General features: G+C 68.5%; 61 protein-coding genes and 2 tRNA genes (1 of these 63 only partly in view). 38 read left to right on the top strand and 25 right to left on the bottom strand.

Going from position 1 to position 54111, the window contains the following annotated elements; genetic code table 11:
• Positions 1–449 carry the 3' portion of a phosphopyruvate hydratase gene (eno, locus tag DVW87_RS07430; RefSeq protein WP_114687180.1) on the top strand. The gene continues 829 nt to the left of window position 1, outside the view, so the window shows 449 of its 1278 coding nt (coding positions 830–1278); its start codon lies beyond the left edge, outside the window; it ends in the stop codon at positions 447–449.
• Positions 450–490: 41 nt separating this feature from the next.
• A complete protein-coding gene (locus tag DVW87_RS07425) occupies positions 491–805 on the top strand; it encodes an FtsB family cell division protein (protein WP_114687179.1) in 315 nt (104 codons plus the stop codon).
• A 41-nt stretch (positions 806–846) separates the two neighbouring features.
• On the opposite strand, the gene DVW87_RS07420 is transcribed toward DVW87_RS07425, so the two are convergent.
• Both DVW87_RS07420 and DVW87_RS07415 read right to left on the bottom strand, forming a co-directional pair.
• The gene (locus DVW87_RS07420; RefSeq protein ID WP_114687178.1) at positions 847–1719 is read right to left on the bottom strand and encodes an alpha/beta fold hydrolase; all 873 of its coding nucleotides are present in this window, start codon (positions 1717–1719) and stop codon (positions 847–849) included.
• A 60-nt stretch (positions 1720–1779) separates the two neighbouring features.
• Entirely contained in the window at positions 1780–3177 is a 1398-nt protein-coding gene (locus tag DVW87_RS07415; protein ID WP_114687177.1) for an MFS transporter, read from the bottom strand.
• Positions 3178–3354: 177 nt separating this feature from the next.
• On the opposite strand from DVW87_RS07415, the gene DVW87_RS07410 reads away from it, so the two are divergent.
• The gene (locus DVW87_RS07410; protein ID WP_239017815.1) at positions 3355–3711 is read left to right on the top strand and encodes a hypothetical protein; all 357 of its coding nucleotides are present in this window, start codon (positions 3355–3357) and stop codon (positions 3709–3711) included.
• 58 nt (positions 3712–3769) lie between these two features.
• Positions 3770–4177: a DoxX family protein gene (locus DVW87_RS07405; RefSeq protein ID WP_114687176.1), complete on the top strand. Its 408-nt coding sequence runs from the start codon at positions 3770–3772 to the stop codon at positions 4175–4177.
• Here the strand turns inward: DVW87_RS07405 and DVW87_RS07400 are convergent.
• Both DVW87_RS07400 and DVW87_RS07395 read right to left on the bottom strand, forming a co-directional pair.
• Positions 4169–4660 carry a hypothetical protein gene (locus DVW87_RS07400; protein ID WP_114687175.1) on the bottom strand — a complete coding sequence of 164 codons (492 nt, stop codon included), beginning with the start codon at positions 4658–4660 and terminating at the stop codon, positions 4169–4171. The genes DVW87_RS07405 and DVW87_RS07400 overlap by 9 nt on opposite strands.
• A gap of 57 nt (positions 4661–4717) precedes the next feature.
• The gene (locus DVW87_RS07395) at positions 4718–7042 is read right to left on the bottom strand and encodes an ATP-dependent helicase (RefSeq protein ID WP_114687174.1); all 2325 of its coding nucleotides are present in this window, start codon (positions 7040–7042) and stop codon (positions 4718–4720) included.
• Positions 7043–7137: 95 nt separating this feature from the next.
• On the opposite strand from DVW87_RS07395, the gene DVW87_RS07390 reads away from it, so the two are divergent.
• Entirely contained in the window at positions 7138–7533 is a 396-nt protein-coding gene (locus DVW87_RS07390) for a GFA family protein (RefSeq protein WP_114687173.1), read from the top strand.
• A 301-nt stretch (positions 7534–7834) separates the two neighbouring features.
• A complete protein-coding gene (locus DVW87_RS07385; RefSeq protein WP_114687172.1) occupies positions 7835–9118 on the top strand; it encodes an MFS transporter in 1284 nt (427 codons plus the stop codon).
• Positions 9119–9127: 9 nt separating this feature from the next.
• Here the strand turns inward: DVW87_RS07385 and DVW87_RS07380 are convergent, their stop codons facing one another.
• The 3 genes from DVW87_RS07380 to DVW87_RS07370 form a co-directional block, all read right to left on the bottom strand.
• Positions 9128–9535: a hypothetical protein gene (locus tag DVW87_RS07380; RefSeq protein ID WP_114687171.1), complete on the bottom strand. Its 408-nt coding sequence runs from the start codon at positions 9533–9535 to the stop codon at positions 9128–9130.
• A gap of 70 nt (positions 9536–9605) precedes the next feature.
• Complete coding sequence (gene rsmD, locus DVW87_RS07375) at positions 9606–10145, bottom strand: 16S rRNA (guanine(966)-N(2))-methyltransferase RsmD (RefSeq protein WP_114687170.1); 540 nt, start codon at positions 10143–10145, stop codon at positions 9606–9608.
• Complete coding sequence (locus tag DVW87_RS07370) at positions 10142–11326, bottom strand: pseudouridine synthase (protein WP_239017814.1); 1185 nt, start codon at positions 11324–11326, stop codon at positions 10142–10144. The genes rsmD and DVW87_RS07370 overlap by 4 nt, the downstream gene beginning before the upstream one ends.
• 151 nt (positions 11327–11477) lie before the next feature.
• On the opposite strand from DVW87_RS07370, the gene DVW87_RS07365 reads away from it, so the two are divergent.
• Both DVW87_RS07365 and DVW87_RS07360 read left to right on the top strand, forming a co-directional pair.
• A complete protein-coding gene (locus DVW87_RS07365) occupies positions 11478–11918 on the top strand; it encodes a response regulator (RefSeq protein WP_114688129.1) in 441 nt (146 codons plus the stop codon).
• 97 nt (positions 11919–12015) lie between these two features.
• Positions 12016–13335 carry an AmpG family muropeptide MFS transporter gene (locus tag DVW87_RS07360; protein WP_114687168.1) on the top strand — a complete coding sequence of 440 codons (1320 nt, stop codon included), beginning with the start codon at positions 12016–12018 and terminating at the stop codon, positions 13333–13335.
• Positions 13336–13338: 3 nt separating this feature from the next.
• On the opposite strand, the gene DVW87_RS07355 is transcribed toward DVW87_RS07360, so the two are convergent.
• The 15 genes from DVW87_RS07355 to DVW87_RS07285 all read right to left on the bottom strand — a co-directional run bounded on the left by DVW87_RS07355 (position 13339) and on the right by DVW87_RS07285 (position 25787).
• Complete coding sequence (locus tag DVW87_RS07355) at positions 13339–13767, bottom strand: DUF6628 family protein (protein ID WP_114687167.1); 429 nt, start codon at positions 13765–13767, stop codon at positions 13339–13341.
• Positions 13768–13836: 69 nt separating this feature from the next.
• Positions 13837–15153, bottom strand: a complete 1317-nt coding sequence (locus DVW87_RS07350) for a bifunctional folylpolyglutamate synthase/dihydrofolate synthase (RefSeq protein WP_114687166.1) — start codon at positions 15151–15153, stop codon at positions 13837–13839.
• 40 nt (positions 15154–15193) lie between these two features.
• On the bottom strand, positions 15194–16048 hold the full coding sequence (accD, locus tag DVW87_RS07345; RefSeq protein ID WP_114687165.1) for an acetyl-CoA carboxylase, carboxyltransferase subunit beta: 855 nt from the start codon (positions 16046–16048) through the stop codon (positions 15194–15196).
• Positions 16045–16848, bottom strand: a complete 804-nt coding sequence (gene trpA, locus DVW87_RS07340) for a tryptophan synthase subunit alpha (protein WP_114687164.1) — start codon at positions 16846–16848, stop codon at positions 16045–16047. Before trpA ends, accD begins: the two co-directional genes overlap by 4 nt.
• 127 nt (positions 16849–16975) lie before the next feature.
• Positions 16976–18208 carry a tryptophan synthase subunit beta gene (gene trpB / locus DVW87_RS07335; protein WP_114687163.1) on the bottom strand — a complete coding sequence of 411 codons (1233 nt, stop codon included), beginning with the start codon at positions 18206–18208 and terminating at the stop codon, positions 16976–16978.
• A gap of 45 nt (positions 18209–18253) precedes the next feature.
• Entirely contained in the window at positions 18254–18889 is a 636-nt protein-coding gene (locus DVW87_RS07330; protein ID WP_114687162.1) for a phosphoribosylanthranilate isomerase, read from the bottom strand.
• Positions 18890–18920: 31 nt separating this feature from the next.
• On the bottom strand, positions 18921–19268 hold the full coding sequence (locus DVW87_RS07325; RefSeq protein ID WP_114687161.1) for a VOC family protein: 348 nt from the start codon (positions 19266–19268) through the stop codon (positions 18921–18923).
• 3 nt (positions 19269–19271) lie between these two features.
• Positions 19272–19946 carry an orotidine-5'-phosphate decarboxylase gene (gene pyrF / locus DVW87_RS07320; protein ID WP_114687160.1) on the bottom strand — a complete coding sequence of 225 codons (675 nt, stop codon included), beginning with the start codon at positions 19944–19946 and terminating at the stop codon, positions 19272–19274.
• Complete coding sequence (locus DVW87_RS07315; protein WP_114687159.1) at positions 19943–20287, bottom strand: lipopolysaccharide assembly protein LapA domain-containing protein; 345 nt, start codon at positions 20285–20287, stop codon at positions 19943–19945. Before DVW87_RS07315 ends, pyrF begins: the two co-directional genes overlap by 4 nt.
• 47 nt (positions 20288–20334) lie before the next feature.
• Positions 20335–22596 (bottom strand): patatin-like protein, encoded by a 2262-nt coding sequence (locus DVW87_RS07310; RefSeq protein ID WP_114687158.1) that lies wholly within the window; start codon positions 22594–22596, stop codon positions 20335–20337.
• Positions 22597–22599: 3 nt separating this feature from the next.
• Positions 22600–23307 carry an endonuclease/exonuclease/phosphatase family protein gene (locus DVW87_RS07305; RefSeq protein WP_114687157.1) on the bottom strand — a complete coding sequence of 236 codons (708 nt, stop codon included), beginning with the start codon at positions 23305–23307 and terminating at the stop codon, positions 22600–22602.
• Positions 23308–23336: 29 nt separating this feature from the next.
• A tRNA-Thr gene (locus DVW87_RS07300) sits at positions 23337–23411 on the bottom strand.
• A 17-nt stretch (positions 23412–23428) separates the two neighbouring features.
• A complete protein-coding gene (locus DVW87_RS07295) occupies positions 23429–24283 on the bottom strand; it encodes a hypothetical protein (protein ID WP_114687156.1) in 855 nt (284 codons plus the stop codon).
• Positions 24280–24477 (bottom strand): hypothetical protein, encoded by a 198-nt coding sequence (locus tag DVW87_RS07290; RefSeq protein WP_114687155.1) that lies wholly within the window; start codon positions 24475–24477, stop codon positions 24280–24282. Before DVW87_RS07290 ends, DVW87_RS07295 begins: the two co-directional genes overlap by 4 nt.
• Complete coding sequence (locus DVW87_RS07285; protein WP_114687154.1) at positions 24474–25787, bottom strand: replication-associated recombination protein A; 1314 nt, start codon at positions 25785–25787, stop codon at positions 24474–24476. Before DVW87_RS07285 ends, DVW87_RS07290 begins: the two co-directional genes overlap by 4 nt.
• 195 nt (positions 25788–25982) lie before the next feature.
• Here DVW87_RS07285 and DVW87_RS07280 point away from each other — a divergent pair, with 195 nt between their 5' ends.
• Together DVW87_RS07280 and DVW87_RS07275 are read left to right on the top strand one after the other, a co-directional pair.
• Complete coding sequence (locus DVW87_RS07280; RefSeq protein WP_239017883.1) at positions 25983–26528, top strand: PadR family transcriptional regulator; 546 nt, start codon at positions 25983–25985, stop codon at positions 26526–26528.
• Between the two features lie 93 nt (positions 26529–26621).
• On the top strand, positions 26622–26942 hold the full coding sequence (locus tag DVW87_RS07275) for a DUF2218 domain-containing protein (RefSeq protein WP_114687153.1): 321 nt from the start codon (positions 26622–26624) through the stop codon (positions 26940–26942).
• On the opposite strand, the gene DVW87_RS07270 is transcribed toward DVW87_RS07275, so the two are convergent.
• On the bottom strand, positions 26939–28081 hold the full coding sequence (locus DVW87_RS07270; RefSeq protein ID WP_114688127.1) for a glycosyltransferase family 4 protein: 1143 nt from the start codon (positions 28079–28081) through the stop codon (positions 26939–26941). The two genes, DVW87_RS07275 and DVW87_RS07270, sit on opposite strands and share 4 nt — an antisense overlap.
• 98 nt (positions 28082–28179) lie before the next feature.
• On the opposite strand from DVW87_RS07270, the gene DVW87_RS07265 reads away from it, so the two are divergent.
• The 19 genes from DVW87_RS07265 (at position 28180) to DVW87_RS07175 (ending at position 44454) form a co-directional block, all read left to right on the top strand.
• A complete protein-coding gene (locus DVW87_RS07265; protein WP_114688126.1) occupies positions 28180–28887 on the top strand; it encodes a glutathione S-transferase family protein in 708 nt (235 codons plus the stop codon).
• A gap of 64 nt (positions 28888–28951) precedes the next feature.
• Positions 28952–29605 (top strand): hemerythrin domain-containing protein, encoded by a 654-nt coding sequence (locus tag DVW87_RS07260; protein WP_114687152.1) that lies wholly within the window; start codon positions 28952–28954, stop codon positions 29603–29605.
• Between the two features lie 103 nt (positions 29606–29708).
• Positions 29709–31082, top strand: a complete 1374-nt coding sequence (gene radA / locus DVW87_RS07255) for a DNA repair protein RadA (protein WP_114687151.1) — start codon at positions 29709–29711, stop codon at positions 31080–31082.
• 67 nt (positions 31083–31149) lie between these two features.
• Positions 31150–31728 (top strand): CvpA family protein, encoded by a 579-nt coding sequence (locus DVW87_RS07250; RefSeq protein ID WP_114687150.1) that lies wholly within the window; start codon positions 31150–31152, stop codon positions 31726–31728.
• Positions 31725–32150, top strand: a complete 426-nt coding sequence (locus DVW87_RS07245; RefSeq protein ID WP_114687149.1) for an iron-sulfur cluster assembly scaffold protein — start codon at positions 31725–31727, stop codon at positions 32148–32150. The genes DVW87_RS07250 and DVW87_RS07245 overlap by 4 nt, the downstream gene beginning before the upstream one ends.
• Complete coding sequence (locus DVW87_RS07240; RefSeq protein WP_114687148.1) at positions 32147–33907, top strand: cation:proton antiporter domain-containing protein; 1761 nt, start codon at positions 32147–32149, stop codon at positions 33905–33907. The genes DVW87_RS07245 and DVW87_RS07240 overlap by 4 nt, the downstream gene beginning before the upstream one ends.
• Before the next feature lie 72 nt (positions 33908–33979).
• Entirely contained in the window at positions 33980–34312 is a 333-nt protein-coding gene (locus DVW87_RS07235; protein WP_114687147.1) for a DUF423 domain-containing protein, read from the top strand.
• A gap of 84 nt (positions 34313–34396) precedes the next feature.
• Entirely contained in the window at positions 34397–35119 is a 723-nt protein-coding gene (gene pyrH / locus DVW87_RS07230) for a UMP kinase (protein WP_114687146.1), read from the top strand.
• 3 nt (positions 35120–35122) lie between these two features.
• A complete protein-coding gene (gene frr, locus DVW87_RS07225; protein WP_114687145.1) occupies positions 35123–35680 on the top strand; it encodes a ribosome recycling factor in 558 nt (185 codons plus the stop codon).
• A 110-nt stretch (positions 35681–35790) separates the two neighbouring features.
• Positions 35791–36459: a polyprenyl diphosphate synthase gene (uppS, locus tag DVW87_RS07220; RefSeq protein WP_114688125.1), complete on the top strand. Its 669-nt coding sequence runs from the start codon at positions 35791–35793 to the stop codon at positions 36457–36459.
• Positions 36456–37262, top strand: coding sequence for a phosphatidate cytidylyltransferase (locus DVW87_RS07215; RefSeq protein WP_114687144.1), 807 nt, complete (start codon positions 36456–36458; stop codon positions 37260–37262). The genes uppS and DVW87_RS07215 overlap by 4 nt, the downstream gene beginning before the upstream one ends.
• Before the next feature lie 4 nt (positions 37263–37266).
• Entirely contained in the window at positions 37267–38424 is a 1158-nt protein-coding gene (gene dxr, locus DVW87_RS07210) for a 1-deoxy-D-xylulose-5-phosphate reductoisomerase (RefSeq protein WP_114687143.1), read from the top strand.
• Positions 38421–39554 (top strand): M50 family metallopeptidase, encoded by a 1134-nt coding sequence (locus DVW87_RS07205; RefSeq protein WP_114687142.1) that lies wholly within the window; start codon positions 38421–38423, stop codon positions 39552–39554. The genes dxr and DVW87_RS07205 overlap by 4 nt, the downstream gene beginning before the upstream one ends.
• A 59-nt stretch (positions 39555–39613) precedes the next feature.
• The gene (gene bamA, locus DVW87_RS07200) at positions 39614–42340 is read left to right on the top strand and encodes an outer membrane protein assembly factor BamA (protein WP_420822327.1); all 2727 of its coding nucleotides are present in this window, start codon (positions 39614–39616) and stop codon (positions 42338–42340) included.
• Positions 42340–43074: an OmpH family outer membrane protein gene (locus DVW87_RS07195; RefSeq protein ID WP_114687141.1), complete on the top strand. Its 735-nt coding sequence runs from the start codon at positions 42340–42342 to the stop codon at positions 43072–43074. The genes bamA and DVW87_RS07195 overlap by 1 nt, the downstream gene beginning before the upstream one ends.
• Positions 43075–43100: 26 nt before the next feature.
• Positions 43101–43550: a 3-hydroxyacyl-ACP dehydratase FabZ gene (fabZ, locus tag DVW87_RS07190; RefSeq protein WP_114688123.1), complete on the top strand. Its 450-nt coding sequence runs from the start codon at positions 43101–43103 to the stop codon at positions 43548–43550.
• Between the two features lie 10 nt (positions 43551–43560).
• Positions 43561–43785 (top strand): hypothetical protein, encoded by a 225-nt coding sequence (locus tag DVW87_RS07185; protein WP_114687140.1) that lies wholly within the window; start codon positions 43561–43563, stop codon positions 43783–43785.
• A gap of 72 nt (positions 43786–43857) precedes the next feature.
• Entirely contained in the window at positions 43858–44088 is a 231-nt protein-coding gene (rpmE, locus tag DVW87_RS07180; RefSeq protein WP_114687139.1) for a 50S ribosomal protein L31, read from the top strand.
• A 48-nt stretch (positions 44089–44136) separates the two neighbouring features.
• Positions 44137–44454 (top strand): PilZ domain-containing protein, encoded by a 318-nt coding sequence (locus DVW87_RS07175; RefSeq protein WP_114687138.1) that lies wholly within the window; start codon positions 44137–44139, stop codon positions 44452–44454.
• Between the two features lie 25 nt (positions 44455–44479).
• Here DVW87_RS07175 and DVW87_RS07170 read toward each other — a convergent pair whose 3' ends face one another.
• Together DVW87_RS07170 and DVW87_RS07165 are read right to left on the bottom strand one after the other, a co-directional pair.
• The gene (locus DVW87_RS07170; protein WP_114687137.1) at positions 44480–45352 is read right to left on the bottom strand and encodes a DMT family transporter; all 873 of its coding nucleotides are present in this window, start codon (positions 45350–45352) and stop codon (positions 44480–44482) included.
• 36 nt (positions 45353–45388) lie between these two features.
• Positions 45389–45478 (bottom strand) — tRNA-Ser (locus DVW87_RS07165).
• Positions 45479–45568: 90 nt separating this feature from the next.
• Here DVW87_RS07165 and DVW87_RS07160 point away from each other — a divergent pair.
• From DVW87_RS07160 to DVW87_RS07120, 9 genes are read left to right on the top strand one after another with little or no spacing between them, the layout of a single operon-like run.
• A complete protein-coding gene (locus DVW87_RS07160) occupies positions 45569–46600 on the top strand; it encodes a lytic murein transglycosylase (RefSeq protein WP_114688122.1) in 1032 nt (343 codons plus the stop codon).
• The gene (locus tag DVW87_RS07155; RefSeq protein WP_114687136.1) at positions 46584–47417 is read left to right on the top strand and encodes an SPOR domain-containing protein; all 834 of its coding nucleotides are present in this window, start codon (positions 46584–46586) and stop codon (positions 47415–47417) included. The genes DVW87_RS07160 and DVW87_RS07155 overlap by 17 nt, the downstream gene beginning before the upstream one ends.
• Before the next feature lie 36 nt (positions 47418–47453).
• Positions 47454–48632 carry a D-alanyl-D-alanine carboxypeptidase family protein gene (locus DVW87_RS07150; protein ID WP_114687135.1) on the top strand — a complete coding sequence of 393 codons (1179 nt, stop codon included), beginning with the start codon at positions 47454–47456 and terminating at the stop codon, positions 48630–48632.
• Positions 48629–49258, top strand: coding sequence for a dTMP kinase (tmk, locus tag DVW87_RS07145; protein WP_114687134.1), 630 nt, complete (start codon positions 48629–48631; stop codon positions 49256–49258). The genes DVW87_RS07150 and tmk overlap by 4 nt, the downstream gene beginning before the upstream one ends.
• Positions 49255–50247, top strand: coding sequence for a DNA polymerase III subunit delta' (locus DVW87_RS07140; RefSeq protein ID WP_114687133.1), 993 nt, complete (start codon positions 49255–49257; stop codon positions 50245–50247). The genes tmk and DVW87_RS07140 overlap by 4 nt, the downstream gene beginning before the upstream one ends.
• A 17-nt stretch (positions 50248–50264) precedes the next feature.
• Complete coding sequence (gene metG, locus DVW87_RS07135; protein WP_114687132.1) at positions 50265–51809, top strand: methionine--tRNA ligase; 1545 nt, start codon at positions 50265–50267, stop codon at positions 51807–51809.
• Positions 51806–52585: a TatD family hydrolase gene (locus tag DVW87_RS07130; RefSeq protein ID WP_114687131.1), complete on the top strand. Its 780-nt coding sequence runs from the start codon at positions 51806–51808 to the stop codon at positions 52583–52585. Before metG ends, DVW87_RS07130 begins: the two co-directional genes overlap by 4 nt.
• Positions 52582–53346, top strand: a complete 765-nt coding sequence (locus tag DVW87_RS07125; protein WP_114687130.1) for an MBL fold metallo-hydrolase — start codon at positions 52582–52584, stop codon at positions 53344–53346. The genes DVW87_RS07130 and DVW87_RS07125 overlap by 4 nt, the downstream gene beginning before the upstream one ends.
• Positions 53343–53951 carry a retropepsin-like aspartic protease family protein gene (locus DVW87_RS07120; RefSeq protein ID WP_114687129.1) on the top strand — a complete coding sequence of 203 codons (609 nt, stop codon included), beginning with the start codon at positions 53343–53345 and terminating at the stop codon, positions 53949–53951. The genes DVW87_RS07125 and DVW87_RS07120 overlap by 4 nt, the downstream gene beginning before the upstream one ends.
• The last annotated feature ends 160 nt before the right edge of the window (positions 53952–54111 follow it).

The raw sequence follows: 54111 nt of genomic DNA, 5'->3' as shown, positions 1-54111 counted from the left end.
GCCGCTATCCGATCCTGTCGATCGAGGACGGGATGAGCGAGGACGATTTCGAGGGCTGGAAGATCCTGACCGACCTGGTCGGCGACAAGGTGCAGCTGGTCGGCGACGACCTGTTCGTCACCAATCCGAAGCGCCTGCGCCAGGGCATCGCCGACGGCCTGGCCAACTCGCTGCTGGTGAAGGTCAACCAGATCGGCACCCTGTCGGAGACGCTGGAGGCGGTGTCGATGGCGCAGCGGGCGGGGTATACCGCCGTCATGTCGCACCGGTCGGGCGAAACCGAGGACGCGACGATCGCGGACCTGGCGGTTGCCACAAATTGCGGGCAGATCAAGACGGGCAGCCTGGCGCGTTCGGACCGGCTGGCCAAGTACAACCAGCTCATCCGCATCGAGGAAGAGCTGGCGGACGCGGCCGTCTATGCCGGGCGCAGCATTCTCAAGCGCTGATCAGGCTTGCTAGCTTTGGCCGGGGCGGGCAAAATGGCCACATGGCCAAACGCCCCGGCAAAGTCTCCGTCCTCCTTCGCCGCGCGGGTCCGCCGGCGCTGATGTTGATCGTTGTCGCCGTGTTCGGCGGCTATGCCGTGTTCGGACCGAACGGCGCGCTCGCTTATGGCGACATCCAGCGCCAGCTCGCCCGGCGTGAGGCAGAGCTTGCGGCCCTGAAGAAGCGCCAGGCCATTCTGGAGAACCGGGTGGCGCTGCTCGATCCCAAGCATGCCGATCCCGACATGGTGGACGAGCTGACCCGCAAGGACCTCAACGTGGTCCACCCGGACGAGATCATCGTGCCCCGCAACTAGGAAGGGTCGTCCCGGAACGTCGCTCCGGGGCGATGCGACCATCAGGGCTGGAGCAGCGCAGCCTCCTGTTCGCTCGACACGCCGCCGGGGGCCGCGCCAAGGAAGGTCAGCAGGTCTCGCGTGAACCGGTCGCTTTCGGTCACCGTCAGGCCGTGCGGCGCGCCGTCATATTCCACAAGCTGCGACTGCGCGATGCCCTTTGCCGCCGCGCGGCCGGTCGGGTCGATCGGCACGGTGTTGTCCGACGTGCCATGGACCACCAGCGTCGGGACGCGGAAGGCGGCCAGATCGCCGCGGAAGTCTGTATGGCCGAAGCTCTGCGCGCAGGCCAGGATCGGCTTCAGCCCGGCCATGTTGGCCACCTGTACCGCCCAGTCGATGGTATCGGACGTGACCGGAGCGGAGAGCATGCCGACGCCGAAGAAGTCCTTGAAGAAGCTGGGGAAGAAGCCGTGGCGATCCTTCTGGATGCCGGCGGCGATCTCCTGCAGCTTGGCTTCGGGCACGCCATCGGGATTGTCGTCGGTCTTCAGCATGTAGGGTACGACCGACGAGATGAGGCCGGCACCGATCACGCCCTGGCCGTTGTGCCGGCTCATGTAGCGGGCAACCTCGCCGCCGCCCATGGAGAAGCCGACGAGCGTCGCATCGGAGGTCGCGCCGGTTTCGCGCAACACGTCCGCCAGATCGTCGGCGAGCGTGTCATAGTCGTAGCCGGACCAGGGCTGACCGGACCGCCCGAAGCCGCGCCGGTCATAGGCAATCGCGCGGAAGCCGGCATTCGCCAGCGCCATGGCCTGCTTGTCCCAGCTGTCGGAGGACAGCGGCCAGCCGTGGATCAGGACCACGGGACGGCCCTCGCCCCAATCCTTCACGTACAGGTCCGTACCGTCGCGCGTCTTGATGTAGGGCATGGCGTTTCTCCGCTTTGATGCAGATCATTCAACGGGTGCACCCGCGCCCCGTTCCGCCGCCTATCGCGACTGTTTGAGGGTCGGCACCTCATCCTGCACTTCTGCAGGCGCGGGGTTGCGGATGGACGGGCGCAGCCGTGCAAGGCTGCACAATCCGGCGATCAGCGCCATCCCGGCGGCGACCAGCGGCGGCGTAGCGCCCGCGCCGAGGCCCAGCGCCAGGAGGACGGCGACGAGGGTCGCGCCGGTGGTCTGGCCCACCAGGCGCACCGTCGCGACGAGACCGCCCGCCGCCGCCGCGCGCTCTCGTGGAGCAGAGCCGATGATGAGCCGCGCATTGGGGGGCAGGAATGTCCCGAAGCCCGATCCGCAGAGCGCCATCCGCCACGCCACGTCCCAGTAGCCCGCGTCCGGCGGAAGGGTGGCGAGCAGGGTCAGCGCGGTGATGGAGATGGCCATGCCGATGCCGCCGAGCAACCCGGCGGGAATCCGGTCGGAAAGGAAGCCGGAGAGCGGCGCCACCAGCATGTTCGTCAGCGGCCAGGGCGCGATGGCGGCGCCCACCGCCGTGGCTGTCCAGCCGAACTCGTGCGTGAGCCGGAAGGGGGTGGACACGAGCAGCGTCTGCGAGGCGATAAAGGCGGTAAAGGCGCCGATGACGGACAGCGCCAGCACGGGCCGGCCAAGCAGGTCCACCGGCAGGATCGGCGCGGGGTCGACCAGCTCCCGGCGCACAAAGGCGACGCCCAGCGCGATGCCGGCGAGGACGATCGCGGCGGAGACAACGGGGCTGCTGCCATGAACGCCCGTTTCCGCGCCGCCGATGATGAGCCCGAACATCGCCGCGCACATCGCCGCGCCCAGCACGTCGAAGGGCTGCTCTCGCGGTTGCGGCGCCGGAAGAGCGCGGCCGAGGAGAAGGCTTATCACCGCAAAGGGCACGGCGCTGGCGAACACCCAGGGCCAGGGCGCGACCGCCAGCACCAGCCCGCCCAAGGTCGGCGCCGCCGCCGCGGAGCTTGCCACCACAACGGAGTTGATACCCAGCCCGCGGCCGAGCTGCTTTGCCGGATAGATCTGGCGCAGCAGCGCCGAGGACACGCTGAGCGCCGCGGCCGCGCCCACTGCCTGGCAGGCGCGCACGATCAGCAGGAAGGCGAGCGAATGGGCGAAGAAGCACAGCAGCGTGGAAACGGTGAAGACCAGCTGGCCGAGCTGATACATCCGCTTCAGGCCGATGCGCTCTCCCAGTCCTGAAAAGGGCAGGAGGAGCATGACCAGGAAAAGCTGGTAGACGGTGACGATCGCCACCACTTCCGAACTGGTTGCGTGAAGATCCCGCGCGATGGTGGGCAGGGCGACGTTGGCGATGCCGCCGTCGATGATGACCAGGGCGGAACCCGCCGAGATCGCGGCGATCGCGGGGTAACGGCGAGGCAGCGGCAATCCATCGCTCATGCGCAGGAACCCTCGCCGCCGGGCCGGGCGCCGAACGACGCTCGCCCAAGTCGAGGCTGGCGGACCGGTTCGGACGGGAGAGAATGCGGCATGGCGATGTTTGTAGGCCCAGCGGGGAACAGACGGAAAGCCCAAAGGTTCTTGCTGCATCGCAGCGAGAGAGGGTATGGTGCCCTTATGTCCGGAACTCTGACCCTGAAGCGCCCCGCCGTGGCGGCGGCCCCGGCGGCACCCGCCTGCACGCCGATCATCTTCGAAGCGATCGTCCGCAAGATGTGCCTTTCCGCCACCTACAATCGGGTGGAGATGACGCTGGCGCCGCACATCCTGTACACCAAGCATGACGAACTGTTCATGGACGCGGAGCCGATCGCGCGCGAGGGCAAGCCGCCGCGCGAGCCGAAGATCGCCACGTTCAAGCTGGCGGGGTTGTCGGCCGTCCGGCTCACGCCGCGCGCCTTCCAGCGCAGCCCGCTGTTCGAGGCGGATGCCGAGCGGTATTCCGGCGTCACGCTGATGGCGATCGAAGGCTGACGTTTTCCCGGAGCAAGAGATCGGGGCGACCTTCGCAGAGGCCTAACATCGTCGCCGCATGGCCTTCGCGGTGAGGGAAACGCGCGGTCGGCGGATCGCTCGCTGGCTGTTGATGGGCTTTTACGCGATTGCCGGGATCGCCCATCTCCTCGTCGCGCCGGCGATGGTGTCGATCATGCCGCACTGGGTGCCGACCCCGCATCTGGTCGTGCTGGTGACGGGACTGTGCGAGCTGGCGGGCGTGGTCGGCCTGGCGACGCGTCGCTGGCGCGTGGCGGCGGCGTGGGGCCTCGCCGCCTATGCCGTGTGCGTGTTCCCCGCCAATGTGCAGCATGCGATCCGCGACCTCGGGACCGGCACCGGACTTCCGATCTGGTACCATGGTCCCCGCCTGCTGCTGCAGCCGGCGATCGTCTGGTGGGCATTGTGGGCAGGCGGTGCCTGGCCGCGTCGCCGATCAGTGTAGCGCGGCGAGAAGCTGTTCCTTGTTCATCCTGGAACGGCCGGGAATGTCCCGCTTGATCGCCGCCTGATAGAGCTCGGCGCGCGTGCGGTGATCGCGAAAGGGCGCGGTCTTCTGGGCCACGTCATGCGGCTGGGCGGAGTGCTGTTTGCCCTTCTTCGTGTCGGCTCGCTTCTTGGCCGTGGTCCGGCGGTATTCCGCGTCGCTCAGCGCCTCCCGGGCCTGTTTGGGGAGGTAGCGCTCGCCCGTCTTGCCGCTCTCCTCGCCCGACTTCGTTCCCCAATCCTCCTCCGTCCACTGGTGCAGCGAGTTGTCCTCGTCCTTGCCGCCGACATAGCCGCCGCCGCGCTTCTGATATTCCGCAACGGCCATTTGCGCCTTGCGCGCAGACCATTGCCCGCGCTTGCCGCCCTTGGCGCCGGCGGTGATCTCGTGCTTCACCTTTTCCCAGAGTTCGGGATCCGTCTTCTGCGCTGTCTCGGACATGTCGGCCTCCTCTCGCCAGAATGCACGAAACCGAGAAAAGGAGGCAGGATCGCGCCGTCAGGCTGCGGTGACGAAGCTGTCCATCACGCGCTTGCGGCCGGCCTGCTCGAAATCGATCTCCAGCTTGTTGCCCTCGATCTGCGCGATGTCGCCGTACCCGAACTTCTGGTGGAACACGCGCTGCCCGACGCTGAGATCGCCGCGGCCCTTGTTGCCGATGCTGACGGCGGACGCGCGGGATTCAACCACACGCTGCGGCTCGCGGGTGAAGGTGCGGCTGGTCCATTCACCCCCGGGCCGGGTGCCCGTGGAGGTAGCGCCCAGCGTGCCGGCCGCGCGTTGCCAGCCCGGCCCTCGACCGGTGCCGCGGCCGACATCGGCAAAGGGATCGGCGCGTTCCGACCAGTTCGCCCGCCACAGCGACTCGCCGCCGCTCATGGTCGTCTCCGTTTCCACATGATGGCCGGGCAGCTCCGCCACGAAGCGCGAAGGGATGGACGACGTCCATTGCCCGTAGATGCGCCGGTTGGCCGCATGGAGGATCACCGCGCGGCGGCGGGCGCGCGTGATCGCGACATAAGCGAGCCTGCGCTCTTCCTCGAGGCTGGCGAGCCCGCCTTCGTCCAGCGCCCGCTGCGACGGGAAGAGGCCTTCCTCCCATCCCGCCAGGAACACGGTGTCGAATTCCAGTCCCTTGGCGGCATGGATGGTCATGATGGTGACCTTGGGCTCGTCCGCCGCATTCTCGTTGTCCATGACGAGGCTGACATGTTCGAGAAAGGCGCCGAGCGACTCGTATTCCTCCATGGCCCGGACGAGTTCGTTCAGGTTCTCGAGCCGGCCTGCGGCTTCCGCCGACTTTTCGGCCTGCCACATGGCAGTGTAGCCGCTTTCGTCCAGCACCTGGCGGGTGAGATCCGGATGCTGCAGCTCGCCCGCCATGCTGCGCCAGCGGGCCATGTCGCCGACCAGGCTGCCAAGCGCCCGGCGTGCCTGGGGCGTGAGCTCGTCGGTGTCGAGGATGCGGGCGGCGGCCGTGGCAAGCGGGATGCCCTCGCGCCGGGCGAGCTGGTGGACCTTGGCCAGCGCCTTGTCGCCCAGACCGCGCTTCGGCGTGTTGACGATGCGCTCGAAAGCGAGGTCGTCCGCGGGCTGCGCGACCACGCGCAGATAGGCGAGGGCGTCGCGGATCTCCTGCCGCTCGTAGAAGCGAAAGCCCCCGACGATGCGGTAGGCGAGGCCGATCGCGATGAAGCGGTCTTCGAACTCGCGCGTCTGGTGCTGTGCCCGGACGAGGATGGCGATTTCGTCCAGCGACTTGCCCGCGCGCTGGCACGCCTCGATCTCGTCGCCGACCCGGCGGGCCTCCTCCGGCCCGTCCCAGACGCCGAGCACCTTCACCTTCTCGCCCGCGTCGAGCTCGGTCCACAATTCCTTGCCGAGGCGGCCCGAATTGTTGGCGATCACGCCGGAGGCCGCGCCAAGGATATGCGGGGTGGAGCGGTAGTTCTGTTCCAGCCGGATGACCTTCGCGCCGGGGAAATCGCGTTCGAACTTCAGGATGTTCTCCACCTGAGCGCCGCGCCAGGAGTAGATCGACTGGTCGTCGTCGCCGACGCAGCAGATGTTCTTGCGCTCCTGCGCCAGGAGGCGGAGCCAGAGATACTGGACGCTGTTGGTGTCCTGATACTCGTCCACCATGATGTAGCGGAAGCGCTGCTGATACTGGGCCAGCACGTCGCGCTCGCGCTTCAGGATGGTCAGCATGTGCAGCAACAGATCGCCGAAGTCGCAGGCGTTCAGCGCGCGCAGCCGATCCTGATAGGCGGCATATAGCTGCTGGCCACGGCCGTTGGCGTAAAGCTCCGACTCGCCGGCATCGAGGTCGGCGGGGGTCAGGCCCTTGTTCTTCCAGCCATCGATCAGCCCCGCCAGGCTTCGCGCCGGCCAGCGTTTTTCGTCGAGATCGGCCGCCTGGATGAGCTGCTTCAGCAGGCGCAGCTGATCGTCGGTGTCGAGGATGGTGAAATTGGATTGAAGTCCGACCAGCTCGGCATGGCGCCGCAGCATCTTCGCCCCGATCGCGTGAAAGGTGCCGAGCCACGGCATGCCTTCCACCGCATCGCCGACCAGCCGGCCCACGCGCTCACGCATCTCGCGCGCGGCCTTGTTGGTGAAGGTGACCGACAGGATCTCGGACGGGTAGGCCTTGCGGGTCCACAGGAGATGCGCGAGCCTGGCGGTGAGCGCCGCGGTCTTTCCGGTGCCGGCGCCGGCGAGAACCAGCACGGGGCCGTCGGTGGTGAGCACGGCGTCGCGCTGGGGCGCGTTGAGCGAGCGCAGATAGGCGGGTTCGGCGGCAGGCGGAGAAAGGTCGTTCACCGCCGAACAGGTAGGGAACGACGCGCCGCAGAGCAACCTTCGGGCTTGACTTTCCGCGGCCGCTGTGAGAACAAACGGGCAACGGGAGAAGAGCGATGGCGATCAATGGAGGGTGCCGCTGCGGGGCGGTCCGGTACGAAGCGGCAGACGCACCGGAGCATCATGCGGTCTGCCATTGCGGCGACTGTCGGGCGAGCGCGGGCGCGCCGATGGTCGCCTGGCTGGCCTTTCCCGAACAGGGCGTGAGCATCACGGGCACGCCGACCACCTTCGAATCCTCGCCGGGCGTGTTCCGGCAGTTCTGCGGCACCTGCGGCACCGGCCTGTTCTATCGCAACGAAGCGGTGCTGCCGGGGCTGGTCGATATCCAGAGCGCAACGCTGGACTCGCCCGAGGAGCACGCGCCCGGCGCGCAGATCCAGGTGGCGGAGCGGCTGGGCTGGGTGGAACGGATCGCGGACCTGCCGGCCTTTGAGCGCTATCCGGGCTGAGCGGGCAAAAGGCCGGGAGCGACCGCCGAACGGCCGCTCCCGTGAGTTCGGGGTGCCGGATGCGCAGGGGGGCATCCGGCAAGGACCGGCAGCATCGCCGGGAGAATTGGGCGTGGCCGGTGGCGACTTATTGGCGGAGCGGCATTGCCGGCATGTTGCGCCTGTGAAATGTTCCTGGCGGATGGCGTCCGTGTCTTGGGGCGCAGGTATCAGGCATGAGGCGTCGGGTTTCTCCGGAGGGCGGGTCGGCAGCAGCCGCCATTGTCTTGACGCAGCCGCTCCCGGCAGCGAGCTTCCCGGTATGACCGGCAACTCCCCGCGACGCGTGCTGCTCGCCAGCTTCATGGGCACCACGATCGAGTTCTACGATTTCTACATCTACTCCACGGCGGCGGCGCTGGTGCTGGGGGAGCTGTTCTTCCCGCGCTCGGCGCCGGGCACGCAGCAGCTCGCCGCCTTCGCTACCCTGGCGGTGGCGTTCTTTGCCCGGCCGATCGGCGCGGCCTTTTTCGGGCATTTCGGGGACCGGATCGGGCGCAAGTCGACACTGGTGGCGAGCTTGCTGACGATGGGGCTGTCCACCGTGCTGATCGCGGTGCTGCCGGGCTATGCACAGGCGGGGATCTGGGCACCGGTCCTCCTGTGCCTCCTGCGTTTCGGACAGGGGTTCGGGCTGGGCGGCGAATGGGGCGGGGCGGCGCTGCTGGCGGTGGAGCATGCCCCGCCGGGCTGGCGCGCGCGATACGGCATGGCGCCGCAGCTGGGCGCGCCGGCAGGGTTCATCGCGGCCAACGGCCTGTTCCTGGTGCTGGGCGGGGCGCTCAGTCCGGCGCAGTTCCATGACTGGGGATGGCGGCTGCCGTTTGCACTGTCGGCGCTGCTGGTGATCGTGGGCCTCTATATCCGCCTGAAGCTGACCGAGACGCCCGAGTTCGCAGCCGCGCTGGCGGAGGCTCCGCCGCCTGCCGTGCCCTTTGCCGAACTGGTGCGGCATCATGGGCGGGCGTTGGCTGGCGGCACGGTGGGCGCGATCGCCTGTTTCGCGCTCTACTATGTCGCAACCGCCTTTGCGCTGGGCTACGGCACCAAGACCCTTGGGCTTTCAATGACGACGATGCTGCAGATCCAGCTTGGCGCCATCCTGTTCATGGCAGCGGGCATCGTCGTGGCGGCCTGGGCGGCGGATGCGCGGTGGGACGAGCGCCGGGTACTGGGCGCCGGCTGTGTCGGGGTGATCGGCATCGGCTTCGTCATGGAGCCGCTCATGGGCAGTGGGTCGCCTGCGCTGGTGTTCGCCTATCTCGCCGCGGCGCTGTTCCTGATGGGGCTGGTTTATGGGCCGCTCGCCGCCTGGCTTCCCGGCCTGTTCCCGCCGCGGGTGCGCTATACCGGCGCCTCCATGGCCTTCAACGTCGCGGGCGTGCTGGGCGGCGGGCTGACCCCGCTCGTCGCGCAAGGCCTGGCCATGCGCGGCGGACTGACCCTTGTCGGCCTGTACGGCAGCGCGGCGGCGGCCCTCAGCCTCGTCGCGCTGCTGATGCTGCGCAGCGAGGAGAGCCCCGCAACGGTCGCGCTAGAGGTGTGACGCCGGGCATCAGCTGGTGCGACCGGCCTTCGGCTTGGCGTAGGGCACGAACTTGTCGAGGATGACGAAGTTGCGCGGGAAGCCGGAATAGCGATCAACCAGGCGGATCGAATCGATGCTGCACAGCTGGCTGCCGTAGATGCGCGTGACGAGGATATCGTCGTCGCTCAGGTTCTCGGCGCCCGAGCGCGGCTGGTTCACGTACAGGGTTCCGCCGACCTGATAGACGATCGCCTTGCCCTCCACGATGCGGGTGGACCAGGCATTGGTCGGGTTGATGCAGTTGACCGGCTTGCCCGCCACACGGCCCTGCAGCAGCTTGGCGAGTTCGGCGTCGGGAGAAAGCTTGTCCTTGGCGAGCACCGGCGAGGACAGCGTGAGGGCCGCCAGCGCGGCCGCGGTGAGTATCTTTCGCATGCGAACGTTCCTAGAACATGGTCGCTGAACAACGCCTGACCCGGCGTCCGGTTCGCTTGCTTGATCCCGATCAGGCAGGCCGCAGCAGCGTGAGCTTCGCCTTGCCATGGACGCGTTCGCCATCAACGACGAAGCCGGCCGGGGTGACCGGTTCCTCCTTGGCGGTTTCCAGGCTGATCCAGGTGCCAGAACCCGTCCAGCCGAGCCGGGCGAGCTTGTCCAGCGCGACCAGGCCCGCGCCGGTGCGATAAGGCGGGTCCATCATCAGCAGATCGAGTGGCGCGCGCGCAGGGGGCAGGGCGAGAACCGAGCCGGCGCGCACATCCGCGCCACTGGCGCCCAGCTTGGCGACGTTCGTGCGCAGCGCGTCAAGCGCCGCCTTGTCCTGTTCGACGAACAGGCAGGTCGCCGCACCGCGCGACAATGCCTCAAGGCCCAGAGCGCCGGACCCGGCGAAGAGATCGACCACCGCCAGTCCCTCGAAGCTGCCGAGCCGGCTGGCGAGCATGGAGAACAGCGCTTCGCGGGTCCGGTCGGCAGTCGGCCGGGTCGCGTCGCCCCTGGGCGCGAGCAAGGGACGGCCGCGCCACTGGCCGGCGATGATCCTCATTTCGGACGCCGCGGCGGCCGCTTGGGCTTGGCGCCGGTGGGGCGGACGGTGCGCGGCTCGCCCGCATCGCGGAAGGTGCGGGCGCGCTTCTCCCGCGCGGAGCCTTCGCGCACCGCGACCGTGCCATCAGCGCGCGTGCGCGGGCCCTTGGCCTTTCTGCCATTGGGCTTGCCGGAGGGAGCATCCGCACCGACGGGTCGGCTGGCGGCCGCGCGGGCCGGCCGTTCGCCGGCCGCGGTTCGGGACGGCCGGTCGGTTGCGCGGTCGCCTCTCGCCGGTTGCCTTCCGGCAGCGGCCGATCCCTGGGAAGGCGCCTTGGGCGAGACGGGCGCGGCGAAACGCTGCGGCCGGGGTGCGGGCCGGCGCACCGGCTCGCTCTCCGCCGGAGCCTCCGCACGGATCGACGGGGACGCGCGGCGCGCCGGTTGCGGCAGGTCGAGCCGGGTGGGGTTCTTGCGGAAACTGTCCACGTCGTGGGGGCGCACTTCGGCCACCGCGCCGACCGGCAGGTCGCCGAGCACGAACGGGCCGTAGCGCGTGCGCAGAAGGCGGCTCACCTTGAGGCCGAGATGCTCCAGCACCCGGCGCACTTCGCGGTTCTTGCCCTCCTTGAGGACCACTTCGATCCACACATTGGTGCCGGTCCGGCGCTCCAGATTGGCGTCGATCGAGCCGTAGCGGATGCCGTCGATCTCGACGCCATGGATCAGGTCTTCGAGCTGCGCCTGCGTCACCGGGCCATAGGCGCGCGCACGATAGGCACGCTCCACGCCGGTGGCCGGCAGCTCCAGCTGGCGCTTCAGTTCGCCATCGGTGGTGAGGAGGAGCAGGCCTTCCGTGTTGAGATCGAGCCGGCCGACCGGAAGCAGGCGGGGCCGGCCGCTTGGCAGCCGATCGTAGATGGTCGGCCGCCCGCCCGGGTCGCGCTCCGTGACGAGCAGGCCCACCGGCTTGTGATAGAGAAAAAGGCGTGCCGCCTCGGGCTCCGCCACGGGATTGCCGTCCACGGTGACGCCGGCAAGCGAGGGAAGCAGCGTGGCCGGGGTTTCCACCAAATTGCCGTGGAGCGCCACGCGCCCCTCGGCGATCATCCGCTCGATCTCCCGCCGGGAGGCGACGCCGGCGCGCGCGAGCAGTTTGGCGATCCGCTGTTCGTCGCGGGGAGGTTCGTTTTTGGCCACGATCGGGCCTCTACATCAACACGCCGGGGTGCGACAAAAATTTTGCGCACCCGATCGCAGCTCGGCGCGTTGGTGTCTCGCGCGTAACGATCGGCGGTTTTTTCGGCGCCATGTGGAATGGCACGCCGTGCAGTGTTGGACGGGGCAGGGCATGTTCGGCAGGAAGAAGCGACAGATCGAGCGGTTGCTGATCGTGGAGGACGAGCCGCTGGTCGCCTTCGACAACGAACACTTCCTGCGGGACGAAGGCTTCGAGATCGTGGCGACAGTGGACCGGGTCGCCGATGCGGTGGCGGTGCTGGCCGATGGCGTGGCGGTGGATCTGGTGCTGGTGGATATCGGGCTTGCCGATGGCAGCGGGCTGGACGTGGCGCGGGCGGCAAAGGCGCGCGGCATCGCGGCGCTGTTCGTCACCGGCGCCTGCCCGGACGGGGGCCGGGAGGTTGCCGCCGGCTGCCTGACCAAGCCCTATACCCAGCGCGAGCTGCTGGGGGCGATCGATGCCATCGGCGATGCCCTGGCGGGAAAGCGGGCGCGGCGGGTGCCGGCAGGCTTCACCCTGTTCCAGCAGGTGGCGGATCGCGGCGGCTGAAAAGGCCGGCCCGGCCGAACGCATCGGACGAAATGCCGCGCCGCCTGTCCCCCGCGCGGCGCTTGCGCTAACGCCTGCCGTTCGAACACTTGAGAGGATGGCGGAGTTGGTTGCGGCAAGCAGGACATGGACGGACGGTGTGCGTCCCTATTTCGAGCGTGCGCCGCTCGCCTCGTTCTTTCTCGGCATCTCCTCGGGCCTGTGTTTCACGCTGATCGGCGCGACCCTGACGACGCGGCTGGCGCAGAGCGGCATCGACAAGAAGACGGTGACCGCCTTCACCCTGGCGTTCCTGGTCTACAACCTGAAGCCGCTCTGGGCCTGGGTGGTGGACGGCGTGCACCTGCCGGGCAGCGCGCGACTGGGCCAGCGGGTGACGTGGATGCTGTTCGCCGGCCTGCTCGCCATGGCGGCGGTGGCCAATCTCGCACGGGTGGACCCGGGCACGCAGCTGGGCGCGACGATCACCGCCGCCCTCCTCGTCGGACTGGCGGGGGCGACCTACGACATCGTCATCGACGCCTATCGCATCGAGATCCTGAAGCCCTATCAGATGGGCGTCGGGTCCGGCATGACGCAATATGGCTGGCGGATCGGGTCCGTGCTGGCGGGGAGCCTCGCGCTGGTCCTCGCGGCGCGCGTGGGCTGGTCGTCCGCTTATCTTGCCTGCCTCGTGTTCGTGCTGCCGGCCATGGCGGTGGCGCTGCTGATGGGCGAGCCGGAGCGCCACCGCGAGCCGGTCGGCCGGCGTGGCCTTTCCGAGATCGGCGCCTCCATCATCGGCCCGTTCACCGAGTTCTTTCGGCGGCACGGCGCCTGGCTGGTGCTGGCCTTCGTGCTGATCCACAAGATCGGCGATACGTTGGGCCAGCTGGTGCTACGGCTGCTGCTGGACGATCTGGGCTTCTCCAATGACGAGATCGCCTTGTACGATGTCGGGGTCGGCTTCTGGGCGTTCTGGGTCGGCGTGTTTCTGGGCGGGGTGCTGTACGCCCGGCTCGGCCTGCGCCGGTCGGTGCTGTTGAGCCTGGTGCTGATGGCGGTTTCCAACGCCAGCTTCGCCCTGCTGGCGGCGGCAGGACACAGCAACGCGGGGCTGGCCGGCGCGATCGGGTTCGAGAACATCGCCAGCGGGATCGGCGGGGTGACGGTGGTCGCCTATTTCTCGGCCCTGTGCGACCTGCGCTTCACGGCGGCGCAATATGCGCTGATCTCCTCGGCGGCGAGCGTGGTCGGCCGCCTGCTTAACGTGGCGGTGGCGGGCGATCTGGTGGACGCGCTCGGCTGGGTCGGGTTCTACTGGATCACGGTGCTGGTGGCGCTGCCCGGCGTGGTGCTGTTCTGGTGGATGGGCCGCCGCGGGCTGGTCGAGGAATCGATCGGAACGGCGGGCGTCCCGACCGGAAGCGAACGCTAGCCGCTACGCGCCGATGGGGCGGCCCGCGTCGGCAAAGGCGGCGGCGACCGCGGTGGCGCTGGCCAGCGCGCCGTCGATGCGGCGGTGCCCAAGCAGATCGGCGAGCAGGAGCCGGGCGGTCTCCGGCGCGGTTTCCGCCCGAGCGAGGATCGTGAGGAACGCCGTTTCCGACGCGGTTGCTCGCGGGCAGCAGCAGGGCGCGATGGCGATGGAGCAGGCCGCATTGGCCGCGATGTCCGCCATCAGGGCGCGCATGAGCAGCAGCGGCCGGCGGAACTGCGCACCGAACGCCGTGAACATCATCTGCGCCGCATGCGCGTCGGCCAGCCCATGCGCGCCCATCCGGCGGAACGCGAACAGGGCGATGCGGGCATTGGCATCCAGCGGCAGGGGATTGGGGAGCAGGGTCGTCGTAGCGGGCGCGTCGGTCATGCGGGACTCCGATGTCGTTGAGGACATCTTCACCGCCGCGCTATTGATAGTCAATCTCAATAAACGACGTCAGACCGGCAGTTCGTCGTTCAGCCTCAACGCTTCGCCGGCAAGGTAGAGCGAGCCGGCGATGAGAACCCGCTCCGCTCCGCCAAGTACCGCGAGTGCTCCCGGGAGATCGACGGCGGCGCGCGCGGGAAGGCGGAGCTCGGCGGCGATCCCCGCGAGGCGCTCGGGGGCGTGATGGTCATGTCCCGGGATCGGCACCGCCACCACCTGGTCGACCAGCGGGGCAAGCGCGGCGAGGAAGGGCTCGGCCGGCTTGTTGGCGAGCATGCCGAGCACAAGCGAGACCCGCCCCGGCAGTCGCGCGCGGATCGCCGCGGCAATCGCCCGGGCCGCATCCTCATTGTGCCCGCCGTCCAGCCACAGGTCGGTGCCGGGCCGGAGGAGCCCATGGAGAGGGCCCGGCGAGAGATGTTGAAAGCGCGCCGGCCATTGCGCCCAGTCGCCGGCCGCGCGCATTGCCGCCTCGGGCACGTCGATGGCGCCCTGGTGCCGGAGCATGGCAATCGCCAGCGCGAGGTTGCCAGACTGGTGCGGTCCCACGAGGCGCGGCGCGGGCAGCACGACGGAGAAGCCGGGATCGCGATAGCGAAGCGTCTCTCCGGCCGTCTCGTACCACCAGTGCCTGCCCAGCGCATGGACGGGGGCACCCGCTTGCTGCGCGAGGGAGCCGACATGCTCGGCGATTTCGGCCGGGTAGGCCATGGTGACGAGGGGGCGTCCGCGCTTGGCGATGCCCGCCTTCTCGCCGGCGATCTCGCGCAGGGTGGCGCCGAGAAACGACTGGTGGTCGATGCCGAGCGAGGCGATACCCGTGACCGCCGGCGCGGAAAGGACGTTGGTGGCGTCCAGCCGGCCGCCGAGCCCGACCTCCACGATCGTCGCCGCTGCCGGCGTGCGGGCAAAGGCGAGAAAGGCCGCCGCCGTGGTCACCTCGAAGAAGCTGGCGCCGATCGCTCCATCTCCGCTCCCTGCCGCATCCAGCACTTCCGACAGGAGCGGCGCGAGCTGTTCGTCCTCGATCAGCCGGCCGGCAATGCGGATACGCTCGTTGAAGCGGACGAGGTGCGGCGAGGTGAAGACATGGACGTCATGTCCGGAAGCCTCGATCGCGGCGCGAAGAAAGGCGCAGGTCGAACCCTTGCCGTTCGTGCCCGCGACATGGAACACCGGCGGCAGCGAAAGGTGCGGATCGCCCAGCCGCGCCAGCAGCCGCGTGATCCTCTCCAGCCCCAGCACGTCGGCGCCGGGCGAGAGGCGCCACAACCGGTCGAGCTGCGCCTGGACGGCGGGATGGCTGGAGCTGGCATGATCGGGCATGGGATGCTCGCGGCTCCGCTGGGGCAGTGCCTTCGCTTGCTCAGGCCGCCTTCGCCACGGTGAGGAAGTCGATCACCTGCGCCAGCGTGGCGGGCAGGTCCCGGCGATGGGTCACCATGTCGAGCATGCCATGGGCGAGCAGATATTCGGCGCGCTGGAAGCCTTCCGGTAGCTTTTCCCGGATCGTCGATTCGATCACCCGCTGGCCCGCGAAGCCGATCAGCGCGCCCGGCTCGGCGATCTGCACGTCACCCAGCATGGCATAGCTGGCGGTGACACCGCCGGTGGTGGGATCGGTGAGCACGACGATATAGGGCAGCCCCGCATCGTGCAGCATCTGGATGGCGACGGTGGCGCGCGGCATCTGCATCAGGCTGAGAATGCCCTCCTGCATGCGCGCGCCGCCCGCTGCGGTGAAGATGATGTACGGCGCGTGCTCGGCGATCGCCGCCTCCACGCCGCGGACGAACGCCTCACCCACGGCAAGGCCCATCGATCCGCCCATGAAGGCGAAGTCCTGCACGCCGACGACCGCCTTGTGCGCGCCGATCGTACCCACCGCGTTCAGTAGCGCGTCCTGCTCCTCCGTGGCGGCGCGGGCGGCCTTGAGCCGGGCGGGATAGGGCTTCTGGTCCCGGAACTTCAGCGGATCCTCCGCCACCCTAGGGGTCGGCAGCATCGTGTACGCGCCGTCGAACACGTAGTCGAAGCGCAGCGCCGCACCGATGCGATCGTGATGGTCGCAGTGCGGACAAACGTGGAGGTTCTCCTCCAGCTCCTTGTGGAACGTCATCTGCCCGCAGCCCTTGCACTTGTGCCAGAGGTTGTCCGGCGTCTCGCGGGAGGCCGGAACAAAGGACGAGAGCGCGTTGCGGACGTTGCTGAGCCAGCTCATGCGGCGATTTCCTTGCGTGCCCCGGCCAGGGCCGAGGCGAGACTTTCGATATAGGCGCGCACCGGCTGCGGCGCATCGGGGCCATGCTTCTCGACCAGCTCGACGATCGCCGAGCCGACGACCACGCCGTCCGCAACCCGGCCGATGGCGGCGGCCTGTTCGGGGGTGCGCACGCCGAAGCCCACGGCGACGGGCAGGTCGGTGGCGGCCTTGAGCCGGGTGACGGCGTCCTCGATCGAGGCTTGGGCTGCCTGTTGCAGGCCGGTGATGCCGGCGACGGAGACGTAGTAGAGGAACCCGGATGCGCCCTCCAGCACCGCGGGCAGGCGCGCGGCGTCGGTGGTGGGGGTGGCGAGGCGGATCACGTCGAGCCCCGCGGCGCGGCAATGCTGAAGCTCGTCGGCCTGTTCGGGCGGGATGTCGACGCAGATGAGGCCGTCCACGCCCGCTTCGGCCGCGCGGCCGGCGAAGGTGCACGGATCGGGGCGCGTCATGGTGTTCGCGTAGCCCATCAGGACGAGCGGCACGTCCGGGTGGCGCTGGCGGAAGTCGGCAGCGATCTTCAGGATGTCCGCGGTGCGCGTGCCGGCGCCGAGGCTGCGCAGGTTGGCGCGCTGGATCGCGGGGCCGTCCGCCATCGGATCGGTGAACGGCAGGCCGAGCTCGATCACGTCCGCGCCCCCTTCGACGAGCGCGTCGAGGATGGCCGAGGTGGGGCCGTCGCCCGCGGTGACGAAGGTGACGAGCGCGGCGCGGTGCTCCGCTGCCGCGCGGGCGAAGGCGGGGGAAAGGCGCGTCATGCGGCGCGCTCCTCCGTCCTGCCGGACCTTTTCCGGGATCCACCCTGCCGCGCACCAAAGGGCTGCGGCGCTTGCGGATCGGTGGCTCCCGGAACAGGTCCGGGATGACGAGTGAAGAAAAGCGCCCTCACATCTCCACTCCCAGCGCCTCGGCCACCGTGAAGATGTCCTTGTCACCGCGGCCGGAGACGTTGACGAGCACGATCTGATCGTCGCGCATCGAGCGGACGACCTCGGGCAGCGCGGCAAGCGCGTGGGCGCTTTCGAGGGCGGGGATGATGCCCTCCAGCCGGCAGCATTGCTGGAAGGCGTCGAGCGCCTGATCGTCGGTGATCGGCAGATACTTCACGCGACCGATCTCGTGCAGCCAGCTATGCTCCGGGCCGATGCCCGGATAGTCGAGCCCGGCGGAGATCGAGTGCGCCTCGGTGATCTGGCCGTCCTCGTCCTGCAACAGGTAGGTCTTGTTGCCGTGCAGGATGCCGGACGCGCCGCCGGTGAGGCTCGCCGCGTGCTTGCCGGTGTCGACGCCATGGCCGGCCGCCTCGACGCCGATCATCTGGACGTCGGCATCGTCGAGGAAAGGGTGGAAGAGGCCGATGGCGTTGGACCCGCCGCCGACTGCGGCGATCAGCATGTCGGGCAGGCGCCCCTCCGCCTCCAGCATCTGCGCGCGCGCCTCGGTGCCGATCACGCTCTGAAAGTCGCGGACGAGCTCGGGATAGGGATGCGGGCCGGCGGCGGTGCCGATGATGTAGAAGGTGTCGTGCACGTTGGCGACCCAGTCGCGCATCGCCTCGTTCATCGCGTCCTTCAGCGTCTCCGCGCCCGAGGTGACGGGGTGCACCTCCGCGCCGAGCAGCTTCATGCGAAAGACGTTGGGCTTCTGCCGCTCGACATCCTTGGCGCCCATGAAGATGGTGCAGGGCAGGCCGAAGCGCGCGGCGACGGTGGCGGTGGCGACGCCGTGCTGGCCCGCACCCGTCTCCGCGATGATCCGCGTCTTGCCCATCCGCCTCGCGAGCAGGATCTGGCCGATGCAGTTGTTGATCTTGTGCGCGCCGGTGTGGTTCAGCTCCTCGCGCTTGAAATAGACCTTCGCTCCCTTGCCGGGCTCCGCGCCCTGGCGCAGCTCCGCCGTCAGCCGCTCGGCGAAGTAGAGCGGCGAGGGGCGGCCGACATAGTTCTTCATCAGGTCGTCGAACTCGGCCTGGAACGACGGATCGGCGCGGGCGGCGCGATATTCGCGTTCGAGATCGAGGATCAGCGGCATCAGCGTTTCGGCAACATAGCGGCCGCCGAATGCACCGAAATGCCCGCGGTCATCCGGTTGTGTGCGAAAGGAATTTGGGGCGTTCATCCGGCGCGTTTAGGCCGGAGCGGAGCCAAGTCCAAGCCCCGTATGTCAGGCGTCGGCAACCGCGCGCAGGAAGGAGGCTATCCTCCCTGCGTCCTTGGCTCCCGGCGCGCTTTCCACGCCGGAGGACACATCTACCAGCGAGGCACCGGTACGTCGGATTGCTTCGGCGACATTGGCTGCGTCCAGCCCGCCGGACAGCGCCCAAGGCAACGGATGGGAGAAGCCGTCGAGGAGCGTCCAGTCGAAACGCAGGCCCATGCCCCCGGGCAGGGCGGCACCCTCCGGCGTCTTGGCGTCGTAAAGCAGCCGGTCGGTCGCGCCGACGAACATGCGTGCGGCGTCGAGATCGGCACGGGTCTTCACCGCCACCGCAGCCCAGGTTTCCAGCCCGGTGAGGCGACGCAGATGCACGACGCGCGCAGGCGCGGTCTTGTGCAGCTGCAGCACATCGAGCCGACCGTCACGGGCGGCCTGAAGCACGAGGTCGTCCGCCGGATCGACGAACACGCCCACGCGGCCGATGCCATCGGGAACCCGCGCGGCAAGGGCGCCCGCCCGGTCGAAGGTCACGTTGCGCGGCGAGGCCGCAAAGAAGACAAAGCCGACATGGCTGGCCCGACCGGCAATCGCCGCGTCGAGCGCTTCGTCGGTGGAAAGGCCGCAGATCTTGGCGGTGGTCATTGGCGGCAGATCGGCGCTCGGCGCGGGAAACTCAAGCGGCTTCGGAAACATGCCAGAGGACGCCGGCCGGATCCCACAGCATGCCGACGCGCAGGCCCCAGGGCTTCAGCACGGGAGCGGCGGGCGGCTGCACGCCAAAACGCTGCGGGAGGTCTGCGGTGCGCTGCCACCATTCGTCCAGATCGTGGACGAACAGCTGAAACATGGTGTTTTCGGCCCAGCTGCGCTCATAATAGTTCTGCAGCAGCAGACCGGCGCCCTCGAGGTCGTAGATGGCCAGATCGTCGGCCGCGTAGGTGCAGGAAAAACCCAGCGCCTCGTAGAAGCCGCGGGACAGCGCGAAATCGCGCGCGGGCACGAACGGGCGGATCAGCGCCATGGGCTACAGCGTGGCCCCGATCTCGCGCGCCGCCATGTCCGGGTCTTCAGCGCTCGTGATCGGGCGGCCGATAACGAGAATGGATGCGCCTGCATCCAGCGCGGTGCGCGGCGTCACTACCCGCTTCTGATCGCCCACGGCGCCGTTCGCCGGGCGGACGCCGGGAACGACGAAGAAGCCGCGCGGCCACAGCGTGTGCGCGGCGGCCACTTCCGCGCCGGAGCAGACGATGCCGTCGATCCCGGCTGCCTGGGCAAGCTCGGTCATCCGCATCACCTGCGCATGCGGATCGGGCGCAAGGCCGATGCTCGCCATGTCCTGCGCATCGAGGCTGGTGAGCATGGTCACCGCGACGACCTTCGTGCCCGCCGGCGCGGCCGCTTTCGCGTCCTCCAGCATGGCGCGACCGCCTGCGGCATGGACGGTGAGAATGGCCGGCTCGAGATCGCCAAGCGCCTGGATCGCCTTGGCCACCGTGTTGGGGATGTCGTGCAGCTTCAGGTCGAGAAAGATCGGCAACCCGATCTCGGCCATCTCGTGAACGCCGTGCCGGCCGTTGGCGAGGAAGAATTCGAGACCCAGCTTGATTCCGCCGACATGATGGCGGACGCGGCGGGCGAGTTCCTTTGCGGTGGCCAGCTTGGGCGTGTCGAGCGCGACGAAGACGCGGTTCATCAGGCGGGCTCCGGGGGAACGTCAGGCGCGGCGGACGGGGCAGGCGCTGGCGCCGGGATCGGCTCGTTCGCCATCACAGGAGGTGGCGGCGGTACCAGCCGCAAGTCGTTCACGGCGCGCTGCGCGCTCGCCAGCCGCTGGCGCAGCCGCCACCGCACCGTGTGGTGGTACAGCCACATCGGCAGAAAGCCGCACAGGAACAGGAGGAACAGCAGCAGCGGCAGGTTGATCTCGGCGATCAGCCCGCCCCACAGCCGGATCGGCACCGTGGTCCAGTTGCCATAGGTGAACAGCGCGGCGAGAAAGGTGAGCAGGCACCAGAACAGGATCTTCAGGAACTGCATGGCGCAACGCTAGCCGCGTCCCGCCGCGATTGCCAGCCCGCCGCGGCTCAACCGATCTCCTTGCGTAACGATTCCACCAGGCCGGGAATGGCGGTGAGCTTCGGTTCTTCCTCGTCGAGGATGGCTCGGAATGCGGCGCGCTTCGCCGCGGCCAGCCGTCCCGGCTTCAGCCGCGCGCCGGGCGGCAGCGAGGAAAGGAGAATGTCGATCAGCCTTTCCGCACCGTGCAGGCGGCCCCACAGATAGTCGTTCTCGCGATAGGCGCGGCTGAAAAAGGCGCCGAACGAGTTGAACTGGATGCCCTTGAGCGTCGCCTCCGCCCCGCCGCCGCGGATGGAGGTGGCGTCGTCGGGCGAGATGCGGTCCACCTTCACCGGATCGAACTCGTCCAGACCCTCGCCCTGAAGCAGCGGCAGCGTGGCCGCATCGAAGAACGGAAAGCCGAGATAGGTGAGGAGAAGCGGCCGCAGGATCTCGCGCCGGGCGCCGGTGAACGCCGCCGCCAGCCGCGCGTCGGTTTCCAGGTCGAGGCGCCTGAGGTCCAGCTGGGCGGCCAGGCGGGCAAGAAGCGGGGCGGCATCGCTGCGCAGCGAGCGCACGGCGCGGCGCAGGCCCGCATGCGGCTCGGAGCGGCCCGCCTCCAGATAGTTTCCCAGCGATTCGTACACCGCCTCGCGCATGGCGGCGAGGCCGGTCTCGTCCTCATCCACCTCCAGCTCGGAGATGCGGCGGCTGAGCAGGCGAAGCCGGCGGATGCGAAAACCCAGATCGAAGTCGCGCAGGAAATCCGCGGTCGCCGCTCCGGTGTCACCGGACGGCGCCGCGTCGGCGACAAGGCGACGGAGCCGGGCGGTGGGCGCCGGTCCCGGCTCGTCCCCGACACGATCCAGAAGGTCCGCCACGGAGTCGATCACCGATGCCAGCTTCAGGTGGACATAGGCGGCATAGGCATAGCCGGCATTGCGCGCTGCGGCGGCATGGGCCCGGGCGCGCCAATGGCCAAGCCGGGTTGCCGTGGGGCGATCGAGGAAGAGGGTATAGCCGAACAAACCCTCGATCTGCGCCTCCACCTGGGGCCGGAGGCTGCGGATCACCGCGCGCATCCGGTCGATCCGGTGCGAGCGCTCGGCGATGGCCTCCAGATTGTCGCGGATCGGCTGCTGGCGCGGCAGCTCGGACACGGCGCCGATGATCGTCTGGAAGAAGCCGGGCTGTTCGCTGGCGATGGCACGGACGCCCAGCTTGATGCCGGGCGAGGGATCGATGAACACGAAGCGGCGATCGATCTGCCGACGCGCGGGCCGCTCGCGGAGCGCCTCGATGGCCGGGCGGAACGGCGCGTTGGCCAGAACCGACCCGTCGATCAGCACCGCCTGCTCGGCTCCGTTCACCGCCGCATGCCGGGGCAGCGCGCGCGCCAGGAAATCGGCGCGCCCCGGCCAATGCGTGCCACGGGCGGCGAGAACCTGGTCGAGCTCGGTTACGCGGAACGGCGGAAAGGCGCCTGGAAAGCTCGAAGTCGCCCGCGCGGCGAAGGCGAGCTCGGCGGTGTGCGCCAGTGTTTCACGTGGCGCCCCGCCATCGGTGAAGTCGATAACCAGGCGATGCTCGGTTTCCACCACTTCCGCGGGGGAGTTGAGGCTGAGCCGCTCCGGATGGCCGCGGAAATCGGTGACGGTGACGGAGAGGTCCAGCGGCTGTCCGTCCGGCAGCAGGCGCGGTCCGCGCGGTCCGGCCGCCATCGCGTCCAGCGCATCCAGGATCATGTTGGTGAACAGCTCGCCCCCGAACGGCGGCTCAAACCATCGCGAGCGGACGAAATGGGACAGCTTGGCGCGCACTTCGTCGCGCGCGGCGGGCTCCACCGTTTCGTCGATCCGGTCGCCGCTGCGATTGGCGGCCAGACAGGCAAGCGGCAACGCCCAGGCCTTGGTGAAGCGCGACTGCGGCGCCTGGCCGGGATCGATCAGCGCGGTGACGTCCGCCGAATCGAGCCACAGATCGGTAAGCGGCTCCAGGCTCTGCCCGGTGGCGATCGCCTGCGCGAGAAAGATGCCGTTGAGCGCCCCGGCGCTTGCGCCCGAAATGATGTCCACCAGCACGCGCATCCGGGTGCCGGTGACCTCCTCGATCTCGGTCAGCAGCTGGCGGTAGACGCCCTGGCTGCCGAGTTCCGGCTCCTCCCCGTCGTGAAAGGCGCGGCTCGCGCGGGCCATGCGCCAGATCTCCTTGGAGATGCCGTGCATGTAGACGGCAAGGCTGATCCCGCCATAGCAGACCAGTGCGAGGCGTAGCTCCTTTTCGCGCATCGCCTAGGCAGGCTCCAGCACGGCCCAGATCGGGAAATGGTCGCTGGCCTTGCGCGCGGTGGCGCTGGCATGGACGCCGCAGTCCACCACGCGCAGTTCCGGCGACACCATGATGCGGTCGAGCTTGCCGACAGCGTGGCGGACGTGGAAGCTCGCTGCGGTGGGCGCAAAGGCGAAGCCGCGGGCGAAGTCGCGCAGGCAGCCCGCATTGCCCCATTCGTTCAGGTCACCCATCATCACCGTCGGCAGGGGCTGTCCGGCGGTCTCGAGGTGGCCAAGGATCGCCGCGGCCTGGCGCCGGCGCCACAGGCCCGACAGGTCGAGATGCATGCCGACCGCGCGCAGCGGCATGCCGCCAACGCGCACGTCCGCCATCACCGCGCCCCGCGGCTCCAGCGCCGGAAGGTGCAGCGCGGCACAGTCGAGCAGCGAGTCCTCGCGGCGGTGAAGCAGGACGTTGCCATGCCACCCCATACTGGAAACGCGATGACCCAGCGGCGCGGCGGCATAGGGGCTATGCTCTTCCAGCAGGTGCGGCGGAATGACGCTGACCCGCGCGCCGAAGCGGCGGTCCGCCTCCTGCAGCGCCACGACATCGGCGTCGATCTCCCGCAACACCTCCAGCACGCGGGCCGGATCGCGCCGGCGATCGAGGCCGATGCCCTTGTGGATGTTGTAACTGGCGACCTTGATGGTGTTGCGGCGGATCATTGCGCAGGCGGAACGCACCAGTGGGGAGATGGTGCCGGCTGAGGGGATCGAACCCCCGACCTTCGGTTTACAAAACCGCTGCACTACCGCTGTGCTAAGCCGGCCCGAGCGCTCCTTTGCGTCAGGGGATGCCGAACGTCCAGCCCTCCGTGCGACGAAGATCGGCGGTGAGGGCCGGGGGCTGCCACAAGCGGGCGTCGCCCGCCGCGATGCGCAACCATGCGGCGCCGAGCAGGGCATCGCTGCGGTGATCGTCGATCGCCCCGTGACCCGGCACGAGCGGGCTCCCGAGCACGGCGAGCGCGGCGTTCAGTTCCTCCACCGTGCGCATCTTGGCCCGGTTCTTCGGGCGCCCGGCGGCGACCGCCGCGATGGTAGTGTAGATCTCCACGATCAACGAGCCGGTCCCCGGCCGATCGAACGGCCAGATCGGCAGCGCGCCGGCCAGGCGATGAAGAACACGCATGCCGGTGAGGCTCGACTTGCCGACCTGCGCGGCGCCGACGAGATTGAGGTTGCTGTACGGGTTCAGGCCTGCCGCCCGCTGATGCTCTTCCGTGACGCGGAGGCGGCCGCGGCCTGCGCCGAACAGGTCGCCGGTGCGCCCGCCATGGCGGCGGAAGTGGCGGGCGGCCTGTGGGTGATCGACGAAGCTGGTGGCGGCGAGATGCGGGTCGTCCCTGCAGAGCCGGTCGACCAGCGCCCAGAGTGCGCGCGCGTCCGCCGGGCTTTCCTCCCAGCCCGGGAAGAAGGCGCCTTTGTCCGCAAAGGGCAGGGAAAGCCCGAGATCGAGACCGACAAGCGTGTGTGGCGGCAGTTCGGTGGCGAGCCAGTCGAGCACCGCCACCCGCGACCAGGACCGGTCGAGGAGCCGCGGCGCTCCGTCCCTTTCGCAGATCGCGACGGCGATGCCGCGCTGCACCGGACCGATCGCGCCGGACCAGTCGATTGCGACGAAATGATCGAACGAGGTCAACGCTTTCGTGGCGGCTTCAACCCGGAAACGTGATCGCGCGAGCGGGCGATCGCTTCCGGTTCATGGCCGACCTTCAGGAAGAAGCGGCCGTTGGTGACGACCCGCACCGCCGGTTCTCGATAACAGGTGCCGAGTTCCGTCCCGGGCAGCGTCAGCGCGTGCGCGACCACCGCTTCCCAGCTGTCCAGCCTCAACCCCGCTTCCTCAACTCGTCCCAGTAGGACAGGCGTTCGGCAAGGCGCTTCTCGAACCCGCGGCCCGTCGGTTCGTAGAAGGTCTGCGGCGGCAGGTCCTCGGGCCAGTAGTTCGCGCCGGAAAAGCCTTCCTCCGTGTCGTGATCGTAGGCGTAGTTCGCGCCGTAACCGATGTCGCGCATCAGCTTGGTGGGCGCATTGAGGATATTGGCGGGCGGCATCAGCGACCCCGTCTCCTTTGCCGTGCGCCAGGCGGCCTTTTGCGCCTTGTAGGCGGCGTTCGATTTCGGAGCCGTGGCGAGATAGAGACAGGCCTGCGCGATGGCGAGTTCGCCCTCCGGGCTGCCGAGGAAGTCGTAGGTGTCCTTCGCGGCGATGCACTGCACCAGCGCCTGCGGATCGGCGAGGCCGATATCCTCGACGGCCGCGCGGGTCAGGCGGCGCAGGACGTAGAGCGGCTCCTCGCCGGCCGTGAGCATGCGGGCGAGATAGTAGAGCGCAGCCTGCGGATCGGACCCGCGGATCGATTTGTGCAGCGCGCTGATAAGATTGTAATGGCCCTCGCGATCCTTGTCGTAGACGGCCACGCGGCGTTGAAGAAAGCCGGACAGGCCGGCGGGATCGAGCGCCTTCGGCAGATCGACCGCGAACAGCGTCTCGGCCTGGTTGAGCAGGAAACGTCCGTCGCCATCGGCACTGGCGATCATGGCGTCGCGCGCCTCGGGGGTCAGCGGGAGAGGGCGGCCTTCCACTCCCTCCGCGCGATCGAGGAGCTTGCCCAGCGCCTCGGGGCCGAGCCGATGCAGGATCAGCACCTGCGCCCGGCTGAGCACCGCGGCGTTGAGCTCGAACGAGGGGTTTTCGGTGGTCGCGCCGACCAGGGTGACGGTGCCGTCTTCGACATAGGGCAGGAAGCCGTCCTGCTGTGCGCGGTTGAAGCGGTGGATTTCGTCCACGAACAACAGGGTGCGCGAGCCGAGCCGGGCATGGTCGCGGGCCTCGGCGAACGCCTTCTTCAGATCGGCAACACCGGAAAAGACCGCCGAGATCGCCTGAAAGCGCAAGCCGACTGCATCGGCGAGCAGCCGCGCGATGGTGGTCTTTCCCGTGCCGGGCGGTCCCCACAGGATCATGGAGGAAAGCCGGCCCGCCGCGACCATCCGGCCGATCGCGCCTTCGGGGCCGGTGAGGTGCTCCTGCCCGACGACATCCTCCAGCCGGCGCGGTCGCAGGCGGTCGGCCAGCGGCGCGTCCGTGGCCGGCTCGGCGGATGGCGGCGGGGGATCGAAGGCGGCGAAGAGGTCGGCCATCCCAGCCATGTAGGGCCGGCCGCCACCATCATCAAACACCCGGAAGAGAATGCCTGCGATATATCTTGAAGAATGCTCCAGAAGATATATCTTTGCTGCATCATGGATACGGAAGGACATGGGATGTTTCAGGGAATGAACGGCCGCCATCGGGGCGGCGGATGTGGCGGGCGCGGCGGAATGGATCGCGCGATGATGGCAATGGCCTGGGGGATGCGCGGCGGGCCCGGAGGACGCGGCTTCGGCGGACCGGACGGCTTCGGTCGCGAGGGTGGCCGGGCACGGCGCATGTTCGATGGCGGCGAATTGCGGCTGGTTCTGCTGAAGCTGATCGGCGACGCGCCCCGCCACGGCTACGACCTGATCCGCGAGATCGAGGCGCTGACCGGCGGGGCCTATGCGCCGAGCCCGGGCGTGGTCTATCCCACGCTGACGCTTCTGGACGAGATGGGCCTTGTCGAGGAGCAGCGATCGGACGGCGCCAAGAAGCGTTTCGGCGTGACGGAGGCGGGCCGCCAGCACCTGGCGGAGAACCGCGAGCAGGTCGATGCGCTGATCGCGCGTTTGGCGGCGCTCGGCCGCCAGCAGGAGCAGGGCGATCGCGCGCAGGTGCGCCGCGCCATGGGCAACCTGCGTGAGGTGCTGAAGAACCGGCTGTTCGCCGGGGACATTAGCGACGAGCAGGCACATGCCATTGCGGCGCTGATCGACGAGGCGGCGCAGAAGATCGAACGGCTCTGACCCCTTGCCGCCGACTGGCCTGCACCAGATCTTTCAACCTGTTCGCGAGCCGGCCCGGCTACCTCCCGGTCGGCTCCCATAAGGATTGTTTCGATGACCATCAGCGCCGTGGCTAACGTGCCGACTGCCCATGCCAGCCGCTACCTTCAGCAGCTCTGCAAGCACTGGGAGCACAATCTTGAGGTGAGCTTCACCCCCGAGCATGGCACCGTCGTCTTCCCGCGGGACGCGCGCGGAGCCGACTGGCCGGGGGATGGGCTGTGCACGTTCGATGCGGCAGCGGAAGTACTGGACGTGCGCATCGATGCGAGCGTCGAGGGGCAACTGGAGGCGCTGAAGGGCGCGGTTGCGCGTCATCTGGACCGCTTCGCCTTCCGCGAGGCGCCGCTGTTGTTCGACTGGCAGGCGGCCTAGCCGCCCAGAAGTTCCAGATAGGCCGCCAGCACCGCCTCGTTCGCCGGCTCCCAGCGATAGGCGGCGGCGCGGGCATGGCCTGCCTCGCCCATGCGGGTGCGAAGCGCCGGGTCGGCAACGATGCGGCCGATCGCATCGGCATAGGCGTTCACGTCGCGGGGCGGCACGAGGAACCCGGTTTCGCCCTCGAGGACCAGATCCACCGCGCCGGTGGCACGGGCGGCGACCACCGGCACGGCGGACGCCATCGCCTCCGTGGTCACGTTGCCAAAGGTTTCCGTCACGGACGGGTTGAAGAACACGTCCATGGAGGCAACAGCGCGGCCAAGCGCGTCGCCTGCCTGAAAGCCGGTGAAGACCGCATCGGGTACGCGCCTCGCGAACCAGTCGCGTGCGGGGCCTTCGCCCACCACCAGCACCTTGTGCGGGACGCCGCGCTCGCGGAGGCGGGTCACCACGTCGGCGAAGATGTCGAGCCCCTTCTCCATGACCAGGCGGCCGAGGAACCCGATGGCCATCTCGTTGTCGGCGATGCCGAGCGAGCGACGCCATGCAAGGTCGCGCCGGCCCGGGTTGAACCGCTCGTGGTCGATCCCGCGCGACCAGATGCCGATCGGCGTGGTGACGCCCCAGCCGGCGATCAGCTCCGCCATGCTGGGGCTGGGCACCAGCACGCGATCGACACGATTGTAGAGCCGGGTCTGGATCTTCTGGATAAGCGGCTCGACAAAGCCGATGCCGTAATAGCGAAAATAAGTTTCGAAGCGCGTGTGGACCGAGGCGACCGAGCGCACGCCGTGGCGGCGCGCCCAGGTGACGGCGGCATGGCCGAGGAATTCGGGCGCGGAAACATGGACGAGATTGGGGCGAAATGCCTCCAGGTCCGCGCGCGGCCTGGCCGGCAGCCCGCGGCCCAGCTTGTACTCGCCGCGCCCGCCCGGCATCGGGATCGCCGGCACGTCCACCAGGTCGCCGGTGGGAGGAAAAGCAGGGTTGGCGATTGTCGGCGAGTAGACACGCACCGCCGCCCCGCGCGCCAGGAGGTGGCCCACGAGCAGGTTCAACGCCTGATTGGCGCCGTCGCGAACGTAATTGTAGTTGCCGCTGAAGAGCGCCACACGAAGATCGGTCGGCTGCATCGCGGCGCGCATAGCGGCCACCGCGCCCAAATGCCACCCGCGCTGGCATCCGCCGCCATCCTGGCCTAGCAGAAGGCGAGCCGCGAGTGGAGAGCGCCATGCCTGCCGACCTGTCCGCCTTTCCGATCACCGGGCGCTGGCCGCCGCGGCATCCGGATCGCCTGCAATATTACGGATTGCCGACGCCCAATGGGGTGAAGGTCTCGATCGCGCTGGAGGAATGCGGGCTTCCCTACGAGGCGCATCGGCTCGACATCTCGGCGGGCGAACAGAAATCGGCGGCGTTCGAGTCGCTCAACCCCAACGGCAAGATTCCGGCGATCCTCGATCCCGACGGCCCGGGCGGCGAGCCGTTGGCGCTGTTCGAAAGCGGCGCCATCCTCCTCTACCTGGCCGAGAAGACCGGTCGCCTTCTGCCCGCCGCCGCGGCGGAGCGCTGGCGCGCGGTGCAATGGGTCTTCTTCCAGGTCGGCGGGGTGGGGCCGATGTTCGGGCAGCTCGGCTTCTTCCAGCAGGGCGGCGGCGCAGACTGGGAGGATCGCCGGCCGCACGGGCGCTTTCTGGACGAGACGCGCCGGCTTCTGAGCGTCATGGAACGTGCGCTGGACGGGCGCGAGTGGTTTGCGGGGGACGACTTCTCGATCGCCGACATCGCCCTGCTGGGCTGGGTTCGCGCGCTGGAGCACAGCTACCATGCGGGTGCCATCGTCGGACTGGACCGGTTTCCCCGGCTTGGCGACTGGCTCCAGCGCGGACTTGCGCGTCCCGCGGTGCAGCGCGGCCTGCACATCCCGCCGCGCGAGTGATTCGCAACGGGAACGGTGCGCCGGGGGCGGGGGTTTAGCCGGCGTATTGCACGGGAGATCGACCATGGCCACCACCAGCACGCGCAGCCGTTCCGGCGCGAACCGTTCCACCTCGAAGTCCGCCACCACCGACAGGACGCAGGACAAGCCCGTCTCGTCCAATGGCGATCGCGGCCTCAGCAACTTCACCGTCGTGGCCGGTGCGGCCGGTGCGGGCATGGCGCTGGGCGTGCTGGCGATGCTGGGCCGCAAGGTGGCGGTGCAGGCGCCGACCTATTTCGCGGGCGAATGGGATCAGGCGCTCGCCGCCGAGCACAAGGCCGTTCTGAAGCTGTTCGACGCCCTCCAGGCGACCGAGGACAGCGAGACGAGCAAGCGTTCCGTGCTGCTGACGCAGATGAAGCACGCGCTCGCCAAGCATGCGCTCGAGGAAGAGAATGCGGTGTACCCCGCGCTGCGCGACGCCGGCGAGATCGCGGGTGCGGACGAGCTCAACAGCGAGCACGGCTATGTGAAGCAGTATCTCTATGACCTGGAGAACATGCCCAACAACTCGCCGGAGTTCCTGGTGAAGGTGGCGAAGTTCCGCGCCGACATCGAGGAGCACATGCAGGAGGAGGAAGAGGCGCTCTTCCCGCTGCTCCGCTCCAAGCTGACCGCGGAGCAGAACAAGCTGCTCACCCAGCAGATGAACAAGGAAGGCTTCAAGCTGGCATAATCCACGCTGCCGAGGGCTGATCGACGCCTCCGCCGCTCGATCGGCGGGGGCGTCGTCGCACTCCGGTGTTCCCTTCCTGTTCCCGCTGCGCTACACCGGCGGCATGGCCAAGCTCCAGAAGCGTTACGTGTGTCAGGCATGCGGCTCCGTCGCCACCCGGTGGCAGGGGCAATGCGCCGACTGCGCCGAGTGGAACACGCTGGTCGAAGAAGCGCCGGCGGTGGTCACTCCCTTTCAGGCGAAGCACAACCTTCAATCGGGGGGGCGCGCGTTCCAGCTGGTCGCCCTCGATGCCGAGGTGGCGCTGCCCGAGCGGATGGCGAGCGGCATCGCGGAGTTCGATCGGGCCCTCGGCGGTGGCTTCGTGGAGGGATCGGCGACGCTGATCGGTGGCGATCCGGGCATCGGCAAGTCCACCTTGCTGTTGCAGGCGGCAGCGAAGATGGCGCTGGCAGGTCTGCCCGTCGCCTATGTCTCCGGTGAGGAGGCGGCGGATCAGGTGCGATTGCGGGCGCGGCGACTGGGGCTTGGTACCGCGCCGGTGCAGCTTGCCTCGGCGACGTCGGTGCGCGACGTGCTGACCACGCTGGGGCAGGGACGAGCGCCCGCCTTGCTCATCATCGATTCGATCCAGACCATGCATTCGGACCTGATCGAGGGCGCGCCCGGCACCGTCAGCCAGGTGCGGGCTTCCGCGCAGGAGCTGATCCGCTTCGCCAAGGAGCGCGGCACCGCGCTGGTCATGGTCGGGCACGTGACGAAGGACGGCTCGATCGCGGGACCGCGCGTACTGGAGCATATGGTGGACACGGTGCTCAGCTTCGAGGGCGAGCGCAGCCATCAATACCGCATCCTGCGTGCCATCAAGAACCGCTTCGGCGGGACGGACGAAATCGGCGTCTTCGCCATGCAGAGCGAGGGGCTGGCCGAGGTCTCCAACCCGTCCGCGCTGTTCCTGACGCAGCGGGACGAGGGGGTGACGGGCACCACGGTGTTTCCGGCGCTGGAAGGCACGCGGCCGGTGCTGGTGGAGATCCAGGCGCTGGTGGTGCGGCTGGCGAGCGGCGCGACGCCGCGCCGGGCGGTCGTGGGGTGGGATTCCGGGCGGCTGGCGATGATCCTCGCCGTTCTGGAGGCGCGCTGCGGGCTGAGCTTTTCCAGCGCCGAGGTCTATCTCAACATCGCCGGCGGGTACCGCGTGCAGGACCCGGCGGCGGACCTTGCCGTCGCCGCCGCCCTGATCTCGGCCTTGTCGGAACGGCCGGTGCCGGCCGACGCGGTGGCGTTCGGGGAAATCGCCTTGTCGGGTGAGGTGCGTCCGGTGGCGCATGCGGCGCTGCGGCTGAAGGAAGCGGGCAAGCTCGGGTTCGAGCGCGCGTATCTGCCGATGGCGCTGACGGCCGAGAAAACCGGATTGCGGCTGAGCGGGTTCAAGAACCTTGGCGGCCTCGTTGACCATATGCTGGGGCGCGGGTAGCGAATAGCCTCCTTCCACCCCACCTGTTACGCGGCCGGCACGAACGGCGGCTGGAACGTGAGCGCAAATGGGCCTGACCGCACTCGACATCCTGGTGCTTCTCGTCGTCGGCGGAGCAGCCGTAATGGGCGTGTTGCGCGGGTTCGTGACGGAAGTGCTGTCGCTGTTCGCCTGGGTAGCGATCGTGTTCGGGGTGAAGCTGTTCCATGCGCCGCTCGCTTTGTGGCTCACGGGGCCGGTCGGCACGGTGACGGGTGCGGCGGTGCTCGCCTTTGCGCTTATCTCCGGCGTGACCTATTTCGCCGGTCGCATGGTGGCAAACGCCCTGGGCAGCCGCACGCGTGACTCGATCCTTGGCCCGGTGGACCGCGCGCTCGGACTGGGCTTTGGAGCGCTGAAGGGGTTGATCCTTGCGACGCTCGGGTTTCTCGTCGTCGTCATGCTGACCGACACGATGCGCGGCGGCCCCAGCCGGCGCCCCGAATGGCTCACCCAATCCCGAACCTATCCGTTGCTCAATGCGACGAGCGCTTCCATGGCCGACTTCATCGACCGGCGGCGCAAGGGCCAGCCCGCCTTCGGCCCGCGAACCGATCTGCCCAGCAGCGATGCGACGGCGGCCAACGTCAGCGAGGCGCGGCGGTGAACGCTTCCCTGTACCAGAACCGCGAGATCCTGAGGCTTGCGAGCGAGATCCCCTTCGATGAGCGCCTTGCCGACCCGATGGGCACCGCCGAGCGGCGCTCGCCCATTTGCGGCAGCCGGGTGACGGTGGACGTGAACCTAGCGGAGGGCCGGGTCAGCGAAGTCGGCCTGCTGGTGCGCGCCTGCGCACTGGGGCAGGCGTCCGCGTCCTTGCTGGGTGCGGCGGTGATCGGACGCACGCCGAAAGAGCTGGCCGACGCGCGGGATGCGCTGGCGGCCTGGCTGGACGGCAGCGGCGCGGCGCCGGGCTGGCCCGGCCTATCAATATTCGAGCCGGCCTTGAGCTACACGGCGCGGCATCCCTCCATCCGGCTGGCGTTCGAGGCGGCAGCCGAGGCGGCGGAAAAGGCGAGAGGCGCATGACCCACGGCACCGAATCGATGTTGCGCGATGGGGTTCTGATGCTCGGCTTCGGCCTGGTCTTCGTGCTGCTGTTCCGCCGGCTGGGCCTGGGTGCGACGCTGGGGTATCTGGTGGCGGGCGCCGTGGTCGGGCCGCAGATGCTCGGCCTGATCGGCGACGCCGAAAGCAAGATCGGGGTCGCGGAACTCGGCATCACCCTGCTGCTGTTCATTGTCGGGCTGGAGCTCAATCCCACGCGCCTGTGGAAGATGAAGGAGGACATTTTCGGCCTCGGCCTGTTGCAGGTGGTGCTGTGCGGCCTGGCGATCAGCGCCATCATCTGGGTGAGCACGAAGTGGACGGTGGCTGCGGCGTTCGCGCTCGGCCTGCCGCTGGCGCTGTCGTCCACGGCGCAGGTGCTGCCGATGCTGCAATCGTCCGGGCGGCTGCGCACGCCCTTCGGCGAACGAGCGTTTTCCATCCTCCTGTTCCAGGACCTGTCGATCGTGCCGCTGATCACGATCGTGACGGTGATGTCGCGCAACCCGGCGGACCAGAACGGCCCGCCGGGCTGGTTGCTGTTCCTGTACACGGTGGCGGCGATCGTCGGGCTGGTGCTCGCGGGACGCTTCGTGCTCCGTCCGATGTTCCGGGTGATCGGCAACATGGGCGAGCGCGAGATGTTCGTCTTCGCCGCGCTGTTCACGGTGATCGCCAGCGCCGCGTTGATGGAGGCGCTGGGCCTGTCCACCGCATTGGGCGCGTTCGTGGCGGGCGTGATGCTGGCGGACAGCCCCTACCGGCATGAACTGGAGGCGGACGTGGACCCGTTCCGGTCGATCCTGCTGGGGCTGTTCTTCCTGTCCGTCGGCATGCTGCTGAACCTTCAGGCGATCGCCGACCGCCCCTTGTTCGTGATCGGCATGGCCGCCGCGCTGATCGCCACCAAGACGCTGCTGATCTTCCTGATCGGCCTGGTCTTCAGGATGGGCTGGCGCGGCGCGCTGGGCCTGGGCCTGCTGCTCAGCCAGGGGGGCGAGTTCGGCTTCGTTCTGTTCGGCCAGGCGCAGAACGCGTACCTGATCGCTCCCGAGGCCGCGAGCCTGTTCAGCGCCATCGTCACCCTGTCCATGGCGACCACGCCCTTCCTGATGATGCTGACGCGCGGGCTGCGCGAGGAGCCGATCGTCACGGGGGAGCGGGACGGGCCCAAGGCCGATGGCGCGAACGCGCTGGTGGTCGGCTATGGCCGGTTCGGACAGACGGTGGCGCAGATGCTCCTGGCGCAGGGAGTGCCGGTGACGCTGATCGACACCGACATCGAGATGATCGACATTGCCGGCGAGTTCGGCGCCAAGGTCTATTATGGCGATGGCACGCGGATCGATCTGCTCCGCCAGGCAGGGGCGGACGATGCCGAACTGATCCTGTTCTGCGTCGACGACGATCAGATCACGCCCGACATCGTGGAAGCCGTGCACGAGGCGTTCCCCCGCGCCGCGATCTTCGTGCGCGCGTTCGACCGCCGTGCGCTGGTCAAGCTGATGAAGGATGCGCCGGTCGCCGGAGCGGTACGGGAGGTGCTCGAATCGGCGGTGAAGATGGCGCGGGACGCTCTCGCCTCGCTGGAAGTGCCCGCCGACGAGATCGCCCGCGCCGAGGAAATCTACCGCGCAAGCGACCGCGAGCGGCTGCGCATCCAGGTGGAAGCCGGCGACATCCGTGCCGCCCGCGCGATGGTGGCGCAGCAGCAGCCATGGGGGACCGACCGGCCGTGAAGCTCCGAGTCCGTCCCGATCGGCGGGGGTCGGCGCTTTCGGCTTCGGTGCGGTGTTGGCGGAGGTAGAAGCATGAACATTCTGGCGATCCTTGCGGGGCTGTCGGGTGCCCTGGCGGTGGCGGCGGGCGCGTTCGGCGCGCATGGCGCCAGCGGGCAGGCGGCCGAGTGGCTGCGGACCGGCGGGCAATATCAGTTGCTCCATGCCGTCGCGGCACTGGTCGCTCTTCGCTTGGAGGCGCGCGGGCCGGCCTGGATGTTCGTGGCGGGCGGCGCGATCTTCGCCGGCACGCTGTACCTGATGGCGCTGGGCGTGCCGCGCTGGCTGGGCGCCGTGACGCCGATCGGCGGAGCGGCGCTGATCGCCGGATGGCTGTGGCTCGCCTGGAGTTTGCGCCAGTTCTAACCGCGGTTCTTGGCATCCTGCGGCTTGGCATTGCGAGGGGGCGCGGCTAGGGTCCGCGCCGCTTCTCCGTCTTTGTTGGACCCGATGACCGAACCACGCTTCAAACGCATTCTTCTGAAATTGTCCGGCGAAGTGCTGATGGGCGAGGGCGGGCTGGCGATCGACCCCGCCGTCACGTCCCGTGTTGCCGGCGAGATCAAGGACGCGCGCGATGCCGGCTACGAGCTGTGCGTGGTCGTGGGCGGCGGCAACATCTTCCGCGGCCTTTCCGCCGCCGCCAAGGGCATCGAGCGGGCGACGGCCGACTATATGGGCATGCTGGCGACCGTCATGAACGCGCTGGCGGTGCAGAACGCGCTGGAGCAGATCGGCGTGGAAACGCGGGTGCAGTCGGCGATCCCGATGGCATCGGTGTGCGAGCCGTTCATCCGTCGCCGGGCCGAGCGCCACCTCGAAAAGGGGCGCGTGGTGATCTTCGCGGCCGGTGTCGGGTCGCCGTTCTTCACCACCGATTCCGGCGCGGCGCTGCGCGCGGCGGAAATGAAGTGCGACGCCCTGTTCAAGGGCACGTCGGTGGACGGCGTCTACGATGCCGATCCGAAGAAGGTGGCAACCGCCAAGCGCTATGCCACGGTGAGCTACGACAAGGTGCTGTCGGACAACCTGAAGGTGATGGACGCCAGCGCCGTGGCCCTGTGCCGCGACAACAACATTCCGATCGTCGTGTTCAACATCCGCGAACACCACAACCTCGCCACCATCCTGGCCGGCGGCGGTGTGTCGACGATCGTTCAGAAGGAAGGATAATCCATGGCCGCCTATGACAAGGCCGATATCGCCCGCCGCATGGCCGGCGCCGTCGAATCGCTGAGGCACGATCTGGGTGGCTTGCGCACCGGTCGCGCGTCCACCTCGCTGCTCGATCCGGTGACGGTCGAGGTTTATGGCGCGCACATGCCGCTGAACCAGGTGGCGACCGTGTCCGTGCCGGAGCCGCGCATGATCTCGGTGCAGGTGTGGGACAAGTCGAACGTCGGTCCGGTGGAAAAGGCGATCCGTTCGGCGGGGCTCGGGCTCAATCCGATCAACGACGGCCAGGTGCTGCGCCTGCCGATCCCGGACCTCACGGAAGAGCGCCGCAAGGAGCTGGCCAAGCTCGCCGGGCAATATGCGGAAAAGGCCAAGGTCGCCGTGCGCAACGTGCGCCGTGACGGCATGGACGCGCTCAAGGCCGACGAGAAGAAGGGCGTGTTCGGCGAGGACGAGCGCAAGCGCCACGAGACGGAGGTGCAGAAGGTGACCGACGCGACGATCGCCGAGATCGACACGGTGTCCGCTTCCAAGGAAAAGGAAATCCTCGGCAAGTGAGCGGGGTGGGGGCCCTTTCCGCTCCGCGGTCTGCGCAGGGGGACGCGTAGGTGGCGGCCAGAGCACCGCAGGAAGCCGCGGCGCTGCTGCCGCGGCACGTTGCCATCATCATGGACGGCAATGGCCGCTGGGCCAAGCAGCGCCACCTGCCGCGGTTCGCCGGGCACAAGGCAGGTGTCGAGGCGGTGCGCCGGGTGACGCGCGCCGCCCGCGCGATGGGCATCGAGGCGCTGACCCTGTACGCCTTCTCGTCGGAGAACTGGCGGCGCCCGGCGGAAGAGGTCAGCGACCTCATGGGCCTGCTGCGGCTCTTCATCCGCGCCGATCTGGCAGAGCTGGTGCGCGAAAACGTGCGTCTGCGAATCATCGGCGACTATCGCCGGTTCCCGGCCGATCTGGTGGCCATGCTGGATGATGCGCTTGGGCGCACGGCGGGCAATAGCGGCCCGTTGCTGGTGATCGCGCTCAATTACGGCGCCCAGGCCGAGATCGCCGCCGCCGCGCGGAGACTGGCGGAACAGGCGGCCGCCGGCAGCATCGATGCCGCCGCCATCGACGAGGCGGCCATCGAGCGGGAACTGCTCACCCGCGAACTCCCGCCGCTCGATCTCGTCATCCGCACCTCCGGCGAAGTGCGCCTGTCGAATTTCCTGCTGTGGCAGGCGGCCTATGCCGAACTGATGTTCGTGGACACGCTGTGGCCGGACTTCGACGGCGCGGCGCTGGCCGAAGCCGTTGCCGCCTTCGGCCTGCGCCAGCGACGGTTCGGGGGCCTGTGAGCGGGCGCGACGTTCCGAAATCGCGGGAGCTGGCGATCCGCACGGCCGCGGGCGTGACGATGATCGCCGCGGCGGCGCTGGCGCTCTGGGCCGGCGACCTCGTGTTCTGGCTGTTCTGCTCGGTGCTCGGCCTGGTGATGATGTACGAATGGGGCGGGCTGGACAGAGCAACGCCGCGGGCCATCCGGCTGGCGCAACTGGCCGTCGGCGTGCCGCTGGCGATCCTTTCGCCGCTGGCCGCGGGGCCCGGCTTCTTCGCGCTGGGGCTGATCGCGGGCGCGGCCTTCTTCATCGTGATCGTCACCCGCCGGCCGCAGCTGGCGTTCGGCGCGGTCTATGTCGGGCTGCCGATCCTCGCCCTGCTGCTGATCCGGGAGGAGCCGCGCGGGATCGAGTTCACCTTCTGGACGCTGGCCGTGGTCTGGGCGGCGGACACGGGCGCTTATTTCTCCGGCCGCACATTCGGCGGGCCCAAGCTGATGCCGCGGGTAAGCCCGAACAAGACCTGGGCGGGCCTGGGCGGCGGAATCGTCGCGGCCGGCCTGTTCGGCGTGGCGATGCATTACGGCACCGGGCTGCCGCTGCGAATGGTGCTCGCCTCGCCCGCCCTGGCCGTGCTGGCGCAGGCTGGCGACCTTTATGAGAGCTGGCTGAAGCGCCGGGTGGGCGCGAAGGATTCGGGCACGCTGATCCCCGGCCATGGCGGGGTGCTCGATCGGCTGGACGGGCTGGTGCCGGTCGCCCCGGTCGCCGCGTTGCTCGTGGTGGCGCCGCGCTTCCTTTATCCGCTGCTGGGGGCGTAGAAACTTGAAGACCGTGACCGTGCTGGGCGCGACCGGATCGGTCGGCGGCTCCACGCTGGACCTGATCGAACGCGCGCCGGACCAGTTCGAGGTCCTGGCACTCACCGCCAATTGCGACGTGGCGCGGCTGGCCGAGGCGGCGAAGCGGACCCGGGCCAAGTGCGCTGTGGTGGCGGACGAGAGCTGCTACCCTGCCTTGAAGGACGCGCTGGCTGGAACGGACACCGAGGCCGCCGCCGGCGCTGCCGCCGTGTGCGACGCGGCTCGGATGGGGGCCGAGTGGACCATGGGCGCGATCGTCGGCTGTGCCGGGCTGAAGCCGGTGATGGCAGCTGCCGAAGGCGGGCGGACGGTGGCGCTGGCCAACAAGGAGGCGCTCGTCTCCGCCGGTAACGTGATGCTGCACGCGGTGCGGGAGTCCGGAGCGACGTTGCTGCCGGTCGACAGCGAGCACAACGCGATCTTCCAGTGCCTGGACTTCGCCCGGCCCGAGCGGATCGCGCGCATCCTCCTCACGGCGAGCGGCGGCCCGTTCCGCGACACGCCGCTGGAGGCGATGGCCGCCATCACCCCGGAACAGGCCGTGGCGCATCCGAACTGGTCGATGGGCGCAAAGATCTCCGTCGATTCGGCCACGATGATGAACAAGGGCCTGGAACTGATCGAGGCGTTTCACCTGTTCCCGGTCGCGCCGTCGCAGCTGGAGGTGCTGGTGCATCGCCAGTCAGTGGTCCATTCCATGGTGGAATATGTCGACGGCTCCACCCTGGCGCAGCTGGGCACCGCCGACATGCGCACGCCGATTGCGCATGCGCTCGCCTGGCCGGACCGGATGCCGACACCGGGCGCGCGGCTGGACCTTGCCGCGGTCGGCCGCCTGGATTTCGCCGCGCCCGACCCGGTGCGCTTCCCGGCGCTCGCGCTGGCCCGCCAGGCGCTGGAGGCGGGCGGGGCGCGGCCAGCGATCCTGAACGCCGCAAACGAGGTCGCCGTGGCAGCATTTCTCGCCCGGCGCGTTTCGTTTCTTGAAATTGCCGCAATCGTTGCGGATACCTTGGTGCGCTACGACCCGTCCGACCCGGAAACGCTCGATGCCGTGCTGGCCATCGATGCGGAGGCCAGGCGGATCGCGGAAGAGCGCGTGAAGGATTGCGTCGCTTGATCCAGTCTCCCGGTTTTCTGCTGACGATCCTGGCGTTCGTGCTGGTGATCGGCCCGCTCGTCTTCATCCATGAGATGGGTCACTACCTCGCCGGACGCTGGTTCGGCGTGAAGGCGGAGGCGTTCTCGATCGGCTTCGGTCGGGAAATCGCCGGCTGGACCGATCGCCGGGGCACGCGCTGGAAGCTCGGCTGGTTGCCGCTGGGCGGGTATGTCAAGTTCGACGGCGACATGAACCCGGCCAGCCAGCCGGATGCCGCCTGGTTGTCGCTGCCCGCCGCCGAGCGCCAGCGGACGTTCCAGGCCAAGCCGGTCTGGCAGCGCGCCATCATCGTCGCGGCCGGCCCGGCGGTGAACCTGACTGCGGCGGTTCTGATCCTGGCGGGCTTCGCGTTCTTCTATGGCGTGAACGCAACGCCTGCCGTGGTCGGCCGCATTGAGCCGAACAGCGCGGCGATGCGGGCAGGGCTCCGGGCAGGGGACCGGATCACGGCCCTTGGCGGACGGACGATCACGACCTTCGCCGACATGGCGACCTATACCGCTCTGCGCCCGGACGAGCAGATCCGGGTCGATTACGCGCGCGGCGGCAAACCGGCGAGCACGAGCCTGAAGATCGGTGTGACGACCGAGCGCGACCGCTTCGGCAACACCTTCCGCAAGGGCGTGCTCGGCATCCGGTCGGCCAGGCCGGAATATCGGCGCATCCCGTTGTGGCAGGCGCCGGGCTATGGGCTGGCGATGACCGGGGACGTGCTCCGCGGAACGCTGGACGGGTTGGGCCAGATTATCACCGGACGGCGATCGGTGGACGAGCTTGGCGGCCCGTTGAAGATCGCGAAGATCTCGGGTGAGCAGTTCTCGCTGGGCTGGCCCGCCCTCGTCTGGCTGATCGCCATGATTTCGATTAATCTCGGATTCATCAATCTCTTGCCAGTTCCGATGCTGGATGGCGGGCATCTGTTCTTCTATGCCATCGAGGCGGTGCGGCGGCGTCCGGTGACGCCGCAAGTGGCGGAATGGGCCTATCGCGGCGGGCTCGCGGCGTTGCTTGCGCTCATGTTGTTCGTCACGCTGAACGATCTGGGCAGCTTTGGCCTGTGGAAGAACCTTGCCGGGTTGATCGGCTGACGGGTAAGGCGGCTCCGCGCAATGCGGGCGGGACATGATTTTCCTTCTGGGGTGGTGTGGTGACAGCGATCAAGGTTTCTAGGTTCGGCGTGCGCGCCACGGCCGTTCTGCTGACGGGAACGATGCTGTCGGCGACGCCGGCGTTGGCGCAGGCGCGCCAGACGGCGGCAGCTCCGGCGCAAGCCGCCCCTGCGGCATCGACCGATGCGGCACCGGCGCAGCCCGTCACGCGGACGATCCGCTCGCTGCGCGTGGAGGGCTCGCAGCGGATCGAGCCGGATACGGTGCTCAGCTATACCAAGCTGCGCATCGGCGTTCCCTACACGAACGAGACCCTCGATCAGGCGATCAAGGACCTGTACGCCAGCGACTTCTTCGCCGACGTCTCGATCGTCGGCGGCGAAACCGGCGACATCGTGCTGCGCATCCGCGAGAATCCGGTGATCAACCGCGTCATTCTCGAGGGCAACAAGGCGCTCAAGAACGACAAGATCACCAAGGAGATCAAGCTCGCCCCGCGGCAGATCTTCACCCGCACGGCCGTTCGCCAGGACGTGGCGCGCATCATCGAGCTGTACCGGCGCCAGGGCCGGTTCGCTGCGACCATCGAGCCGAAGATGGTGGCGCTCGACCAGAACCGCGTCGATGTGGTGTTCGAGATCAGCGAAGGGCCGAAGTCCAAGGTCCGCAAGATCAACATCATCGGCAACGAGGTGTTCGGCGACGGCAAGCTGAAGGGGGCGATGTACACCAAGGAGGCGGGCCTCCTGACGATCCTGTCGTCCAACACCAGCTACGACCAGGACCGGATGAACGCGGACCAGCAGAAGTTGCGCGAGTTCTACCTGACCAACGGCTATGCCGATTTCCGCGTGACCTCCGCCGTCGCCGAGCTGACGCCGGACAAGCGCGACTTCATCATCACCTACGTGGTGGAGGAGGGTAAGCGCTACAAGTTCGGCGACGTCACCGTTGACAGCGACATTCGCGACTTCAACAACGAGGCACTCGCCAAGAGCCTCGTGATGAAGAAGGGCGACTGGTACAACGCCAAGCAGGTCGAGGACTCGGTGGACGCGCTGAACGAGGCGGCCGGCCTCTACGGCTATGCCTTCACCGACACGCGTCCTGAGTTCCAGCGCGACGGCGAGAGCCAGACGATGGGGATCAACTTTCACATTGCCGAGGCCAAGCGCACCTATGTCGAGCGCATCGACATCACCGGCAACACGCAGACGCAGGACAAGGTGATCCGCCGCGAGATCCGTCTGGCGGAGGGCGATGCGTTCAACAGCTTCCAGGTGAAGCGCTCGCAGGACCGCATCAACTCGCTCGGCTTCTTCCAGGACAAGTTCGAGATCAAGCAGGCGCAGGGTTCGTCGCCGGATCGCGTGGCGCTGTCCGCACCGCTGGAGGAGAAGTCCACCGGCGAGCTGCAGCTGTCCGCGGGCTATTCCAGCCTCGAGCGCTTCATCATCCAGGCCTCGATCCGCCAGCGCAACTTCCGCGGCAAGGGCCAGGAACTGCGCGCCAGCGTGAACTATTCGAGCTATTCGAAGTCGGTCGAGCTGGGCTTCACCGAGCCCTATCTGTTCGACAAGAATATCGCGGTGGGCGTGGACGTGTTCCGGCGCGACTACAACGCGTTCAACTATGTCGGCGACAATCGCGAGACCACCTACAGCCAGGTTTCCACCGGGTTCCAGGTCCGTGCGGGCGTGCCGTTGACCGAATATTGGTCGTTCGCCGCGCGCTATGGCCTCACCTATGACGAGGTCAGCCTCGATCGCTCGACCTATTATACCGACGGCGTCTGCGACCCGTTGAAGGCCGGGCGCTACCTGTGCGACTCGCTGGGCAATCGGTGGACGTCGGCGGTCGGCTATTCGCTGATCTATGACAGCCGCAACAGCCGCCTGCGACCGACCGCCGGGTCGAACCTGTCGTTCAGCCAGGACTTTGCCGGCCTGGGTGGCGATGTGCGCTACATCCGCACGCGCCTGGAAGGTGGCAAATATTGGGGTCTCGGCGGCGGCTTCATCGTCACCGCCGCGGCAGAGGGCGGGTACATCCACTCGCTGGAAAGCAGCCGCGGGCCGGGGATCGACAAGATCCGCATCACCGACCGCTTCTACCTGAACCAGGAGTTCCGCGGCTTCGACATTCGCGGCGTCGGTCCGCGCGTGCAGCGTTTCTACTACACCACCGACTCCAGCGGTAAGCAGGTTCTGCAGACCGGCAAGGACCAGTTCGTGGACGATGCGCTGGGCGGACGCGCTTACTATCTGGGCCGGCTCGAGCTCGAATTGCCGCTGGGTGCGGGCGCGCGGGAACTCGGCCTGCGTCCGTCCATCTATCTCCAGGCGGGCTCGCTGTTCGGCATCACTCGCCCGCTGCCCACCGCGACCTTCCCGACGACGGTGGACGCGAACGGAAATACGGTGGTGCTGCCGATCACGACGCCGATCCGCGACACCGCCGGCAACCCGCTTTATTATTATTCGCTCGCCGATGGCACGGCGGTGACCACCACATGTGCCGCCGGTATTCCGGACCGGTCGGGAACGTGCAACGGCACGGCGCCGAACACGGCCTACACCACCTCCACCGCGCCGTTCCTGGAACGGTTCGTCGGCAACTCTGCCAAGCCGCGCCTGTCGGTGGGTGCCGGGGTGAATTGGAACTCGCCGTTCGGCCCGCTGCGGATCGATCTCGCTTATGCCCTGCTCCATGAGAAGGGCGACGACACCAAGCTTATTACCTTCAACGTAGGGACTCAGTTCTGATGACCAAGTTCAAGTTCATGCTGCTTGCCGGCGCGCTCGTGGCGCCGGCCGTTGCGGCCTCGCCCGCCGCCGCCCAGGTTGCCGGCATCGCCACCTCGGAGTCGGCGGTGCTCACCATTGCCAAGTCCAAGGCCTATGGCGCCGCGAACACCGCCATCGGCACGCAGTACAAGGCGCAGCTCGACCAGATCCAGGCCAAGCAGCAGCAGTTGCAGACGGTGCTCGCCCGGCTCGACAAGAACGGCGACAAGCAGGTCGACAACAACGAGCTCGCTCAGGCGCGCACCGCCAAGAGCCCGGACCTGACCCAGGCCGAGACGATCCAGCGCGACATCGCCACCCAGAACCAGCCGCTCGCCAAGGCGCAGGCCTATGCGGTGGAGCAGATCCTGACGCAGTACACCGCGGCGCAGCGCAAGGTGGTGGCCGATCGCAAGATCAACATCGTCGTCGCGCCCGATGCCATTGTCTATGCACCGCCCGCGGTGGACGTGAGCGCCGCGATCCTCCAGGCGCTGGACGCCGCGGCGCCGACCGTGCAGACGGCCGCCCCCGCCAACTGGAACCCGAACGGGGACACGGTGGAAGTTCTGCAGGGCCTGCAGCGCCTCAACGAGCTGCGTGCGCAGCAGGAAGCTTACCGCGCCGCCGCGGCGCAGCAGCGTCCTGCCGCAGGCGCCGCCCCGGCGACCACCGCCCCGGCACAGCCCGCCCGCGGCGCACCGACCCGGTGAGCGAGGCGGCCGAGGGCAGGGCGCCGATGGGCCCGCTGGACATCCGGCGGGTGATGGGCGCCTTGCCGCACCGCTATCCCATGCTGCTGGTCGACCGCGTCGAGGAGTTGATCCCCGACCGGTCGATCGCCGCGATCAAGGCGGTGACGATCAACGAGGAATTCTTCCAGGGCCATTTCCCGGGCCGCCCGATTATGCCGGGCGTGCTGATCGTCGAAGCCCTGGCGCAGGCAGCCGGCGTGCTCGCGGTGGAAAGCCTCGGCCTCGCCGGCTCGGGCAAGCTAGTCTATTTCATGGCCATCGACGAGGCGAAGTTCCGCGCGCCGGTGGAGCCGGGCGTGCTGCTGCGGCTGGAAGTGGAGTTCGTCCAGAAGCGGGCGAGCGTCTGCAAGTTCGCAGGACGGGCGCTGGTGGACGGCAAGGTGGCGGCACAGGCGAACTTCACCGCCATGATCGCCGACCCGCCTGCCGCCTGACGGCGTCGCGGTGGACGCGATCACCACCTTCGGACTGGTTGCGATCGGCTTCATGCTGATCTGCTACGTGTTCGAGGATCGCGCCCCCGGTTGGACGCTCGCTTTTGCCGGCGGGTGCCTGCTGAGTTCGGCATACGGCTTCCTTCAGGGAGCATGGCCGTTCGGCGTGGTGGAGGCGATCTGGGCAGCCATCGCTGTTCGCAAGTGGCGGCAACGTCTCGCAAAGCTTGCCTGAGGAGCGGCCTCCTGCTAGGGGCCGCGCCTTCGCTGCCGGTCGGTAACCGGCGGCCTCTTGAAAGGATATCCCATGAAGTCCGGCACGCATCCCGAGTATCACATGATCAAGGTGCAGATGACCGACGGCACCGTGTACGAAACCCGCTCCACCTGGGGCGCGGAAGGCGACACGATGACGCTGGAGATCGATCCCCTGTCGCACCCGGCCTGGACCGGCGGCAAGGGCCAGATGCTGGACGCCGGCGGCCAGGTCGCGCGCTTCAACAAGCGTTTCGGCGGACTGACGCTGAAGGGCCGCTAAGCCTGCGTTAACGCGGCGCTTACTCTCGGCGGCATAGCATCGTTGACGATGTTTGCCGCCGAATATGAGCCCGCCCTGGAAAGCACGGACCGGCGCCGCAGCCCGCGCGCGCCGGTTTCTCTTGATGCGAAGATCGGCCGCGGCGGCCTGGACCGCACCTTGTGCAGGGTGGTCGATCTTTCGGAACATGGCGCCCGGTTGCAGACCTATTCCGCGCTGAAGGCGGGAACGCGCATCTGGCTCACGCTGCCCGGGGTCGGCCAGGTCATCGCCAATGTGGTCTGGGCAGACGATTTCCTCGCCGGTTGCCAGTTCGAGAAGCCGCTAAAGCGCGACGTGTTCGACGGCTTCCTGGTCAAGAACTGACGTCTTCTACGATCCGCTTTGTCTGTCACTCGATCGGCAGGGTCGGCGCGGCAGGGCTGCGCTCCCCCAGCACGGTGACCACGCTGCCGATCACGATCAGCACGCCGCCGACGACCAGCGCCAGCGCCGCATGATCCCCGAACACGGTGATGCCGATCAGGGCGCCTACGAGCGGTTCCATGTTGATGAACACGCCGGCCACCGTGCTGCCGACCCGCGTCGAGCCGAGCTGCCATAAAGCGGTCGCCAGAAAGGTCGAAAGCAGCCCCGCCGCCGCGACACTGGTCCAGGTGGCGGCAGACAGCGCCAGCGTCGGGGGCCCGTGCAACGCCAGCGTGACCGGCAGCAGCACCAGCGTTGCCACGATCAGCTTTACCGCCGGCACCGCCATTTGGTCGTTCCCCTCGGGCGCGCGGCGTGCGGCGTGCAGCCAACCGAGAAAGATGAGCAACGCCAGCAGCATGAGCGCGATCCCCAGCGGACTGCCGGCGCCCCCGGGCTTGCCGGCGATCAGCGCCGCGCCAAGCGTTGCGCCGCCGACTCCTGCCCAGGACATCCGGCTCACAGGCTCCCCCATCAGCCGCGCCGACACGGCAACCAGCGCGGGCATGGCGCCGACCAGCAGCGCGGCGAGCGTCACCGTGCTGTGGGCAAGCCCCTCGAACTGGATCAGAAAGGCCAGCCCGTACAAGGCGCCGGCAATCAGCACCGCGGGGGAGCGGAACAGCCGTCTTGCCCGCGCCGAGCGAAGCGCGAACGGAAGCGCCGCCACGCTGGCCACGGCGAACCGCAGAAGGATCAGGTGCGCCGGTGATAGCTCGGCCAACGCGACTTTGCCGAGCGGAAAGCCGAGGGCCCAGGAAAACGCCGCCAGGGCGAGCGCGAGATAGGCAATCATCCCGCGCCCCTGCCAGAGCACCGCATCGATCGCCAGTGGCGGAAGAGGTGGGATTCGAACCCACGGTGAGCGTGAACCCACGACGGTTTTCAAGACCGTTGCCTTAAACCACTCGGCCACTCTTCCGATCGGCTCTGCCTATCGCCTGCGTTCTTTTGTGCAAGAGGCGCGATGGCGGGGGTTCATGTTGCCGCGGCGCTGTGGCACATCGGCGCCATGCGGGGGAACTGGATCAGTTGGAGCGTCGGACTGGCGCTGGCATGCGCGATGCTGGTGCGTCCGGCGGCGGCGCAGGACGAGGCGGGCTTTCAGGCGTATCTGCAGACGCTGCGTGCGCAGGCGGAGGCGCAGGGGATCAGCCGATCGGCGATCGACCAGGTATTCCCCGGGCTCACGCTCAACACGCGGGTGATCGAGCTCGACCGCCAGCAACCGGAGGCGCGGCCCAACGCGCCGATCCCGAGGTTCGCCCCATATCGCCGCGCGCATGTCGATGAGGCGCGGATCGGGCCTGGACGCATCGCCTATCAGGCGCAGCGCGGGCGGCTGGCGCGGATCGAGGCCGAGTTGGGCGTGCCCGAGTCGATCACCGTTGCCATCTGGGGCCACGAAACGAGCTATGGCCGGGTGCAGGGTGGGTTCGACCTGCCCCGCGCGCTCGCCAGCCTCGCTTATGAAGGCCGGCGGCGCGAGCTGTTCGCGGGCGAGTTCCTGGCGACGCTGAAGATGATCGACCGCGGCGTTCCGCGCTACCGACTGAAGGGCAGCTGGGCAGGCGCGACGGGCGGGCCGCAGTTCCTGCCATCGGTCTACCTGCGCCTCGCGCGAGATGGTGACGGAGACGGGCAGGCGAACATCTGGTCCAGCGATGCCGACACGCTTGCCTCGATCGGCAATTATTTCGCGAATGCCGGCTGGCGGCGCGGACAGCCCTGGGGGCTTGCGGTCTCGGTGCCGGGCAGCTTCGATCGGTCGCAGGTGGTCAATCGCCTCGTCTCCCCGCGATGCCCGCGTGTGTTCGAGCGGATGAGCGCCTGGCGGACGATCGGCGAATGGCGTGCCCTCGGCCTTGCGCCGCTCGACAGGGCATGGCCGGACGACCGCGTGCTGGCGACCCTGATCGAGCCGGATGGCGCCGGCGAAACCGCTTACCTGCTGACGGGGAACTACCGTGTGATCCTCGACTATAATTGCTCCAATTTCTACGCGCTGTCCGTGGGATTGCTGGCCGATGCCGTCGAGCGCTGACCTGCTGCTCGTCGCGGCTGCGCTGATGCAGGCGGGAGCGCCGTCTCCTGTGCCGGGCAGCGCTGGCCTCGTCGCGCCGCCCGCCGATCTGCCGCAGGGCGAGGGGCCGCGCGGCACTTCCGGTCAGCAGCGCGCGGATCGCGTCGGGTATGCGGCGGTCGGCGGCGGCGCGGGCCTGCAGGTGGCAACGAACGACCTTCCGCCCGGCAGCATCGCCGAGGTGACCGAACTCGGCACCGGCACCATCGCCTTGGCGCAGGTGGTGCCCGGTGCGGCGGACGGGGGAGTGGTGGCGCTCCTCTCGCCAGCGCTGGCGAGCGCCCTGCTCGCCGAAGGTCCGCGCGTGCCGGTCCGTGTGCGACGGGCGGTGGCGGCGCCGGCAGAACTGGCGGCCCTCGCGGCCGGGCAGGCCGGTTCCGCGCGCATGCCAGCGCCGGCGGTGCTGCTCACGGCCTTGCGGCGCCGCCTGCCTGCCGTCGCCGCGCCCGCCACGTCGGCGAGAGCAAGCCCGGTGCCGCGAGCGGCCGGTGGCAACCGATCCGCTCCGCCTGGACCATCGGCGAACCCCCTTCCTGCGTCGCGGGCGCGGGCGGTGGGCCGGCCGGTGTCCTCCGGCTGGTTCGTGCAGGTTGCAGCCCTGTCGGATGCCGGGCGCGCCCAGGCCCTGGCCGCCGGCGAACATGGCAGGGTGGTGTCGGGTGGAGGCCTGCACCGCGTCCGCCTGGGGCCGTTTGCCAGCCAGACGGCAGCGCAAAGCGCGCGTGACGCCGCCGTGCGCCGCGGCTATGCCGGCGCACAGATCGTGCATGTCGATTGAAATTCGGTTCTCCAGCGTAACGGACCATCCAGCCCCATGAACAAGCTGATCGCCTTTCCCGCCCTTCTCGCCGGCGTTGCCGTGGTGGCCGCGCCGGTGCTGGCCGCAGGGCCGCAGTTCGAAACGCCTGCGCCCGTCGCCTACCTCACCGACCTTTCGTCCGGCGCGGTGCTCTTTGCCAAGGATGCCGACCGGCGCATGCCGCCTGCCAGCATGGCCAAGATGATGACGGTCTATGTCGCCTTCGACATGGTCAAGAAGGGCGAGCTGAAGCTGGATCGCCAGATGACGGTGCAGCCGGAAACCTGGCAGAAGTGGCATGGACCGCAGGCGGGATCGACCATGTTCCTGTCCGCCAACGAGAATGTCAGCGTCGAGAACCTGCTGAAGGGCATCGTGACGCTGTCCGGCAACGATGCCTGCGTGGTGCTGGCGGAGGGCATTTCCGGCACCGAGCCAGCCTTTGTCGAGCGCATGAACCAGACGGCCCAGCGGCTTGGCCTGTCTAACAGCCATTTCGGCACGTCCAACGGCTGGCCGGATGGCGGCGTCACCTATGTCACCGCCCGTGACCTTGCCAAACTCGCCTCGGCGACGATCCAGGACTTTCCGGATCTCTACAAGCGCTTCTACTCGCTGCCGAGCTTCACCTGGGGCAAGACGCTGGGCGCGGGCAGTGACATCACCCAGGCGAACCGCGATCCGCTGCTCGGCCGGGTGGCCGGTGCCGACGGTCTGAAGACCGGGCATACCGAAGAAGCGGGGTACGGCTTCACGGGCTCTGCAGAGCAGAATGGCCGGCGCCTCGTGATGGTGATGGCCGGGCTCAACAGCTTCAAGCAACGCATTGAAGAGTCGGTCAAGTTCATGAACTGGGGCTTCCGCTCCTGGCAAGCCAAGCCGATCGTGGCGCAGGGCAAGCGCGTGGAAAGCGCCGACGTCCAGCTGGGCGACGCCGCCACGGTCGACCTGGTGGCCCCCAAGGCGCTGACCGTCACCGTGCCCGCGGGCACCTCCCCGAACCTCACGGCCAAGGTCGTCTATAACGGTCCGGTCAAGGCGCCGATCAAGGCCGGGCAGCATATCGCCGATCTGGTGGTCGACGTGCCGGACATGGGCCAGCAGACCATGCCACTGGTCGCCGCCAAGGACGTGGGCGAGGCCGGCTTCTTCGGTCGCGCCTGGGCGGGCCTTCGGGGCCTGTTCGGCGGGTGACCCGCGGGCGCTTCCTCTCGCTGGAAGGCGGCGAGGGCGCGGGCAAATCGACCCAGGCACGCGCGCTGGCCGCCGCACTGGAGGCGCGCGGCGTGCCGGTGCTCGTCACGCGCGAGCCGGGCGGCAGCGAGGGTGCAGAGGCGATCCGCGAGCTGCTGATGCAGGGCGACGTGCGCCGTTGGAGCGCGCATGCCGAAGCCCTGCTGTTCGCGGCGGCCCGCGCCGACCATGTGGAAAAGCGGATCGCGCCGGCGCTCGGTGCCGGGACCTGGGTGATCTGCGACCGCTTTCTTGATTCCAGTCGGGCGTATCAGGGGCTCGGCGGCGGGATCGACGATGCCGCGCTGCTGGCGCTGCACGGCTTCGGCTCGCGCGGGTTGCTGCCGGATCGCACCTTCGTGCTTGAGGTTTCCATCGACCAGGGGCGCGCGCGGGCGGAGGAGCGCGATGGCGTCGATGCCGACCGGTTCGCGTCACGCGGGGACGACTTCCATGCCGCTGTGGCGCGGGCCTTTCGCGGCTTTGCCGAGCAGGAGCCGGAACGTGTGCGGCTGGTCGACGCATCGGGTGCACCCGCCGCAGTGACGTCAAGGCTGCTGGCGGGTCTTGCAGACCTGCTGCCGTGAGCCCTCCGATCGGCAATCGGGCCGCGCAGGAAGCGTTTGCGGCCGCTCTGCACAAGGGGGCATTGCACCACGCCTGGCTGCTCGCCGGACCGGAGGGGATCGGCAAGGCGCGCTTTGCCGAGGCGGCGGCGTTGCGCCTGCTCGCGGAAGCGGCGGCTCCGGCCGGGCTCCCGCCGGGTCTGGACGTACCCGCCGGCCATCCCACGCGCACGCTGATCGACGGCGGGGTGCATCCGGACCTGCGCATCCTGCGTCGGCTGCTGAAGGATCCGGACAAGCCGGGCGACTATGCGCGCAGCATCACCATCAAGCAGGTGCGCGATCTGTGGGGCATGTTCGCGACCAAGCCGGCCTTGTCGCCGCGCCGCGTGGTCATCATCGATGCGATCGACGATGTCGAACGGCCGGGTGCATCCAATGCCCTGCTGAAGAACCTGGAGGAGCCGCCGCCCGGCACCATCTTCCTGCTCGTCAGCCATGCGCCCGGTCGTCTGCTGCCGACGATCCGCTCGCGCACGCGGCTGCTGCGGTTGGAGCCGCTGACCGACGCGCAGGTCGCCGAGGTGCTGTCCGCCGAGATGCCGGACGCGAGCGATGCGGAACGAGCCGAACTGGTCCGGCTGGCAGAAGGCTCGCCAGGGCGTGCGCTGGGCTTTGCCGGGCTGCAGCTCGGCGCGATCGATGCCGCGCTGGAGACGATCGCGCACACGGGCGATCGGAGCAATGCCGAACGGCTCCGACTGGCCCGGCAACTCGCGCCAAAGACGGCGCAGGCGCGGTATGAGGCCTTTCTCGACCGCGCACCGGCCTTTCTGGCGCGACGTGCCCCCGATCTGCGGGGGCCGGCGTTGCAGGCCGCACTGGATGCGCAGGGCGAAGCGCGCCACCTCGCCGCCACCGCGCGCGCGCTGACGCTGGATCCCCAGGCGACCGTGTTCGAGATGGCCGGGCTTGTCGCGCGCCTGGCGGGGTTTGAAAGCGCCCGATGATAGGCTAGGCGGACGGCATGGCCGAGCCTTTCTACATCACCACCGCGATCAGCTATCCCAACGGTCGTCCGCATATCGGCCATGCGTACGAAGCGATCGCCGCCGACGCGATCGCCCGCTTCCAGCGTCAGGCCGGGCGCGACGTCCGTTTCCAGACCGGCACCGACGAGCATGGCCTGAAGATGGTGCAGACGGCGCGCGACCGCGGCACCAGCCCGCGGGCGCTTGCGGACGAAATGTCGGGTCATTTCCACGCGATGGCCGACGCCTTGGACATCTCCTATGATCGTTTCATCCGCACGGTGGACGAGGATCATCATCGGGCCAGCCGGGCCATCTGGCAGGCGATGGCGGACGCCGGTGACCTGTACCTGGACCGTTACGAGGGCTGGTATTCGGTTCGCGACGAAGCCTTTTACGACGAAAAGGAACTGACCGGGGAGGGCGACCAGCGCCTTTCGCCGCAGGGCACGCCGGTGGAATGGACGACGGAGGAAACCTGGTTCTTCCGCCTCTCGAAATACCAGCAGCCGCTGCTCGACCTGTATGCCGCGAACCCGGACTTCATCCGTCCGGAAAGCCGACGCAACGAAGTGATGCGCTTCGTAGAGGGGGGCCTGTCGGACCTGTCGGTGTCGCGGACCAGCTTCGACTGGGGCGTGAAGGTGCCGGGCAGCGACGGGCACGTCATGTACGTGTGGGTGGATGCGCTGACCAATTACCTTACCGGCGTCGGCTATCCCGATGGTGGCGATCTATGGCGGTTCTGGCCAGCCGATCTGCACCTGATCGGCAAGGATATCGTGCGTTTTCATGCGGTTTACTGGCCGGCCTTCCTGATGAGTGCGAACATCGCCCCGCCGAAATCGGTGTTCGGTCATGGCTTTCTGCTGAACCGCGGGGAGAAGATGTCGAAATCCACCGGCAACGTGGTCGACCCGCTCGAACTGGCGGAGGCGGTCGGGGTGGATGCCTTGCGCTACTTCCTCCTGCGCGACGTCAGTTTCGGGCAGGACGGCAGCTTCAGCCAGGAGGCGATCGCGGTTCGCGCCAATGCGGATCTCGCCAACAGCTTCGGCAATCTGGCGCAGCGCACCTTGTCGTTCATCGCGAAGAATCTTGGCGGAACGCTGCCGGACGGCGGCCGGGCGGAAGAGGGCGATCGCCAGCTGCTCGACGCCATCGCGGGCTTCGCCGCGGAGTTCCGCGCGCGGTTCGAGGCGCTGGAACTCGGTCTCGCGCTGGAGGCGTGGATCGGCGCGGTGTTCGAGTGCAATCGCTATATCGATGCGCAGGCGCCATGGACGCTGCGCAAGACCGATCCGGAGCGCATGCATGCGGTGCTCGGCACGCTGGTGCGCGCGATCCACGATCTTGCCATACTCATCCTGCCGGTGGTTCCGGCAAGCGCGGCGAAGGTGCTGGACCAGCTCGGCGCGGAGGCGCGCGACCATGCGGCGCTGGGACGCGGCGACTGGTATGACGCACTGAAAGCGAGCGGCTTCACCCTTGCGTCGCCCACACCCGTTTTCCCCCGTCTCGAGGTGCCGGAGGCGGCATGACGTTCGCCGACAGCCATTGCCACCTGAACTACAAGGGGCTGGTGGAGGAGCAGGCTGACGTGCTGGCGCGGGCGCGCGCGCGCGGCGTGTCGGCGATGCTCAACATCGCGACGCGCGAAAGCGAGTGGGATGACGTGCTTGCCACCGCAACCCGCGAGCCGGACGTCTGGGCGACCGTAGGGATCCACCCGCATGAGGCGGATCAGCATCCTCACGTGGATACAGCCAAGCTGGTCGAGCGCGCCCGGCACCCGCGCGTGGTCGGCATCGGCGAAAGTGGGCTCGATTATTATTACGACCATAGCGATCGCGCCCGCCAGCAGGCGAGCTTCCGCGCGCACATCGCCGCCTGTCGCCAAACGCAGCTGCCGCTGATCGTGCATACCCGCGATGCGGAGGAAGATACGGCCGATATCCTGGCCGACGAGATGGGGAAGGGCGCCTTTCCCGGCGTGATCCACTGCTTCACCGCCAGCGGCGCCTTTGCCGATCGTGCGCTGGAGCTGGGTTTCTATATCTCGATCTCGGGCATCGTCACGTTCAAGAACGCGCGCGATCTGCAGGATACCGCCAGGCGTCTCCCGCTCGACCGCCTGCTGATCGAGACCGATGCGCCGTTTCTTGCCCCGGTGCCGCATCGCGGGAAGACGGGTGAGCCGAGCTTCGTGGTGGATACGGCGACTTTCCTCGCCACCCTGCGGGAAGAGCCGCTCGATGTTCTCGCCGCGGCGACCCGCGAGAACTTTCACCATCTGTTCACCAAAACCCGCGCATGAAGATCCGCATCCTCGGCTCCGGAACGTCCTCCGGCGTGCCGAGGATCGGCAACGACTGGGGCGCCTGTGACCCCGACGAGCCGCGCAATCGGCGCACACGGGCAGCGGCGCTGGTTTCCACGGCAACCACGCGCATCCTGATCGACACCGGGCCCGACATGCGCGAGCAGCTCCTGGCGGCACGGGTCGGCACCGTGGACGCGGTGATCTGGACGCACGACCATGCCGATCACACCCATGGGATCGATGACCTGCGCCAGGTCTACCATGCGCTGGGCGCGCCCGTCCGCGGCCTTGCACGCCCGGAAACCCTGGCGCGGATCGGCGAGAAGTTCGGCTATGTCTTCGCCGGTGGCGGTGGCTACCCGCCGACCGCTAGGGTCGAACCGCTGCCGGATGCCCTGACGATCGGCGACATCCACATGTCCGTGGCGGACCAGCCACATGGGCGGATCACGTCGGCCGGCCTGCGGTTCGAAGCGGAGGGCGGCGCGATCGGCTATGCCACCGACTTTCATGAGCTCACGTCCGAGATGGCGGCGCTCTACGCCGATCTCGATATATGGGTTGTGGACGCCCTGCGGAACGCTCCGCATCCATCGCATCCGACGGTGGACCAGGCACTGGCCTGGATCGATCGGTTGAAGCCCGGGCGAGCGGCGCTGATCCATATGGACCAGTCGCTGGACTATGCCACGCTACGCGCGAGGCTGCCGACGACCGTCGAGCCAGGCTATGATGGGCTGGAGTTGCACGCGTGAGCGGCGGCACGGTTCAAGCGATCCTGCTGGCGCTGTTGCTGGTGTTGCCGCTCGCGAACCTGATCGGACGTCGCGTGCCTCTGGCCAGTGTCGTGACGATGGCGCTTGCGTGGATCGCGATCTTCGCCTTGGCGCTCGTGCTCGTCAGCGGGCGCGATCGCTACCGCGCGGTATGGGATGGCGGGAAGGCCTTGTTGTTCGGCCCGGACCAGACGGTTTCCGGCGGTGCCGTGCGGATCGCGATGAGCGACGATGGCCATTTCTATGCCGACGTGCAGCTGAACGGCGTTTCCCGGCGCATGCTGATCGACAGCGGGGCGACGGCAACGGCCGTGTCCCAGGCGACGGCGCGGGCGGCCGGGATCGAACCTCAAGACGCGTTTCCAACCATGGTGGAGACGGCGAACGGCATGGTCACCGCGGACCGCGCCAGTGTCCGCGACCTGCGCCTTGGCGGGATCACCGCGCGCGATCTGCCCATCGTGGTATCGCCCGCGTTCGGGGATCTCGACGTGATCGGCATGAACTTCCTGTCCCGGCTCAAAGGCTGGCGGGTGGAAGGTCGAACGCTGATCCTGGAGCCATTCCCGACAACCCCGGCGTGAGTTTTACATAATGTATATTATCGAGCGCACGTGTTGTAGGCGCTAAATAGAAATGACACTCCTCCGCTAGATAGAAATGGCACAACGAGTGCCAGCGGGTCGCCGGTGTCATGGCCATCCTCGGCAGCGAGGATGTGCAAGCGATGACGGTGCTGACGAT

It is taken from the genome of Sphingomonas aracearum, assembly GCF_003345355.1.
Classification (GTDB): Bacteria; Pseudomonadota; Alphaproteobacteria; order Sphingomonadales; family Sphingomonadaceae; genus Sphingomonas; species Sphingomonas aracearum.
Note: the sequence above shows the minus strand (reverse complement) of the source record. Positions and strands in the feature narration are given on the sequence as shown.

Bases quoted from the DNA above. Each gene is read 5' to 3' on its own strand.
- DVW87_RS07260 (WP_114687152.1), top strand. From the start codon at position 28,952: ATGGCCACCACCAGCACGCGCAGCCGTTCCGGCGCGAACCGTTCCACC.
- uppS (WP_114688125.1), top strand. From the start codon at position 35,791: ATGGACGGCAATGGCCGCTGGGCCAAGCAGCGCCACCTGCCGCGGTTC.
- DVW87_RS07420 (WP_114687178.1), bottom strand. From the start codon at position 1,719: ATGCCCTACATCAAGACGCGCGACGGTACGGACCTGTACGTGAAGGAT.
- DVW87_RS07310 (WP_114687158.1), bottom strand. From the start codon at position 22,596: ATGCGCGAAAAGGAGCTACGCCTCGCACTGGTCTGCTATGGCGGGATC.
- DVW87_RS07280 (WP_239017883.1), top strand. From the start codon at position 25,983: ATGGCAATGGCCTGGGGGATGCGCGGCGGGCCCGGAGGACGCGGCTTC.
- DVW87_RS07195 (WP_114687141.1), top strand. From the start codon at position 42,340: ATGACCAAGTTCAAGTTCATGCTGCTTGCCGGCGCGCTCGTGGCGCCG.
- DVW87_RS07405 (WP_114687176.1), top strand. From the start codon at position 3,770: ATGGCCTTCGCGGTGAGGGAAACGCGCGGTCGGCGGATCGCTCGCTGG.
- DVW87_RS07385 (WP_114687172.1), top strand. From the start codon at position 7,835: ATGACCGGCAACTCCCCGCGACGCGTGCTGCTCGCCAGCTTCATGGGC.
- metG (WP_114687132.1), top strand. From the start codon at position 50,265: ATGGCCGAGCCTTTCTACATCACCACCGCGATCAGCTATCCCAACGGT.
- DVW87_RS07410 (WP_239017815.1), top strand. From the start codon at position 3,355: ATGTCCGGAACTCTGACCCTGAAGCGCCCCGCCGTGGCGGCGGCCCCG.
- DVW87_RS07265 (WP_114688126.1), top strand. From the start codon at position 28,180: ATGCCTGCCGACCTGTCCGCCTTTCCGATCACCGGGCGCTGGCCGCCG.
- DVW87_RS07240 (WP_114687148.1), top strand. From the start codon at position 32,147: ATGACCCACGGCACCGAATCGATGTTGCGCGATGGGGTTCTGATGCTC.
- DVW87_RS07330 (WP_114687162.1), bottom strand. From the start codon at position 18,889: ATGACCACCGCCAAGATCTGCGGCCTTTCCACCGACGAAGCGCTCGAC.
- DVW87_RS07400 (WP_114687175.1), bottom strand. From the start codon at position 4,660: ATGTCCGAGACAGCGCAGAAGACGGATCCCGAACTCTGGGAAAAGGTG.
- DVW87_RS07315 (WP_114687159.1), bottom strand. From the start codon at position 20,287: ATGCAGTTCCTGAAGATCCTGTTCTGGTGCCTGCTCACCTTTCTCGCC.
- DVW87_RS07305 (WP_114687157.1), bottom strand. From the start codon at position 23,307: ATGATCCGCCGCAACACCATCAAGGTCGCCAGTTACAACATCCACAAG.
- DVW87_RS07175 (WP_114687138.1), top strand. From the start codon at position 44,137: ATGTTTGCCGCCGAATATGAGCCCGCCCTGGAAAGCACGGACCGGCGC.
- DVW87_RS07275 (WP_114687153.1), top strand. From the start codon at position 26,622: ATGACCATCAGCGCCGTGGCTAACGTGCCGACTGCCCATGCCAGCCGC.
- DVW87_RS07160 (WP_114688122.1), top strand. From the start codon at position 45,569: ATGCGGGGGAACTGGATCAGTTGGAGCGTCGGACTGGCGCTGGCATGC.
- DVW87_RS07285 (WP_114687154.1), bottom strand. From the start codon at position 25,787: ATGGCCGACCTCTTCGCCGCCTTCGATCCCCCGCCGCCATCCGCCGAG.
- fabZ (WP_114688123.1), top strand. From the start codon at position 43,101: ATGGGCCCGCTGGACATCCGGCGGGTGATGGGCGCCTTGCCGCACCGC.
- rpmE (WP_114687139.1), top strand. From the start codon at position 43,858: ATGAAGTCCGGCACGCATCCCGAGTATCACATGATCAAGGTGCAGATG.
- DVW87_RS07325 (WP_114687161.1), bottom strand. From the start codon at position 19,268: ATGGCGCTGATCCGCCCGTTCGTGCCCGCGCGCGATTTCGCGCTGTCC.
- accD (WP_114687165.1), bottom strand. From the start codon at position 16,048: ATGAGCTGGCTCAGCAACGTCCGCAACGCGCTCTCGTCCTTTGTTCCG.
- DVW87_RS07150 (WP_114687135.1), top strand. From the start codon at position 47,454: ATGAACAAGCTGATCGCCTTTCCCGCCCTTCTCGCCGGCGTTGCCGTG.
- DVW87_RS07235 (WP_114687147.1), top strand. From the start codon at position 33,980: ATGAACATTCTGGCGATCCTTGCGGGGCTGTCGGGTGCCCTGGCGGTG.
- DVW87_RS07425 (WP_114687179.1), top strand. From the start codon at position 491: ATGGCCAAACGCCCCGGCAAAGTCTCCGTCCTCCTTCGCCGCGCGGGT.
- DVW87_RS07355 (WP_114687167.1), bottom strand. From the start codon at position 13,767: ATGACCGACGCGCCCGCTACGACGACCCTGCTCCCCAATCCCCTGCCG.
- DVW87_RS07380 (WP_114687171.1), bottom strand. From the start codon at position 9,535: ATGCGAAAGATACTCACCGCGGCCGCGCTGGCGGCCCTCACGCTGTCC.
- DVW87_RS07155 (WP_114687136.1), top strand. From the start codon at position 46,584: ATGCCGTCGAGCGCTGACCTGCTGCTCGTCGCGGCTGCGCTGATGCAG.
- frr (WP_114687145.1), top strand. From the start codon at position 35,123: ATGGCCGCCTATGACAAGGCCGATATCGCCCGCCGCATGGCCGGCGCC.
- pyrH (WP_114687146.1), top strand. From the start codon at position 34,397: ATGACCGAACCACGCTTCAAACGCATTCTTCTGAAATTGTCCGGCGAA.
- DVW87_RS07125 (WP_114687130.1), top strand. From the start codon at position 52,582: ATGAAGATCCGCATCCTCGGCTCCGGAACGTCCTCCGGCGTGCCGAGG.
- DVW87_RS07390 (WP_114687173.1), top strand. From the start codon at position 7,138: ATGGCGATCAATGGAGGGTGCCGCTGCGGGGCGGTCCGGTACGAAGCG.
- DVW87_RS07130 (WP_114687131.1), top strand. From the start codon at position 51,806: ATGACGTTCGCCGACAGCCATTGCCACCTGAACTACAAGGGGCTGGTG.
- DVW87_RS07365 (WP_114688129.1), top strand. From the start codon at position 11,478: ATGTTCGGCAGGAAGAAGCGACAGATCGAGCGGTTGCTGATCGTGGAG.
- radA (WP_114687151.1), top strand. From the start codon at position 29,709: ATGGCCAAGCTCCAGAAGCGTTACGTGTGTCAGGCATGCGGCTCCGTC.
- rsmD (WP_114687170.1), bottom strand. From the start codon at position 10,145: ATGAGGATCATCGCCGGCCAGTGGCGCGGCCGTCCCTTGCTCGCGCCC.
- trpA (WP_114687164.1), bottom strand. From the start codon at position 16,848: ATGACGCGCCTTTCCCCCGCCTTCGCCCGCGCGGCAGCGGAGCACCGC.
- DVW87_RS07350 (WP_114687166.1), bottom strand. From the start codon at position 15,153: ATGCCCGATCATGCCAGCTCCAGCCATCCCGCCGTCCAGGCGCAGCTC.
- DVW87_RS07360 (WP_114687168.1), top strand. From the start codon at position 12,016: ATGGCGGAGTTGGTTGCGGCAAGCAGGACATGGACGGACGGTGTGCGT.
- DVW87_RS07250 (WP_114687150.1), top strand. From the start codon at position 31,150: ATGGGCCTGACCGCACTCGACATCCTGGTGCTTCTCGTCGTCGGCGGA.
- DVW87_RS07415 (WP_114687177.1), bottom strand. From the start codon at position 3,177: ATGAGCGATGGATTGCCGCTGCCTCGCCGTTACCCCGCGATCGCCGCG.
- DVW87_RS07170 (WP_114687137.1), bottom strand. From the start codon at position 45,352: ATGATTGCCTATCTCGCGCTCGCCCTGGCGGCGTTTTCCTGGGCCCTC.
- DVW87_RS07270 (WP_114688127.1), bottom strand. From the start codon at position 28,081: ATGCAGCCGACCGATCTTCGTGTGGCGCTCTTCAGCGGCAACTACAAT.
- trpB (WP_114687163.1), bottom strand. From the start codon at position 18,208: ATGAACGCCCCAAATTCCTTTCGCACACAACCGGATGACCGCGGGCAT.